This is a genomic window from Myxococcus llanfairpwllgwyngyllgogerychwyrndrobwllllantysiliogogogochensis (assembly GCF_006636215.1).
In the GTDB taxonomy this organism is placed as follows: Bacteria; Myxococcota; Myxococcia; order Myxococcales; family Myxococcaceae; genus Myxococcus; species Myxococcus llanfairpwllgwyngyllgogerychwyrndrobwllllantysiliogogogochensis.
This window is the reverse complement of sequence record NZ_VIFM01000012.1, coordinates 1-57504: the sequence shown is the minus strand read 5'-3', so window position 1 is coordinate 57504 and position 57504 is coordinate 1. Positions and strand designations below refer to the sequence as shown.

The 57504-nt window shown below is 67.3% G+C and carries 44 protein-coding genes and 2 pseudogenes (1 of these 46 only partly in view); 23 read left to right on the top strand and 23 right to left on the bottom strand.

Annotation, left to right across the window (positions count from 1 at the left end; all coding sequences use genetic code 11):
* Positions 1-1779 carry the beginning of an amidohydrolase family protein gene (locus FJV41_RS04875; protein ID WP_246136994.1) on the bottom strand. It extends 2616 nt beyond the left edge of the window, so 1779 of the gene's 4395 nt are visible here — the first part of the coding sequence; it begins with the start codon at positions 1777-1779; the stop codon falls past the left edge of the window.
* Between the two features lie 556 nt (positions 1780-2335).
* Here FJV41_RS04875 and FJV41_RS04870 point away from each other — a divergent pair.
* Both FJV41_RS04870 and FJV41_RS04865 read left to right on the top strand, forming a co-directional pair.
* On the top strand, positions 2336-3643 hold the full coding sequence (locus FJV41_RS04870) for a glycerophosphodiester phosphodiesterase family protein (RefSeq protein WP_141641218.1): 1308 nt from the start codon (positions 2336-2338) through the stop codon (positions 3641-3643).
* Between the two features lie 32 nt (positions 3644-3675).
* Positions 3676-4848 (top strand): alkaline phosphatase PhoX, encoded by a 1173-nt coding sequence (locus tag FJV41_RS04865; RefSeq protein ID WP_141641217.1) that lies wholly within the window; start codon positions 3676-3678, stop codon positions 4846-4848.
* Positions 4849-4890: 42 nt separating this feature from the next.
* Here FJV41_RS04865 and FJV41_RS04860 read toward each other — a convergent pair whose 3' ends face one another.
* Positions 4891-6564 (bottom strand): hypothetical protein, encoded by a 1674-nt coding sequence (locus tag FJV41_RS04860; RefSeq protein WP_141641216.1) that lies wholly within the window; start codon positions 6562-6564, stop codon positions 4891-4893.
* 483 nt (positions 6565-7047) lie between these two features.
* Here FJV41_RS04860 and FJV41_RS04850 point away from each other — a divergent pair, with 483 nt between their 5' ends.
* The 4 genes from FJV41_RS04850 to FJV41_RS04835 all read left to right on the top strand — a co-directional run bounded on the left by FJV41_RS04850 (position 7048) and on the right by FJV41_RS04835 (position 12422).
* Positions 7048-8205: a hypothetical protein gene (locus FJV41_RS04850; protein WP_246136993.1), complete on the top strand. Its 1158-nt coding sequence runs from the start codon at positions 7048-7050 to the stop codon at positions 8203-8205.
* Between the two features lie 185 nt (positions 8206-8390).
* Positions 8391-9023 carry a hypothetical protein gene (locus tag FJV41_RS04845; RefSeq protein ID WP_246136992.1) on the top strand — a complete coding sequence of 211 codons (633 nt, stop codon included), beginning with the start codon at positions 8391-8393 and terminating at the stop codon, positions 9021-9023.
* Between the two features lie 65 nt (positions 9024-9088).
* Positions 9089-11224, top strand: a complete 2136-nt coding sequence (locus tag FJV41_RS04840) for a carboxypeptidase-like regulatory domain-containing protein (RefSeq protein ID WP_141641214.1) — start codon at positions 9089-9091, stop codon at positions 11222-11224.
* 124 nt (positions 11225-11348) lie between these two features.
* Entirely contained in the window at positions 11349-12422 is a 1074-nt protein-coding gene (locus tag FJV41_RS04835; protein ID WP_246136991.1) for an outer membrane protein assembly factor BamB family protein, read from the top strand.
* A 63-nt stretch (positions 12423-12485) separates the two neighbouring features.
* Here the strand turns inward: FJV41_RS04835 and FJV41_RS04830 are convergent, their stop codons facing one another.
* Positions 12486-13190 carry a TetR/AcrR family transcriptional regulator gene (locus tag FJV41_RS04830; protein WP_141641239.1) on the bottom strand — a complete coding sequence of 235 codons (705 nt, stop codon included), beginning with the start codon at positions 13188-13190 and terminating at the stop codon, positions 12486-12488.
* 91 nt (positions 13191-13281) lie between these two features.
* On the opposite strand from FJV41_RS04830, the gene FJV41_RS04825 reads away from it, so the two are divergent.
* Positions 13282-13947 (top strand): O-methyltransferase, encoded by a 666-nt coding sequence (locus FJV41_RS04825; protein WP_141641213.1) that lies wholly within the window; start codon positions 13282-13284, stop codon positions 13945-13947.
* A gap of 222 nt (positions 13948-14169) precedes the next feature.
* On the opposite strand, the gene FJV41_RS04820 is transcribed toward FJV41_RS04825, so the two are convergent.
* Complete coding sequence (locus FJV41_RS04820) at positions 14170-14481, bottom strand: hypothetical protein (RefSeq protein WP_141641212.1); 312 nt, start codon at positions 14479-14481, stop codon at positions 14170-14172.
* A gap of 290 nt (positions 14482-14771) precedes the next feature.
* Between FJV41_RS04820 and FJV41_RS04815 the strand changes: the two genes are divergently transcribed.
* Both FJV41_RS04815 and FJV41_RS04810 read left to right on the top strand, forming a co-directional pair.
* Positions 14772-15062 carry a hypothetical protein gene (locus FJV41_RS04815; RefSeq protein ID WP_141641211.1) on the top strand — a complete coding sequence of 97 codons (291 nt, stop codon included), beginning with the start codon at positions 14772-14774 and terminating at the stop codon, positions 15060-15062.
* 100 nt (positions 15063-15162) lie between these two features.
* Positions 15163-15765, top strand: coding sequence for a hypothetical protein (locus FJV41_RS04810; RefSeq protein WP_141641210.1), 603 nt, complete (start codon positions 15163-15165; stop codon positions 15763-15765).
* A 145-nt stretch (positions 15766-15910) separates the two neighbouring features.
* On the opposite strand, the gene FJV41_RS04800 is transcribed toward FJV41_RS04810, so the two are convergent.
* Positions 15911-16471: a hypothetical protein gene (locus FJV41_RS04800; protein WP_141641209.1), complete on the bottom strand. Its 561-nt coding sequence runs from the start codon at positions 16469-16471 to the stop codon at positions 15911-15913.
* Positions 16472-16800: 329 nt separating this feature from the next.
* Here FJV41_RS04800 and tnpA (FJV41_RS56885) point away from each other — a divergent pair, with 329 nt between their 5' ends.
* The 3 genes and pseudogenes from tnpA (FJV41_RS56885) to tnpA (FJV41_RS56975) form a co-directional block, all read left to right on the top strand.
* Complete coding sequence (tnpA, locus tag FJV41_RS56885) at positions 16801-17205, top strand: IS66 family insertion sequence element accessory protein TnpA (protein WP_438616731.1); 405 nt, start codon at positions 16801-16803, stop codon at positions 17203-17205.
* A gap of 138 nt (positions 17206-17343) precedes the next feature.
* Positions 17344-18225 (top strand): protein kinase family protein, encoded by an 882-nt coding sequence (locus tag FJV41_RS04795; RefSeq protein ID WP_217442863.1) that lies wholly within the window; start codon positions 17344-17346, stop codon positions 18223-18225.
* Positions 18226-18644: 419 nt separating this feature from the next.
* A pseudogene (tnpA, locus tag FJV41_RS56975) lies at positions 18645-18839 on the top strand (IS66 family insertion sequence element accessory protein TnpA); the annotation flags it as partial.
* On the opposite strand, the gene FJV41_RS56970 reads toward tnpA (FJV41_RS56975), so the two are convergent.
* The 3 genes from FJV41_RS56970 to FJV41_RS52060 form a co-directional block, all read right to left on the bottom strand.
* Complete coding sequence (locus FJV41_RS56970) at positions 18762-19022, bottom strand: IS66 family transposase (RefSeq protein ID WP_181790394.1); 261 nt, start codon at positions 19020-19022, stop codon at positions 18762-18764. The pseudogene tnpA (FJV41_RS56975) and the gene FJV41_RS56970 overlap by 78 nt on opposite strands.
* 276 nt (positions 19023-19298) lie before the next feature.
* On the bottom strand, positions 19299-21770 hold the full coding sequence (locus tag FJV41_RS04785) for a carboxylesterase family protein (RefSeq protein ID WP_141641207.1): 2472 nt from the start codon (positions 21768-21770) through the stop codon (positions 19299-19301).
* 153 nt (positions 21771-21923) lie between these two features.
* On the bottom strand, positions 21924-22097 hold the full coding sequence (locus FJV41_RS52060) for a hypothetical protein (RefSeq protein WP_174486033.1): 174 nt from the start codon (positions 22095-22097) through the stop codon (positions 21924-21926).
* A gap of 550 nt (positions 22098-22647) precedes the next feature.
* Here FJV41_RS52060 and FJV41_RS04780 point away from each other — a divergent pair.
* Positions 22648-24714, top strand: coding sequence for a hypothetical protein (locus tag FJV41_RS04780; protein WP_181790392.1), 2067 nt, complete (start codon positions 22648-22650; stop codon positions 24712-24714).
* Between the two features lie 158 nt (positions 24715-24872).
* Here FJV41_RS04780 and FJV41_RS04775 read toward each other — a convergent pair whose 3' ends face one another.
* Positions 24873-26162: a serpin family protein gene (locus tag FJV41_RS04775; protein WP_141641205.1), complete on the bottom strand. Its 1290-nt coding sequence runs from the start codon at positions 26160-26162 to the stop codon at positions 24873-24875.
* A 190-nt stretch (positions 26163-26352) separates the two neighbouring features.
* Here FJV41_RS04775 and FJV41_RS04770 point away from each other — a divergent pair, with 190 nt between their 5' ends.
* Positions 26353-26550, top strand: a complete 198-nt coding sequence (locus FJV41_RS04770) for a transposase (protein WP_141641204.1) — start codon at positions 26353-26355, stop codon at positions 26548-26550.
* A gap of 49 nt (positions 26551-26599) precedes the next feature.
* Here the strand turns inward: FJV41_RS04770 and FJV41_RS04765 are convergent, their stop codons facing one another.
* Positions 26600-27691, bottom strand: coding sequence for a hypothetical protein (locus FJV41_RS04765; RefSeq protein WP_246136989.1), 1092 nt, complete (start codon positions 27689-27691; stop codon positions 26600-26602).
* 160 nt (positions 27692-27851) lie between these two features.
* Here FJV41_RS04765 and FJV41_RS53465 point away from each other — a divergent pair.
* Positions 27852-28004, top strand: a pseudogene (locus tag FJV41_RS53465) (acetyl-CoA C-acyltransferase); the annotation flags it as partial.
* Between the two features lie 506 nt (positions 28005-28510).
* On the top strand, positions 28511-29044 hold the full coding sequence (locus FJV41_RS04755; protein WP_141641203.1) for an autotransporter outer membrane beta-barrel domain-containing protein: 534 nt from the start codon (positions 28511-28513) through the stop codon (positions 29042-29044).
* 180 nt (positions 29045-29224) lie between these two features.
* Here the strand turns inward: FJV41_RS04755 and FJV41_RS04750 are convergent, their stop codons facing one another.
* The 3 genes from FJV41_RS04750 to FJV41_RS04735 form a co-directional block, all read right to left on the bottom strand.
* Positions 29225-31936, bottom strand: a complete 2712-nt coding sequence (locus tag FJV41_RS04750; RefSeq protein ID WP_141641202.1) for an apiosidase-like domain-containing protein — start codon at positions 31934-31936, stop codon at positions 29225-29227.
* Positions 31937-32423: 487 nt separating this feature from the next.
* The gene (locus tag FJV41_RS04740; protein WP_141641201.1) at positions 32424-33866 is read right to left on the bottom strand and encodes a DUF7481 family protein; all 1443 of its coding nucleotides are present in this window, start codon (positions 33864-33866) and stop codon (positions 32424-32426) included.
* Between the two features lie 197 nt (positions 33867-34063).
* A complete protein-coding gene (locus FJV41_RS04735; protein WP_141641200.1) occupies positions 34064-35524 on the bottom strand; it encodes a DUF7481 family protein in 1461 nt (486 codons plus the stop codon).
* A 221-nt stretch (positions 35525-35745) separates the two neighbouring features.
* Here FJV41_RS04735 and FJV41_RS52055 point away from each other — a divergent pair, with 221 nt between their 5' ends.
* Positions 35746-36009: a hypothetical protein gene (locus FJV41_RS52055; RefSeq protein WP_181790390.1), complete on the top strand. Its 264-nt coding sequence runs from the start codon at positions 35746-35748 to the stop codon at positions 36007-36009.
* On the opposite strand, the gene FJV41_RS04725 is transcribed toward FJV41_RS52055, so the two are convergent.
* Complete coding sequence (locus tag FJV41_RS04725) at positions 35993-36643, bottom strand: twin-arginine translocation signal domain-containing protein (protein WP_281291377.1); 651 nt, start codon at positions 36641-36643, stop codon at positions 35993-35995. The genes FJV41_RS52055 and FJV41_RS04725 overlap by 17 nt on opposite strands.
* A 299-nt stretch (positions 36644-36942) precedes the next feature.
* Entirely contained in the window at positions 36943-37338 is a 396-nt protein-coding gene (locus FJV41_RS04720; RefSeq protein WP_141641198.1) for a hypothetical protein, read from the bottom strand.
* A gap of 755 nt (positions 37339-38093) precedes the next feature.
* Between FJV41_RS04720 and FJV41_RS04715 the strand changes: the two genes are divergently transcribed.
* Positions 38094-39272, top strand: a complete 1179-nt coding sequence (locus FJV41_RS04715) for a hypothetical protein (RefSeq protein ID WP_281291375.1) — start codon at positions 38094-38096, stop codon at positions 39270-39272.
* A complete protein-coding gene (locus FJV41_RS04710) occupies positions 39272-39625 on the top strand; it encodes a DUF2019 domain-containing protein (RefSeq protein ID WP_141641236.1) in 354 nt (117 codons plus the stop codon). Before FJV41_RS04715 ends, FJV41_RS04710 begins: the two co-directional genes overlap by 1 nt.
* Positions 39626-39944: 319 nt before the next feature.
* Here FJV41_RS04710 and FJV41_RS04705 read toward each other — a convergent pair whose 3' ends face one another.
* The 6 genes from FJV41_RS04705 to FJV41_RS04680 form a co-directional block, all read right to left on the bottom strand.
* Entirely contained in the window at positions 39945-40310 is a 366-nt protein-coding gene (locus tag FJV41_RS04705) for an OmpA family protein (RefSeq protein ID WP_141641197.1), read from the bottom strand.
* An 11-nt stretch (positions 40311-40321) separates the two neighbouring features.
* Positions 40322-41683, bottom strand: coding sequence for a sigma-54-dependent transcriptional regulator (locus FJV41_RS04700; RefSeq protein WP_141641196.1), 1362 nt, complete (start codon positions 41681-41683; stop codon positions 40322-40324).
* On the bottom strand, positions 41673-43787 hold the full coding sequence (locus tag FJV41_RS04695; RefSeq protein ID WP_141641195.1) for a two-component system sensor histidine kinase NtrB: 2115 nt from the start codon (positions 43785-43787) through the stop codon (positions 41673-41675). The genes FJV41_RS04700 and FJV41_RS04695 overlap by 11 nt, the downstream gene beginning before the upstream one ends.
* A 113-nt stretch (positions 43788-43900) precedes the next feature.
* On the bottom strand, positions 43901-44701 hold the full coding sequence (locus FJV41_RS04690; protein ID WP_141641194.1) for a DUF3014 domain-containing protein: 801 nt from the start codon (positions 44699-44701) through the stop codon (positions 43901-43903).
* Between the two features lie 187 nt (positions 44702-44888).
* Positions 44889-45509: a DUF2378 family protein gene (locus FJV41_RS04685; RefSeq protein WP_141641193.1), complete on the bottom strand. Its 621-nt coding sequence runs from the start codon at positions 45507-45509 to the stop codon at positions 44889-44891.
* Positions 45510-45634: 125 nt separating this feature from the next.
* Positions 45635-46648, bottom strand: coding sequence for a LysR family transcriptional regulator (locus FJV41_RS04680; protein WP_141641192.1), 1014 nt, complete (start codon positions 46646-46648; stop codon positions 45635-45637).
* Positions 46649-46728: 80 nt separating this feature from the next.
* Between FJV41_RS04680 and FJV41_RS04675 the strand changes: the two genes are divergently transcribed.
* The 3 genes from FJV41_RS04675 (at position 46729) to FJV41_RS04665 (ending at position 51321) form a co-directional block, all read left to right on the top strand.
* Positions 46729-47628, top strand: a complete 900-nt coding sequence (locus FJV41_RS04675; protein WP_141641191.1) for an NmrA family NAD(P)-binding protein — start codon at positions 46729-46731, stop codon at positions 47626-47628.
* Between the two features lie 141 nt (positions 47629-47769).
* Positions 47770-48492, top strand: coding sequence for a siderophore-interacting protein (locus FJV41_RS04670; protein WP_141641190.1), 723 nt, complete (start codon positions 47770-47772; stop codon positions 48490-48492).
* Between the two features lie 90 nt (positions 48493-48582).
* The gene (locus FJV41_RS04665) at positions 48583-51321 is read left to right on the top strand and encodes a bifunctional acetate--CoA ligase family protein/GNAT family N-acetyltransferase (RefSeq protein WP_141641189.1); all 2739 of its coding nucleotides are present in this window, start codon (positions 48583-48585) and stop codon (positions 51319-51321) included.
* Positions 51322-51345: 24 nt separating this feature from the next.
* On the opposite strand, the gene FJV41_RS04660 is transcribed toward FJV41_RS04665, so the two are convergent.
* The gene (locus tag FJV41_RS04660; RefSeq protein ID WP_246136988.1) at positions 51346-53973 is read right to left on the bottom strand and encodes a galactose oxidase-like domain-containing protein; all 2628 of its coding nucleotides are present in this window, start codon (positions 53971-53973) and stop codon (positions 51346-51348) included.
* Between the two features lie 276 nt (positions 53974-54249).
* Between FJV41_RS04660 and FJV41_RS04655 the strand changes: the two genes are divergently transcribed.
* Positions 54250-56796, top strand: coding sequence for a DEAD/DEAH box helicase (locus FJV41_RS04655; protein WP_141641234.1), 2547 nt, complete (start codon positions 54250-54252; stop codon positions 56794-56796).
* A gap of 3 nt (positions 56797-56799) precedes the next feature.
* On the opposite strand, the gene FJV41_RS04650 is transcribed toward FJV41_RS04655, so the two are convergent.
* Entirely contained in the window at positions 56800-57294 is a 495-nt protein-coding gene (locus FJV41_RS04650) for a hypothetical protein (RefSeq protein WP_141641188.1), read from the bottom strand.
* Between the last annotated feature and the right edge of the window lie 210 nt (positions 57295-57504).

Sequence of the window (57504 nt, the reverse complement as noted above, 5' to 3'; positions counted from 1 at the left end):
GCACGGGTCGCACGCGTCGCCCAGTCCGTCGCTGTCCGAGTCGAGCTGCTTGCCGTTGTCCATCGGGCGAATCGGATTGAAGACGTCGGAGCAGTTGTCCGCCGCGCCGCGCATGCCGTCGCCGTCCGGGTCGTCCGCTTCGCTCTGGCCGGAGTAGACGGTGGAGCTGTTCACGGACGCCAGCCAGGCGGAGTTGTTCGAGCTGCGTCGGGGCGTGCACGCGGGCTCCGCCTCGGGGACACCGCAGGAGAACAGCGGGTAGGCAGAGGCGTTGGCCGCTTGCAGCGCCGCCAGGTTCTTGCCCACCTCGGACTGGACACAGGCCGACTTGGCCGCGCCACACACGTCCACCGCGTCACACGTCTCCGAGGCGCCCTTCAGTGCCGTCACCAGCGTCTGGTCGCCGTAGAGCGCTTTGCCCCCGCGCATCGTCAACACCACGTCCGCCGGCTCGGCGGCGATGACCGCGCGGTGCGGCGAGGCTTTGAATTCCGTCAGCTGGAAGATGGACAGGTCGCCCATCTTTCCCGGCGCGATGCGGCCCACCTTCTCGTAGACGTCCACTGCCTCCGCGGCGTTGGTCGTCACCATGCGCCACAGCTGCTCGTCGCTGAACGTGCGCGCGAACTGGCGGGTATTGAGCGAGTCCGCGCACTTCAGCTCGCGCAGGATGTTCATGGAGCCGGACTGCAGCCAGTCGGTGCCCAGTGAGATGCTCACGCCCAGGCGTTTGTGCGTCGTCACCATGGCGGTGTCGCCGTACAGCGCGATGTTGGAGCGCGGGGACCAGATGAGTCCCGTGCCGCGGGCGGCCATCATCTCGATTTCCCGCGCCGTCAAGCCGATGCCGTGGATGACCGCCGTGCGCCCCAGCAGCACGTCATTGGCGCCCGTGGACAGACAGGTGAACTCGTTGTGGGCTCCCGCGCTGATGCCCTCCGCGATGTGCGGCAGGTAGGCGGCCAGCTTCGACAGGCCCGCGACGGTGGGCCGCGTCGCGTAGTCCTCGCAGCCCGAGGTCACGATGCGGCCGTTGGAGTCGCCCAGCGGGAAGGTGTCCGAGTCCGCGATGCCCTCCTCCAGGCCCTCCTGGCGAGCCACCGGGCTCTGGTCCAGGTTGCGCAGGAATCCCGCGGCACCTCCGGCGCCGGCGATGGACGTCGTGCCCGCCATCACATGACGCAGCTCCGCGTAGCCCGCCACGTCCGCGCTGCTCTTCGAGCCGCCGTTGCGAATCGTCGTGTGCTGGTTGGCGCCCGTGCGCCACTCATTTCGGTGCTCGTAGCGCTCGTCGGTGCCCACGTACGGCTTGTCCGGATAGGTGAGGTGCTCGTGCGGGTTGATGAGGCCCGGGGAGATGACACCCGTGGGGCACGAAATCTGGGTGGCGTCCTCGGCGCCCTCGGCGGCGGAGCAGTCACACTGGGCGCAGGAGATGATGCCCCGCGCGTCCACCAGCACCTGGCCACCCACCAGCGTCTCGCCGTCCTTGAGCACCACGCCCGTGAACAGGCGCGCGCCGTTGCCGGCCTTCGTCACCGCGCACGTCGCCCCGTCCGCCAGCGGGGGCGCATCGGCCGCCGCGCAGCGAGTCTGCGTCAGCGCGCAGTCCGCCTGACAGCCGTCACCAGAGGTCGTGTTGCCGTCATCACAAACCTCGGAGTCCTCCAGCTTGCCGTTGCCACAGGTGGCCTTCTTCGGCGTCAGGGAGCAGTCGGCCTCGCAGCCGTCACCGGAGGTCGTGTTGCCGTCGTCGCACGCCTCCTGCGGCTCCTTCACTCCATCTCCACAGGACGACGCGAAGCACTTCGCACTCTCGCATCGGGGCTCGTCATCGCCCGAGCACCCAACGTGGGACAGCATCACCGCGGCAAGCGCGGCCAATATGAGGCGTGGGGACTTTCGCATCTGGTGGGTCTCCCGAATGATTCCGGCCCGTGTGGAATACAGACGTCCTTGACACGGCCCCAAGGCACTCGATGAAACGTTTCAGACACAGCCGAACCGCCAGGTCTCACATGAGAGGGAAAGCCGGCCGCTTCGAGTGCGTCTCACCCCACGCCGGGTGCGGCAACACCGGGTGACACCTCTTTGTGACAAGTTTTTGTGACGCCCCCGAAACTCAAAGGAAGACATGCGCCCGGCGTCGACGCGCTCCCCGTCGACCTGGTCGCCCGGTTTTCACCGGCCGAAGTACCGCGCGCCGCCGCTCTGCTCGCGTCGTGGCATGTTCTTGAGAGAATCGTCGCTCAACCTTGACGTTTCCGTCGGGGAAGGAGGGTGCATCTTGCGCGGGCCTGCATATCCAGCAACCCATGAAGGAGCCGGAAAGCTCATGTATCCCCGAAGATTGGTGACGCTCCTCGTGGCGACGCTCGCCGCGTGCATCACGATTCCCGGTGCGGCCCCCGCCGGAGACGACTCGCTCGCGGCGCGCGCGGCGGAGGAGTCCCGGTCGGAGCACACGCCGCCGCGCCGACTCAACGTCCAGGTGGGCGCTCGTCCCTATTATCTGGTCGAGGACATGGATGAGAGCCCTCTGAAGCGCAAGCTCCAGCAATGCTCGGAGGGGCCGTTCTCCCGGACGGAGTTCTCCATCGGCCATCGCGGCGCGCCGCTCCAGTTCCCGGAGCACACGAAGGAGTCCTACGAGGCCGCCGCGCGCATGGGCGCGGGCATCCTCGAGTGCGACGTCACCTTCACGAAGGACCGGCAGTTGGTGTGTCGGCATTCGCAGTGCGACCTGCACACCACGACGAACATCCTCGCCATTCCCGCGCTGGCGGCGAAGTGCACACAGCCCTTCCAGCCGGCGGACCCCACCACCGGCAAGCCCGCCTCCGCGCTCTGCTGCGCCAGCGACATCACGCTCGACGAGTTCAAGCAGCTGTGCGGGAAGATGGACGCCGCCAACCCCTCGGCGGCCACGGTGGCGCAGTACCTGGGTGGAACGGCTCCCTGGCGCACGGACCTCTATTCCGCGTGTGGCACGGTCCTGTCCCACAAGGAGAGCATCGAGCTCTTCAAGCGCCTGGGCACCAGGTTCACTCCGGAGCTGAAGGCCCCGAGTGTCCCCATGCCGTACCAGGGCACCTATACGCAGGCCGCCTACGCCCAGCAGATGCTGGATGAGTACAAGCAGGCCCGCGTCCACCCGAGCCAGGTGTGGCCGCAGTCCTTCAACCTCGACGACGTGAAGTACTGGATTCAGCGCGAGCCGCAGTTCGGCAGGCAGGCCGTCTACCTGGACGGGCGCTATGAGATTCCGGGCACCCGGTTTGATCCGAACGACCCGAGCACCTGGGTGCCGGGCATGGACGAGCTGGCCGCGTCGGGCGTGGAGGTCATCGCGCCGCCCATCTACGTGCTGCTCACGCTGGATGCGCAGGGGAGAATCATCCCGTCCGCGTACGCCAGGGCGGCGAGGGCCGCGGGTCTGGACATCATCGCCTGGTCCCTGGAGCGTGACGGCCCGCTGGCGAAAGGCGGCGGCTTCTATTTCCAGTCCGTCAAGCAGGCCATCAACAACGACGGCGACATGCTCGTCGCGGTGGACGTGCTCGCCCGGCACGTGGGTGTCATCGGCATCTTCAGCGACTGGCCGGGCACGGTGACGTACTACGCCAACTGCATGGGTTTGTAGACCGGGTTCAGGACGTTCAAGGAGGATTCTGTATGCGATTGGACCGTCGTGACTTCCTTCGTCTCTCCGCGCTGGGTGGCGGGGCGCTGGGCATGGGACCTGGATTCTGGAAGGGGGCGTATGCCGCGCCCGCGCAGCCGGGGCCGAGCCCGTATGGGGCCATGTCCGGCTCGCCAGATGCCAACGGGGTGAGACTGCCGGCGGGGTTCTCGTCGCGCATCCTCGCGCGCTCGGGGCGGGCCGTGGCGAGCACGGGCTACACGTGGCATTCCGCGCCGGACGGGGGCGCCTGCTTCGCGCTCTCTGATGGCGGTTGGGTCTACACGTCCAACAGCGAGCTGTCCTCGGGGGGCGGCGCGAGCGCGCTGCGCTTCGACGGAGCGGGCGCCATTGCTGGCGCGTACCGCATCCTGTCCAGCACGCGCAGCAACTGCGCGGGAGGCCCCACGCCGTGGGGCACGTGGCTGTCGTGCGAGGAGTACGGCAGCGGCCGGGTGTGGGAGTGCGACCCGACGCGGTCGTCCCAGGGCTTGGTGCGTGGAGCGTTGGGCACCTTCGCGCACGAGGCGGTGGCGGTGGACCCGGACGGCCGCCGGCTGTACCTCACGGAGGACAGCACCAGCGGGCGGTTCTATCGCTTCACGCCGTCCGCGTGGCCCTCGCTCACGGCCGGAACGCTGGAGGCCGCGAAGGTGACGGGAGACCCCTTGGCTGGCACGGCCACGCTGACGTGGGTGGTGTGCGCCGCGTCCAGTCCGGCGTCGAGCCAGTCCTCCGTGGCGTCCAGGACGACGGCCTTCAACGGCGGAGAGGGCTGCTGGTTCGACAGCGGCGTCGTCTACTTCACCACCAAGGGCGACAACCGTGTGTGGGCCCACACGCCCGCCAGCGGACGACTGGAGGTCATCTATGACGACAACCTCTCCTCGGGCTCGCCGCTGACCGGCGTGGACAACGTCACCGTGTCCCGCTCGGGAGACCTCTTCGTCGCCGAGGACGGCGGGAATCTGGAGGTCTGCATCATCACCCCGGGCCCCAGCCGCGTGGTGGCGCCGTTCATCCGGCTGGAGGGACACTCCAGCTCGGAAATCACGGGCCCGGCATTCAGTCCGGACGGGCGGCGGCTGTACTTCAGCTCGCAGCGCGGCACCACGGGGCAGAGCAGCGGAGGCATCACCTTCGAGGTGAGCGGCCCTTTCCGGTGACCGACTCGGAAGGGACCGCCGATTCGAGGGGCTTCGCCGAGGTTACGGTGCGAGCACGCCGTTCTCGAAGACGGGCGTCGTGATCACGCTCGCGCACGACGGGACAAGGCTGGCGCCGAGTCCGACCTCGCTCAGGAAGAAGGCGCGCACGCTGTACCCAAGCGAGAACCCCCCTCTCAGCCGCTGCGCGTCGGCGGCCGTGTCGTTCACCCCGAGCTTGAGGTACGGGGTGCTGAGGCCGCTTCCGCCGGGCCCGGTGCCTCCGCCAGGGATGGTGATCGAACAACCGGGCTCGTAGTTGTACGTGGTGGTCTTGAGGGTGCTCGTGTTTCGCGCCAACAACCGGCCGACGGGCCGCGTGTTCCAGACCAGGTTGCCCGTGCGCGCCACCGTGAGCGGGAAGGGCCAGGTGGGAACGCCGACTCGCGGGACGCCGTTGGGCCCGGAAGACAGCGTGGTCGTGGGCGTGACATTCGCGACGGTGTCGTTCATCCCCAGTCCGCTGGCGAGGAAGAGCACCGCATCCCCGGCGGGGAACTGCGTCGCGGTGCGGGTCATGTCGAACGCGTCGTAAGGGGTGCGGACTCCGATAGACGGTGCCGGCACCTTGAGGTTCACCAACAACTGTCCGTTCTGCACGGTCGAACCATCGAGGAAGAAGTTGACCGTCGACGACGTGGGGAGCGAATCGGTGACGGCCTTCTCGACCGAGTCGGCGACGCTCTTGCCGTTATCGGCTTCCACGACGTCGTAGACGATGGCGGGAATGATGCCGAGGATCGGAATGACCTGAACGATCTCGCACAAGAACGGCCAATCGAGACTGCCGGACGCCGGCGTCTCCCAGTGGACGGAGATACCCTGGTTGTCGGCGTTCAGCGTGAACTTGCCCTGCGCATGCACGGTCGGGTCGCACCAGCCGTTGACCTCTGCCTTGAAATCAAACCCAAACGTGACGCCGGAGGACGTCACCGCCACTTGCAGCTTGGAAGGGTCGTAACCGTAGATGCGGCGACTGTTCGGATCGTCCGGGTTTTCGCGGGTGGAGTTCGTGGCACCGTTGAACTTCTCGTAGAGCGCCTTCCCAAACATGTTGAACAGCTCGGCCCGAGTAAAGTTGATCGGGGCAGTCGCGCCGACAGGGTTGACCGAGTCCACACGGACCAAGGGGAAGCTGTACGTCTCGGTCAGCCGACCCATGTCTCGGCCGACGGTGATCGTGACCATGTCAGTCGAGCCGTCACCCTGGTACGGAAAGAAGACCCAGAGGTTGTATCCGTACCGGGTGGGATCCTTCGGCTGCGACGTGGACGCTTGCGCTGAATACCAGAACCCGTTGGTATAGCTGGTCGTCAGGACGGTCGAGCCAACCTTCACCTCCTTGATGTACGTGCACTTGTCGGTGACCAACTCCATGCGGACGCCGTTGCCGGAGACGTACTGGATTCCGCCGCGGCTGAAGCGGCCATTCGCGGGATTGAAGCCGGAGGGGGCACTGCCGCCCGGTAGAAGTGCGTTGGGGCTTGCGAAGGTATTGCTGAAGATCTGCGGCTTCGTCGCCTCGTTTCCACACGTGTTGAGGCGGGTGGGGAACGAGACCGGGCTTTGCTGCTCGCCGAGCGCGGGTGAATCGGTGAACTCTTCTGTCTCAGCACTGCCGCACGCAGCGAGCGTCAGTGTCAGCGCGAGAAAAGCGGATTGCAGTCGAAGCGTCATGGGGCCCCCCTCAATGAACGGCGTTGTCAGTCACTCGCAGTCAGTGAAAGTGATTCCGGCCGCGAGCGGAGCCTGTATTTCCTGATACACACTTGCGGTCAAGTCAGGACAGGCAGGCCGGGCCACGCTGGCGCATATGTGCAATGACTTGGCGCGGCCAGTGAACTGGCGGATTGAAATGTGTCGTTGCGCGGGGGCAGGGTGAGGGGGTCGGCGCCAGTTTGTCATCGTCCCCATGGACGCGTGCGACGGCGGGCGCGGAGGCGCTGCTGCTGGCCACGGCGCGGAAGCGGAGGGTGAACGTGGAGCTGGCGCGGCAGGAGGAGTGGTTGGCGTGGCAGGCCCGGATCTGCGTCCCGGCGCGCGTTTCTGTTCAGCAACCGACCTCAACTCATCGAAGCCTTCACTCCTCCTGTCGCTTCGACCCGCGCGCCTGTCGTCCCAGCGACCGCTTCTGGAAAAGGCCTTGATTCACCCGCGCGCGTGCGCTCCAAGCTTCACCACTTCACGAGCACACGCCGCGTGGGCGTGTCGTTGCGCAAGGTGGCGGGCTTCATGGTCTCGATTCGTTCCAGCGTTCTCTCCTGCATCGTCGTGCTCGGCGTCATCGTTGCTTGCGGGAAGGACTCCACTCCGCCTCCCGTCGATCCACCCGACGCGTCCGTGCCGGAGCAGTGCGACGGCGGCGGAATCGTGCTGTGTGGCGGCTCCTGTGTGAACACCGGGGCCGACCCGGCGCACTGCGGTGGCTGCGGCAATGCCTGCGCGGCTGGCCAGGGCTGTGAGGAGGGCGTCTGCGTCCTGCGCTGTCAGATTGACGGCCAGCAGGTTGCGTCAGGGACGGTGAACGCGGCGAACCCGTGCGAACAGTGCGTACCTGAGACCTCCGCGACCGCGTGGACGCCACGGGCGGACGGGACGCAGTGCGGCGCGGGACAGGTCTGCTCGGCGGGCGCGTGCGGCCCGAAGTGCTTCATTGACGGCAGCCTCTACGACGAAGGCACACCGAACCCGGCGAACGCTTGCGAGGCGTGTCTGCCCACGACGTCGACGACGCAGTGGTCGGCGCGGGGGAGCATTCCCCTGCTGGTCGGCGGTGAAGACATCACGGCGCAAGGTTGGAGGGCGATCACCCAGGCGCCGAACACGCTCACGTACGGCGAGGACTACGTTCGCCTGGAGACGTCGACGAACAGCGGAGCGCGGACGAGCGGGCAGTTGCTCCTCACGCGGGCGAACGTGGTTGACGCAACGAAACCCTTCAAGCTCGTGGTGACGGCGCAAGTCGAGTCGGCGAGCCGCCACAACCAGCTCGACAGCGGCGCCGCCATCCTGGGGAGCTTCACGTCGCCGTTCGGCAACTCCGTGGACCGTTCGCAGATGATCTACCTCGACAGTGCGGCGATTGGCTGGGCGGATGACACTCAGTCCGCGGCGTTCCCGGTGATCAGCGGCGGGTATCATGTCTACGAACTGGCGGTGGATGCGGCGAAGGTGGCCACGGTGAGCATCGACGGCGTCGCGAAGCTCACGCGGAACAACTTCATGGCGGACGGGAACATCGCCATCGGCGACCAGACCAACGACCCGAACGTCGATGGCGTGATGCGCATCAAGTCCGTCGAACTGCTCTGCCCCTGAGGCTGGTGGGGGCCGCGACGCATGCGAGGGGTGGGGCCCGCTCGGTCCTGCCCGCGGAGCCTTCCATCCCAGCTGGAAGGCACGGGGTCGTCCTTGCCAGAGAGGTGCATCCCCGCGGCGTCCCGTCCGGGGGCCCGCGCGCGGAGGGGTTGGCAGATACGGGCCGAACGGGGATGCTTACGGGAATGACCTGGACACAAATTGGCATCTTCGCCAGCGTCTTCGGAGTCGGCCTCGGGGTAGCGAGTGTCATTGGCTACGTCCGTTGGCGGCACTGGACGCAGCAACTCCAGACCTGGCAGGACTTCGCCAACACTCGCGGCTGGTCCTTCACTGCGACGTCCGGGTTTATGTACTCCGCGGGGACGCTGGAGATGAAGGGCCGCCACGCCGGGCGGGCGATCACCGTGGAGACCGAGCACCGGGGCTTTGGCAGGAGTTTCCACATCGTCACCATCATCCGGCACGGGCTGGGTGACGGCTTTCCGCGCGAGGTGACCATCCGGCCCGAGACGCTGGGCGACACGTTCCTCAGACTGTTCGGCGTGAAAGACGAGGATGTTGGAGATGCCAGCCTCGATAACGCGTTGGACCTGAGGAACGTCACTCCCAAGGCCCGCGCCTTCCTCCTCAACGCGGAAATGCGGCGGCCCTTGCTGAACCTGGCCCACGTCTTCGAGACCTTCTCCATCGAGAGCGGCGTCCTGACGGTGGAGGTGATCGCCGTCCCGCGCACCACCATCGAGCTGTATGGATTGCTGACGCCCGTGCGTGAACTGGCCGACGCTGTCCGGGGCGAGCGCGGCCCTACCGACTGATGGCCCCGACGAACCGCGCGAGCACCTCAATGGGCAGGCGAGGGTAGAGTGGCCACGGAGGTGGCATGCGCCTTCGTATCTTCCATCACGCGTTGTGGGTCCTGTCGGTCCTGCTCTTGACGTCCGCGGTGGCCGAGGAGCCCTCGGCCAGGGGCCCCCATTTCATCGAGGGGCTCGTCGTCTCCTCCTCGGGACCGGTGCCCGACGTGGAGGTGCGAGCCACCTTCCGTGAGCACGTCCTGAGCACCCGCACCGACGCGCGAGGCCACTTCGTGTTCCGAGGCGTGGCCGGCGCGCCATGGGTCCTGACAGCGACGCGTGGCTCCGAACTGGGGACCCAGACAGTGACGATGGTGATGGGCAACGAGCGCTTCGTGGGAATCGAGCTGGCACCGCCCCGGGTCGTGAAGGGCCGTGTGCGCGGGGCGGCCGGCACTCCCCTGAAGGGCGTTCGGGTCCGAGCAGGAATCCAGCAGCGGCTCGGGCTGCTGAAGTACCAGGAGGTGCTCACCGGCGAGGACGGCGGGTTCGAGGTGCCTGTGCCCGGGTTCTCGCCCATCGCGGTCCTGGTGAATGCTCCCGAGCACGTGTCGCGGTACATCGCCCCCGCCTCGGTGGTGGCCCCGCTGGACGTGGTCCTCGAGCGCTCGGAGCCGCTGCGGGGCGAGGTCGTCGACAGCGATGGGAAGCCCGTGGTCGGCGCCTGGATTCACCTCAAGCACTACGGCCGAGTGGGCTTCCCCTCGACGTGTTTCTGGCCGCCGCCGCTCTCGGCCCAGACGCGGGCCGACGGCTCCTTCGAGCTGCCGGAGCTGGCGCGGGGCCGCTATTCCTTCCTGGTCGAGCCCAAGGACCGGCTCTCCGCGCTGGGCGAGGTGGTGATTCGCTCACAGAAGGTGCGCTGGGTGGTGCCCGCGGGTGGGCGATTGACTGTCGCCGTCGTGCTCCCCAAGGGATTGATTCACCCAATATGGGTGCACGTGGACGGGCCGCTCGGGCACCGCGATGTCCGAACCTCCTCCAGGGCTCGGCGTCCGGATGAAGCCGGGAGCGCGAGCTTCGATGGGATGGTTCCCGGCAGGTACCTCGTGTCCTTGAGCTTCGACGTGCTGGAGGAGTATCGGAGGGTCTCCCGTGAGTTTCGCTTCGAGGGCGAAGCGCGGACGCTCACGTTGGACCTCCAAGGCGCTCGCCGCTTTCGTGGCCGGCTCGTCGACGAGCGCGGCGTGGCCATCCAGGGCGGGCACGCGGAACTCAACCTGGAGCTGACAGGAGGGACGAAGCTGCTGATTCGCCGGGCGACGGCGCGCAACGGGGGCTTCGCGTTCGAGCACGTTCCGCCGGGCGAGGCGAGTGTGTTCGCGGACGCGCAGGGCCATGACGAATCGCAGCGGGTGAAGGTCCTGGATGAGCAGCCCGAGCCGGTCCGGCTCGTATCGAAGCGCGAGGCGAGCGTCCGCGACGCGGTCCGGGTGAGTGGCCGGGTGGTGGATGCTCGGGGCCGCCCCATCCCGTCCTTCCAGGTGGCGCACCAGTCATTCGAGAACGCGCGGGGGCGCTTCTCCTTGTCCTTCCCTGTCGAAGGGAACAAGCCCCTGTACGTGAGCATCTCCGCGGAGGGGTTCGCTCCCGAGCTCCGGAAGCTCGCGCCTCGCGCCGGGGCGACAGTCCGTCTCGGGGACATCAAGCTGGGGATGGGGCGGCTGCTCACGGGGCGCGTGGAGGCACCGAACGGGCAGGGGCTCTGGGAGGCCACGGTGCGGTGCAGATGGCCCGAGCTGCCCGGACGTGACGGGCCGGATGTGTGCTACGGAGCCACCTATCCGGATGGAAGTCTCTATCTCTCAGGCGTTCCCGACGAGCCCTTCCTGCTGGAGATCCAACATCACGAGTGGCCGAGGACGCGGCGGCTCATCCCCGCGGGTGTCGACACCGCGCACCTGCGTCTGTCGCCCGGGCTCACGCTGGAAGGCGTGGTGAGGGATGCCCGGGGCCTGCCCCTGGAGTCGGGCGGTGTGCTCGCGCGAATCGATGGAGAGGACCACTTCGGGACGCTCTCGACGGACGGGACCTATGTCCTGCGGGTCCCGCCCGGGGCCGGCGCCATCGAGGTGCTCAATCGACCCAGTGAGCCGGTGCCCTTCGAGGGCGCTGAAGGCCAGACGGTGCGCGCGAACCTGGTGGTGTTGACGGGAAATTGATGTAAGGCCGACAGGGGCCGGGTGAGAGCTACTTGGGGGCGCGGGCCGGCGTCTCAAGCTCCCGCCGGGCCCTGGACTTGGTGACGCCGCGGCCCCGCTGCCCACCCAAGCCGGAGAACCTCCCATGTCAGACTCATCTCGCTCCCTCTTCTTTGGCGCCAATGCCGCGCGGACCGGCCACTTCGAGGGAGCGGGACCTCTCGTGGTCAAGAGGGCCCGCTGGAAGTTCGCGCCGAGTTCGCCCGTGACCACTCGCAACACGCCTGCAATCCATGATGGCGTGCTGTTCGCGAACTTCGATAACGACAAGCTCTACGCGCTCGACCTCTCGAAGGGAAAGGAGCTGTGGAACGTGCGGGTCGGAGGGGGCGTTCCCGAGAGCATCTCGAATCCGATGGTTGCGCATGGATTGCTCTTCGTCGTCGGTGGCGGGCAGTGCCACGCCGTTGACCTGGGCACGCACGCCATCCGCTGGAGCGTCTCGTGCGACGCCGAGGCGACCTCCTCTCCCATCGTTGTCGACGATGACGTCTACGTGGGAACGCGGCTCGGTGGGGTGGTCGCCATCGACGCGCGCACGGGAGCCGAGCGATGGCGCGTACTGCTGCGCCGTGGTGAGAGCGTGCAGTCCGCGGTCAGCGTGACGCGCGAGTACGTCGTCGTCGGGACCAGCCAGGGCTTCGCCGAGGGCCACGTCGTCGCGCTCGACCGCGCCACGGGAGTGGAGCGATGGTCGGCGAAGGCCGGTGCGATGGGTCATGGCGGAGCGCCCGCCATCAACGGCAGCACGGTCTATGCCCTGTCCGGTCTGGGGAAGCGCCTTCGCGCGCTCGACCTCGCCAGCGGCAAGGAGCGTTGGTCCTACGAGACTCGCGGCGCGCTGTGGGGGACGCCCGCCGTCGCGGATGGCGTCGTGTGCTTCACCGGCGATCACGCGATTCTCCACGCACTGAACGAAAAGACCGGGAAGGAGCTTTGGTCAGTCACGCTCGACAAGCCGCCTGCCGCCACGGTCTCGCCGGCAATCGCAGGGGACGTCGTCTACATGGGGGCTGGCAACGCCATCCACGCCTGGACGCTTCGGGAGGGAACAGAGCGCTGGCGGTGGAAGGCGCCCTACCGCGTGACGACGGCGCCGCTCGTCGCCGACGGGACGGTCTACGTGGGCTGTGAACGCGCGGTCATCGCGCTGGCGTAGCGTCCGGGTCCGGACCCGCCCCTGAATCGTGTGCGGTGGGTTCGGAGAGGCAGCCGAAAGGCCTCACGGCCGCCTTGCCGAGGGGCGTCGTGAAGGAGGGGGCTGTGCCGCGTCGACTGCGGTCGAGGGAGCGACGTCCTTCCCCGAGAGTGTCTCCAGGTACGCACAGAGCATGTCAGCCAACGCATCGGAGTAGCTGGCAATCTCCGAGGGTGTTCGAGGCCTCTCCGAGAAGGATTTTCCCACTGCGCTGAGCGTCGTCATGACGAGGTCTCCCGCGAGCATGCGCGCGGGTCTGGGCGTTGTGGGCAGGACCTCGCGCATGAAGCCCTCGAACGTGGCCTTGCTCGAGGCGCGCACCTCGCGGGCTTCGGGCGCATCCCGATAGAGAGGCGCGGCGTCACTCAGCGCGACGCGGACCGCGGCCTCGTCGCACTCGGATTGGATGAAGGTGTGAACGAGAGCGCGGAGCCGTGCAAGCGGCGGACGCGTTGTGTCCTCGAGCAGCTTCTGAGTGAGCGCTGTTGTCTGTCGCCACTCGTCTGCCTGGAGTCGGAAGAGGACCGCCGCTTTGTTCGGGAAGTACTGGTACAGCGACCCGACGCTGACGCCGGCCTTCTCGGCCACGCGTGCCATCGTGAAGCGCGGGGCTCCCTCCTTCGCCAGAACCTGAATAGCCGCGCGGAGGACCGCGTCGACGAGCTCGTTCGAGCGCGCCTGTTGGGGCTCTTTTCTCGTGGAGATTCGAGGACTTCGTCGCGGGCTCATGCGCACTCCCGTCAATGCGAATTGTGAACCTGAATGATTCGTCGCATTTTGTCCAGCGTCACACTTGATGCCGCACGGAACGGAGAAACCGATGACCACGCTGACCGAAAGCCCTCTTGCCCCCCTGCTCAACCGCTTGTTCGAGGAGGCCGAGGCGATGTCGCCTCTCGCCATCCCGGAGATAGCGGCGCTCTCGCGCGAGGAGCGGGAGCGCATGATGCGAAGCAAGACGGACTACCTGGAGTTCTACGGACGGCTCAAGAACGCCGCGCTGGCCGTGTCGCGCGAGACGGGCCTCCTGCTCTACATGCTGGCGCGCGGTTCGGGCGCGCGGACCATCGTCGAGTTCGGGACGTCGTTCGGAATCTCCACGCTGCATCTGGCCGCCGCACTCCGAGACAATGGTGGGGGCCGCGTCATCACGAGTGAATTCGAGCCGTCGAAGGTCGCTCGTGCACGAAGCAACCTCGAAGCGGGCGGCCTCGCGGACCTGGTGGAGATTCGCGAAGGAGATGCACTGAAGACTCTCGCGCTCGACATCCCCCCGCGGGTCGACCTGCTCCTGCTCGACGGGGCGAAGGCGCTCTACCCGGACATCCTGCGAATGCTCGAGGGCCAGCTCCGTCCGGGGGCGCTCATCGTCGCCGATAACGCTGACGACAGCCCCGACTACCTCGCGCGGGTTCGAGACCCGAGGAGTGGCTATCTCTCGACGCCATTCGCGGAGGACGTCGAGCTGTCCATGCGGCTCGGCTGAAGTGTGAGGACAGACGCGACATGAATCGCGAGTCCCCGGGTTGCCCACCGACAGCCCCGCTTCGACTTCATGGAGCTGTGGTGGGCAGGCCTGAAGCGGCCCACGCAGGGCACGAGGGTGAAACGGAAGGCCCGCGCTACTCGCCGACGATGTCCGAGCCCAGGTTCACGCCGACACTGTACGCGCGGCCTGGAAGGGATTGTCGGGGCCGGTCATTCGGACTCAGCCCGGAGTGCCGGAGGGCGCCGACGACTGTTCGAGCGTCAGTGATTCGATGCATACCTGTGCCGTGCTTGCTTCGGACGTCGCTTGCTCCGCCGCGCTCGCGTCCTCGGTCAATGAGGCCGATCCACCCAGCCCTTCTCCACATTCGCAGGGGCCAAAACGGCTGTTGACGCAGTAGCGCACGCTCATCGAGCCGTCGGGACAGAGGCACGTCTGGGTGTCTCCGTCCTGACAGAAGGCCAGTGCACTTCCAGTGGGGAACGCCAGTGCAGCCACCAACAGCAGTCCCTGCATGAGTTTCGAAGTCATACGCGCACTCCTGGGGGTTGGACCCGGATATCCGGATTCATTCGCATCATGAACCCACTGTCTGCGCATGGCCATGCGGGAAATCCCTATCTTCTCGTGAGGTCGTCAGGCGCCGTGGCGACCCGCGGGGAAGCAAGGGCCGCACCGGTCGGCGACAGAGAAGGTTGTCTCCTGGAGGGTATCCGTGGCCCATGCTTCTCGCGGAGGAAGGAGAGGCCCCGGGTTTGTTCGACGAGTGATACTCTTGTAATGGAGTGAACATCGGGAACTCAATTCCAGGAGAAAAATCCATGTGGGGAGCGACGGTCATCCGGGGCGTGTTGCTGGCGACGGGGCTGCTGGTGATGGGATGTGGTGGGGCGGGCGTTCCCTCCGAAGTGGAGGAGGACGTCGCGTCTCGTGAGGAGGGCCTGCACCCGATCTGCCACTCGCTGTACCGCGTGAAGTTCTACACCAACAGCGCCTACACGACCCTGAGCGGGGAAGGGGCGTGTCTCACCTGTGAGCAGGCGATGACCCTCTACTACGGCCTGCCCACCAGCTACGCGGTCTACGAAGACGTGCGCGACATCTGCTTCTAGCGGATGAAGTTGTTGGGCATGCCGAGCACCTCGTTCGGGAGGCGCTGGGGAAGCTGTCTGACGAAGACGAGCTCGAGCCAGCGCTGTAGACTCATCCCTCATGTCTCCAAAGGCCCAGCCCTACACGACGCTCACCGGTGCGCGGTTCGAACCCCTGGCAACGGAGGTGGGCCTCGAGCGCTATTCCCTGATCGAGGTCAGCGATGATTCGGTCAACTACGAGGACCTCTTCGGCGGACGTGACGTCACCTTCGTGGTGCACGAGGGCACGCTCTCGTTGAGTGGTCCGACGTACGTGGGCAATGAGGATCCGATGGTGTGCGTCGTCGAAGGGGACGTCATCGTCGACGGCCCGCTGGTGATTCGCGACGTGGGCGTCTACGTGCCGCTGTGGATCAAGGGCTCGCTGATTGCGAGCGACCTCGTGTTGGTACACGAGGCGCAGGTGTTCATCGAGGGGGACCTCAAGCTGACCGGCAACCTCGTCACAAATGGGACGGATGCGACGCATCTGGTCGTCCACGGTGAGGCCCAGGTCGGCGCGTGGCTGCGGCCCAGTCAGCGTGGAGCCATCTATTTGCCGGCGTCGATTCCGGACCCCATCGAGGGTGATGCCCTCGCGGCTCGGCTTGCGCCCACGCTCAGCTCGTCACAGTCGTGGGTCGAGCACGTGCTCGCGGGGCAGCGGCTGCTGCGCGACTGAGGAAGAGGGACGGTCAATGCATGGGAGGGATGGGAGCCCCCTGCACGTACGGCAAGACCCGCCGCCTGCCTCCACACCTCACGCAGGCGAACACGTTGAAGTCGAACGTCCTCCTCGAATGGCCTTTCGGGAGGACGACGGGGACTCAGTCCAGTCGGCCCCGAAGTGACGGCTCGAGCTGTTGCAGCAGCTCTCGGGCCTGCTCTTCCTCCGTGAGGTGCCGCTCGTAGCGCAGCCGGCCCGCCGTGAGCTCCCAGCAGTCGAGAATATCCTCGCACTGCGTGAGGATGGCGTACCAGCGCGCATCCTCGAGCAGCGGCGCGGCACTCTCAAGGATGCGCTGCGCCAGCGCGTACTGCGCGTACACCATGTCAGCGCCGGCCGGCATGAACTCGAGGTAGCGCGACGCGGGCGGCAGCGGGGTGCTGTCACTCAGGTTGAAGCGCGGCCCACGACGGCCGGACCCTGGCTCGAACAACCCGATTGCGTTGCGCGGCGGCCCCCCTCCCATGTCCGGGTTTCGCGCCAGCGCCTCGGCCACCAGGCGCCGCGCCTCCTCCTCGCTTCCAGCCCGGACGGGGAGCATGGCGGTCCATCGGGTGTGGAGCGGAGCGACCTGCCAGACTCGGACGGTATGCATCAGCGAGGACCCGAGCCCCTCCAGGTGCGCCGAGGGCGCCTTGCTGCCGGGGGGATCTCGCTTCATCGACTGCCCAACATAGAGCAGCCGAACAGGTGCGTCGACCTGCCCGAACTCGGCCATGCGAACAGGCGCAGGCGACTGTCGGCGGCGGACTGGAGGGCCTGTTCGACGACGGCGCGCACGCCGCCGTGAAGTTGGCGCGCCTGCGCCGCTCCGCTGCCGAGGTGCTACGCGCCCTGCCCCCGAGCGCCGTGTTCGTCGCGGACGAGCAGGGCGTGAAGCGGGGCTGGGAGGGCTCGAGGGGATGGGACCCGCCTCCGCGAGCGTGGAGGTCCGTAAGCGACCGACGTCCGACGTCCTGAACTGGGGTGGACCCGCCGGTTCACTCCGGCATGCGACGACCCAATCCGGATGAGTGGAAGCAGTTGGTAGAAGAGTTCGAGGCGAGCGGGCTGACGCAGAAGCAGTTCGCGACCAGGCATGAGGTCTCGCTCAGCGCCTTCCAGTACAAGCTGTACAAGAAGCCGAGGTCCGCACTGGGGCGGAGGCCCGAATCGACAAAGAGGCCACGAAGGCACGACCCACGGCCTGAGGCCAAGCAGCCCCCTCACGTCGCTGCCGTGTCGCCCGTGCTGCCACTCTCCGTGGCAAGGGTGGCGCGCGCGACTGGCAAAGCGATCAGCAGGGTGCGGAAGGGCCGGGACGAAGCTCACGGCGGCGCCCGGCCCGAGGGAGTCGTCGAGGTTTGGCGCATCGCCGGCAAGCGGCCGTGGATCGATCGCCGGCGACTGGCATGATGGGGTGCGATGCACTCCCTTCGACGCCTCCGCCACGACCGCATCTCTGCGTGGCTCACCGCCCGCGGTGACGACGAGCTGGCGGCGGCCCTCCGAGTCGCGCCCACCCACGCCGTGGGGGTGGGCGGTGGCACCTCGGTGCTCGACGTGGACGGCGTGCCGGTATTCGCCAAGCGCATCCCGATGACCGACCGGGAGCTGGCCCATCCACACAGCACCGCGAACCTGTTCGACCTGCCGACCTCCTGCCAGTACGGCATGTACCGCCTCGCAGGTCCGGGTTTCGGCGCCTGGCGCGAGCTGGCTGCGAACCTCCTCGTCACCGAGGGGGTCCTCGCCGGTGAGGCGGAGTCCTTCCCCCTGCTGCACCACTGGCGGGTGCTTCCCGGCCGTGCACCTGTCGCCTCGGAACAGCTGGACATCGACGCCGTGGTCGCCCAGTTCGGCGGCGACCCGGCCGTGCGCATCCGCTTCGAAGAACTGGCCGCCGCGACCTCCAGCCTCGTGCTCTTTCTCGAGTACGTCCCTTCTTCGCTGCACGAGAGGCTCACCGACCCGGTCGGCCAGGCCGGGACCCTCGAGCGGCAGTTGTTCGAGATGGTGGCGTTCCTGCGTGGCCGCGAGCTGCTCCACATGGACGGACACTTCGGCAACATCCGGGCCGACGATGAGCGCATCTACCTCGTCGATTTCGGGCTGGCCACCTCGCCTCGGTTCGACCTGTCGAACGCCGAGCGCGACTTCGTCGCGCGGCACGTCGGCCACGATGCCGAGTACGCGGCGATGCGGCTGGTGAACTGGCTCGTCACCACGGTGTGCGGGCTACCGGTGCCGGCGGGCGGTGGCCCCGTTGAGCGCAACGGGTACGTGCGCCGATGCGCGAGCGGCGACATTCCGCAGGACGTGCCGGCCGCCGTGGCGGACATCCTCTCTCGGCACGCCCCTGCTGCGGCGCGGATGAACGACTTCTGCTGGCGGCTGCGCGACGGCGACATCCACGCGGAGTATCCCGGCGCGTAGGCCCGCCTCGCCGCGGGCATGCTCCCGTTGCCGACGCCAGCGCCGCTACCCACTCCACCGTCGGCCCCTCGACCCGCAGGCCACCGGGGCCGTGCACCTTGAGGGCCCCGGGCGACTACAGCCCTCCGGCCTCGCACGCCACGAGCACCGGCTGAAACGCGGCGACAGTCACTCCTGCGCGCGCTGACCGCTGCTTGCAGCGGCTGAGAGTCCAGGGACTCAGCCCCGTTCCTCGGCCACGCCCTCTTGGCTTGCGCCCTGAGCCTTGCGCGCCTCCAGCACCGCGAGTGCCTCCTGCCGCAGCGCGTCCGTGAAGCGCCCGCGCGTACCAGCCCCCCGCTCGCTTGGCCGTATCCGTCCGACGGACGACGTGCTGCGGGGTGTTGCCGGGATGAGTGTGGCAGGTCATCCCTCGACGGATGCTGAAGAGAGCTGAGAAGCCGGAGTGGGTGCGCGTCGCGGAGGAGGTCGAAGCGAGCGGGCTGACGCAGCGGGAGTTCGCCGGGCGCCGGGGGTTGCGGCTGAGCACGGTGCAGTCATGGGTCTACCGCCGTCGGCGCCAGGTGAGCACCAAGGCCGAGCCAGCCGTGCGCATGCTCCCAGTGCAGGTGAGCAGTAGCCGACCGACGGGTGACGTTCGCGCGCTTCAACCGCCGCTCCTTCAGCGTCGCTTCACGAGGCCTGGGCGCGTTGCCCGAGGCCTTGCGCAGTTCGTCTTCGACGCGGGGGAGCTTCTCGCTCTTCTTTCCGAAGACAGTCCGCTGGAGGAGCGCGAGCTGGGATTCGATGCTGCCCACGCGCTCTTTGAGGGTGAGGTTTTCCTGCTCGAATCCGGACTGGGTCGTCGCATGCCGGAGTGAACCGGCAGGTCCACCCCAGTTCAGGACGTCGGCCGTCGGTCGCTTACGGAGGTCCAGGACGACCGGTTCCTGTTTTCGCGCACGCTCGACCTCGGGGAGGGAGACCAGTCCGATGGGTGGACCGGCCACCTCGAATCAACTCACGACGGCGTCACCTTCCCTCGGACCCGAGGCCCCCACTCCGCGCGAGCAGTGGGGGCCTCCCGTCATCGCCTACGGGCGCTGCTGAGCGAGCAACCACTCGTAGAGGTTCGGGGAGTGATACGTGTGGTCCGTGTAGTAGGCCCGGGTGTAGGCCGCATGTCCCACGTTCTCGTAGCGAGTCACCACCGTCGGTGACGGAGGCGAGCAGGCGTTCAGTCGCGCGACGAAGTCCGTGGCCGTCCGACCCCAACTGCTGTCGTTCGCCCCGTAGAACTGCCAGACCTTCACGTCCGCCTGCGCGAGATGGCACGCGTCGGTCGTCACGTTGTCCAGGTCCGGCGTCCAGATGATGCCGCCGTAGTGGGCACCATCCGTGGGGGCAATGGCCGCGATGCGCTGGGAGTTCGCGAGCGAGAACTCCACGAAGGCGGTGGTACCGAAGCCTCCCAGCGACAGGCCCGTCAGGTACACGCGCTTGGGATTGATGCGCAAGCCGGCCTGCGCGACGTCGAGCAGGCGCTCGATTTGATAGGGATGCCAGCTCGAGCCGCTCTCGCTCAACTGCGGGACGAGCACCACGAAGGACTCCGTCACCCCGTTGACGGTGAACTCCAGCGGGTGCCCCGCGTTGATCTGCGCGGGCACGCCATTGGCCAGCGTCCTGGACAGCTCCGTCGTGCCATTGCCACGCTCCCCGATGCCGTGGAGGAAGATGAGCAGCGGCCACCGACGGAGCGGGTCGGCGTCATACCCACGCGGCAACGACTCGTAGTACCCCATCTGCCCGTTCCAGAGCTTGGGCACCGTGGTCACCCTCGGCGTGAGGGTGCGCTGGGTGACGGGCGGGGGCGGCGTGCTGGCACGCCGGTGGGAGAGCATCCAGTGGTAGATGTTGCTGGCCACCGGCTGCGTGGGGGACGCGCCCGAGCCGATGATCCAATGGTCCCCTGTCGCGGGGCGCGTGTAGCGCGGTGCCGGGTCCGGCGCGGGGGAGCAGGCGTTGAGGCCGTTCACCGCGGCGTCCGTCGAGCTCACGTGCACCGTGCCGTCATCCGCCGCGTGGAAGGCCCACACGGGCACGTCCTCGGTGGCCAGCCGGCAGACCTGCGACACGCCGTTCACGCTGTAGACGCGCCCGCCCGAGAAGGGAACGATGGCGGCAATCTGGCGGGCGTGCGCGTCCGAGCGCTGCGGGAAGCTCCAGGTGTGGAACGCGCCCAGCGAGAAGCCCATCAGGTACACGCGGTCCGCGTCGGCGCGGAGATTCGCCTTGGCCGAGTCGATCATCGCCTGGGTGAAGAAGTCCTGCCAGTCGCCGTAGTTTCCGTGGAGCTGCGGAATCATGACGATGAACGACTCGTTCACTCCGTTGATGGCGAACTCCAACGGCAGGTTGTCCCGGACGAGCGTCATGTTGCCAAGCACGCTCGGCAGCGACTCCGGGGTGCTGCCCTTCTCGCCGACGCCGTGGTGGAAGACGATGACCGGCCACTTGCGGTTCGGGTCCGTGTTGTATCCGCGAGGCAGCGACTCGTAGTAGTGGATGAGCTTGCCGCCCGCCGTGACGGACTTCTCGGTGAGCGTGCGCAGGAAGGGCGTACCGCTTCCCGTACTCGGCACCACGGACACGCTCACGTCATCGGACGCGCTCGCGCCCTGGGCATCCGTCACCGTGAGGCGGAAGACGTAGGTCCCCTGCGTCAGGTTGCTCGCGACGAGCGGGGTCCAGGGGTTCTGGTAGAGCCGCGCCGTGGTGGGACCCGAGACCTGGGACCACACGAAGGTCATGCTCTGTCCCTCCGGGTCGGAGAAGGACTGCTGGAGCGCCACCGTGTTGGTGGGCAGCGGCACGGTGCGGTCGGCCCCGGCGTTCACCACGGGGGGCTGATTCACCACCACGCCGCCGTCCTGCTCGATGACCTCGAGCACGCCCAGGTAGCCGAAGATGGCGCCGGGCTTCATCGTCACGGTGATGTCCAAAGCCCCGTTGGAGGGCACCAGGTTCGTCAACTGCACCACGCCGTCGATGTTGTTGGTCGCCTGCAGATCCACCGCCTGCGTGCCCACCGTGTAGCGCGTCGTCCTGTCCGCCGTGTCACCCGCCATCCGCGACGCATAGAAGCGCAGCGAGTAGGTGCCATTGATGGCCAGCCCGGAGAGGCGGACCTGCGCCTGCGAGTCCGTCGTCCCCTCGTTGGTGCCAATGAAGAACGTGTCCCGCGTGGCCGACGCGGGATAGACGGTGCTCGCGGTGGTGCCCCCGCCGTTGTAGGCGCCCGTCCAGCCCTGCCAGAACCCGTCCGTTATCTGGAGCGACAACCCCGAGCTCACGCCCGTGGCGTCCACCAGGTTGCTCAGCGATGAGCCCGTGGAGCCGAAGTGGAGATTGTTCCACCCCGGCGTGGCGGTGGGCCCGTCACCGAAGTCGACGAGGAAGCGCCGCTCGGCGGCGACGGCCTCGGAGGCGCCCCAGACCTGGAGGAGCAGTGAGACCACCGCGAACATGGGAAGTCCGGGCAGTGCCCGGCGGAAGATACGCATGATGGAGAACCCTCCTTGGTTCGCCTTCATGGTATCCAGGCCTAGCAATATTTACATGAATTTCGTGTTCCTTTGGCTGTCGTAGTACCACTGTATCTGTATCCAGGCTGCCGGAAAGGTGGCCCCCCGCGGACCTCGAGACGCCGTCCGGGCTCAGCGGAGGAAGTGCCACGCGGCCTCTTCGCCCAGGTCGCCGTAGAGCGGCCGGTCCAGGGCCACGACCTCGCTGTTGAGCAGTCCCAGCAGGTGATACATCGACCGCAACCGGCCAATCTGGGTCTCGACGGCGGGGCTGTAGGCGGGGCCATTGAGGTCCTTGTTCTTCACCAGTCGGCTCGAGCCGACGCCCCCGAGGGTCGTCCGAGTCCGGCCCAGGCTGCTTCAGCTTCATTCCCCGGCTCCGCGCGTGTGACCTCATGCCTGGAGAACACTCGGCAGGCAGTGCGTGAATCTCCTCCATTCCGTCCGTCGTCTGGCACGTTGGTGCTGCCGCGCGTCTTTGCGCCAGGTCCCGAATCGTGTGTCGGTGGTCCGGAGAGGGCAGGGAGGAAGGCTCCTCGGAGGCATCATTCAGTGGTGTCTTGGATTGAAGTCAGCAAGGCCCTGTCGAGAGCGCGACGGTCATTTCAGACGCCAGTGACTTCAATGGCAACGGCGATGATAAGGTGCAGGGGGCTGGCTCGTTCCGGGTCGACTCGCCGGACAGAAGTGCGACTGTGTTTGTCGCCTGGAAGATTCCTCTGGAGTGGTAGTTGATTGGGGCTGGAACCTTCGCGTGGCCTTGATGGCAGGATTTGCGCCCGGAATGTGACGCTAATCACTCCCTTGGTGATGTATAGTCCGTGGCGGGGCCGGAAATTCTTCGCGGAGTTCCATCATGCCGCTACAATCGCGACGCCTCTTCTCGTGTCTTTGCATCTTGCTGCTGGCTGCATGTGGAGGTGAGTCCTCCGACCTGTCCTCCCATTCCACCTCGCGCGGGTCGCTGGTCCAGGATGACTACGGAGACGTGCCGTGGGAGGCCACCCCTGTCGATCCCCATGCCGGCCCCATCGTGGGCGCCCTGGACTTCGACGGGGACCACGACGTCTTCTCCTTCACCGCCCAGGCTGGGCGCTACTACCGTTTCCAGTGCCTCTTCTCCGGCCCGCTCTCGGAGTGGACCCTTCGCCGCTTTGACGCCCAGATGCAGGGGGCGGAGACCGAGGGGGTCTGGGCGCCGCCTGGAATGGGCATCCACTTCAAGGTGGCGGTCACGGAGCCCACGTACCTGAGCATCTCCTCCCGGCCCGCGGTGACGGTGAGTCCCTACTCCTGTGAAATCGTCGAGCTGGGTTTGGACGACCATGGGGACCTGGCCGCCACCGCGACGCCCTGGAACCCAGCGACCGCTGCTACGGGCGTCCTTGAGTATGTCTTCGACCGGGATGTGTTCTCGCTGTCCCTTCCACGGGGAGCCGTCTATCGCGTGCGTTGCGAGTCGACGACGCTGAACCCCTGCAAGGTGAATGTCACCTCGCCGGTGGGGACTGCCACGGGAGCGACGGTCCAGGCAGCCGTCTTCAATGCCACGCACCCGGGGACCTACAGCGTAGAGGTCACCCCGGACTGGTACGCGCCCTTGCTCCTCAATGGTACCTACGCCCTCCAGCTCGACTTCCTCGAGGCCGACGACCATGGGGACGTGCTGGAGTTCGCCACGCCGCTAAGTCCTTCGCCCACGCCCTTCACCGGCAGGGTGTCGAATGCCAAGGACCGGGATGTCTTCACCTTCTCGGCGGTACAGGACCATCTCTATCGCTTCACCTGTAGTGCGCCACCGAGCCCTGGCCTCCTGCTCCGTGACGGCGCTGGGGTGGCGGTGGAGGGCTCGGTCCATGTGTCGGGTTGGAGCACGAGTGTCTCCGTGGAGGCGCCCGCTGCTGGTGGCTATTCCGTCGAACTCTTTCACGACAACTTCGTCGGCCCCTACACCTGCGCCCTTGAGGACCTGGGGCTGGATGACCATGGGGACTCGGCTGGCGTGGCGACGGCCATCGCGTTCCCCACGACGCTCGACGGCCACCTGGAGACGCGCGGGGACGTGGATGTGTTCACGTTCCCTGTCCAGGCGGGGCGCATCTATCGTTTCCTTCGCACGAGTGGCACGGGGAGTTCCCAGTCCCTCCAACTCAGGAATGCCCAGGGGCAGTCGCTCCAGACCTCGAACTCCGGGCATCTGATTCATGAGGCCACGGAGGACGCGCAGTACACCCTGGAGGTGAAGCTTGATCCCGGTGGCATCCGCTACCCAGGAACGTACGTCATCGAGGCCACCGACATGGGGCCTGACGACCACGCGAACACGCAAGTGGGCGCGACCGTACTGGTGCCGGGGCAGACCGCGACGGGCTGGCGGCATCGCGAGCAGGACCGGGATGTCTTCGTCTTCCACGCGCAGGACCAGACCCTCTACAACTTGTACTGCACGGTGTGCGATCTCACCTTCGAGACGCCCAACGGGCCGGCGCGTCGGATTCACCATGGAGGTCCTACCCGGTTCTTTTTCGATCCGGTCGAGGCGGGGCCCATCTATGTCACCGTCAACCAGGCGTTCGTCGGGGCCTTCTATGACCTTCGGTTGGAGGTGGCCGCAGTGGATGACCATGGGGACGACGTGGCCCATGCCACGGTCATCACCTTCCCATCGTCGTTCATGGCCGGGTTGGATTCCTTCTACGACGTGGATGTCTTCGCGGCCGACCTGGTGGCAGGTCAGCCGCGCCGGGTCCACGTCCTGGGCGCCTACTCGATGTTCCAGGTGTTGGACCCGATGGGCCAGCCGGTGGCCGTGAACTCCGTGGGCGAGTTCACGCCGCAGCTCTCGGGGAGCCACCATGTCGTGGTCAAGGTCGACCCCTGGTATGCCTACCAATCCGGGGCATTCCGGCTGACGCTGGACTGAGGTTGCCGGGGTTCCGCGAGGGCACGGAGGGTTCCTCCTCCGTGTCCTTGTTGTCTGGGGGCACACCTCCCGTGCGTGGCATCGAGTTGGAGAAGAGGCTCGCCACTCCGGAGGGCGCGACGAGCTGGACTCCGCCAGGGCGGGTCGTCCGGCGTCCCTCAGGGACTGACGATTCGCCCCAGGAAGAGCACGCTCTTCGTCTCCACCTCTTCAATGAAGAAGAAGAACGGGCGGTCCACCCGGAACTCCGGCGGGAGGGACACGGGGACGCCCTCGATGGCGGTGGCGGCGGCGGCCTCGGTGCCGCGCTCGTCCACGGCCACGAAGGTCTGGTGTTGCGCGCCGCTGAGCATCAACCGCTCCTGCCGGGTGATGCCAGACAGGTCCGCCTGGGTGCTGAAGGCATCCACCATGCCCAGCGCCTTCAGTGCGTCGACGACGGAGAGCGACTGGCTCACTTCGAAGCGAGGCATGCTCAGCATCACGTGCTGGTTCCTCAATTGCGCGCGCACGGTATCCAGGAAGGCGGCGGACAGGCGCTGCGCCACGTCTTGGAAGCGATTCGCATCGGGAATGACCAGGAGCATGCGGAAGGCGCGGCCCGTGTACGGAAGCGCGATGGCTTCATAGCCATCACCTGACGCGACGGGGAAGAGCCAGGAGGTGCTCATCGTGGGGACAGGGGTCGTGGCTCCGTCCAGCCCGTGGAAGGGCTCCGAGCGGGTCCCCTGGGGCATGAACGGCGCACGCCAGCTCCCCTTGAAGTACAGGGCATTGGCCAGGACCAGGCGCGTGTCCGGACGCACCTCGCCCTCGGGAATCAGGTCCTGGATGCGCCCGTTCGTCTTGCCGGAGACCCAGTCGTTGATGGAGCGACGCACGCCGTCCGCGTCCGCGGCGAAGTCCACCGCGCGCAGACCCGCGCCATGGTGCTCGGCGAGCACATCCAGGTAGGACGCCTCCAGGGGATAGCCCTGCTGGCTCCACAGGGCATTCACCGTGCGGAAGGTCGGCGCATCACCGGTGTCGCCATGAGACTGGCCCGCCTGGGCCTGGAGTGCCAGGTCCAATCGGTTGAGCGCGGGATGCAGCCGCTCCTGAGGCAACGTGAAGCCGAGTGCCCGCGCCATCTGCGCCGAGGTGTCACCGCGCGCTCCGGCGTACACCATACTGAAGGCCCGGGTGAGGCTGAGCGGAGACAGGACGACATTCTCTCCGGGCTTGTCCACCTGCCGGTACATGGCCACGCCGAAGTCGGTGTTGCTCGCGACGAGCGAGGCGAAGTCGGCGTCGGAGACGACAGGCGCCGCCACCCGTTCCTTGTTGGAGGCCACCAGCTCCCCGGGAGCCGGAGTCTCGTCCTCCATGGGCGTCTGGACGTCGGAGTGGCAGGCAGCCAATCCCAACAGCGCGGTGAATACACAAGCCTTCAGCGGGGTCGACGACATCGGGGTCCAGTCCTTTCGGAGTGCGGCGGAATGCCCTGAGAAGCAAGCGCCATGCGCATCCTTCCGGCCTGGGATTTCAATGGGTTGCACCCAGCGCGGGACGGCGCTCCTCGGATTTTCGAGGACAGGTCCCCGCCTCTTGATGGAAATCCCGTGGCTGCTGTTTCACCGAAGTTGAGGGTGATGGCTGATGCGGGGAGCCGAACGATTCATCCGCACCCTCAAGGAGGAGTTGCTCTGGATTCGGACCTTCTCCACCGTGGAGGAACTCCGGCGGGCCCTGTTGGAGTGGGCCCGCCGGTCCACCGAGCACTGGCTCCTGAATCACTACGGCTTCCTCTCGCCGGGTCAGGCCCGGCGGGGGCTGATGCTGAAGCAAGCTGCCTGATTACGACCAGCCTGGTGTCTCAACAATCCAGTGCGGTACAAAAGGCCACTTAGTTGGGGCAGCCGTTTGGCCCGTAGCAATGGAAGCAGGCGTTGTTGCAGTTTGTTCCATTGCAGAGCGCGACATCGGCATTGCCGTGGCAGGCGGGAATGGTGAGGTCCTCCATGCTGTACTTGGTGATGATGTCCCCACACGCGGTAATGGCATCCGTCGCGCCCGAATTGGCATCCACCGACATGGCGTTGAAGTCATAGGTGGAGCCGCTTTCGGGCCGGCCCACGGTCCACTGGCCCATGGTCACCTTCTTCGCTGCGTTGGCGGCAGAGAAATCCCCTGCCCTGATGTTCCACATCTCCAGGGGGTCGAGCTGGACGCTGCCGCTGCCCGACCAGCCAGTGCGGCTGAAGTTGAAAGTCACAGGCCCGTTTCCACTGCAGTTATGCACCGCGAAGTGCATTGAGTGCCCCGAATGCTGGAACGTCACCGGGCCATTCCAACTGGTGGTGCGCAGACGAACGCTTGTCGAATTGCGGCGGACCCTGTCGCAAGGGAGAAGGTCCGGCGTGCATGCGTTGGGCTCGTCGCTGCCGAGCGGGTTCTCGCAGCCCTCGCAGTAGTAGTCGCTCACGGTGGCGGTGAAGACGGGATTGCCTGCCGGAGGCTGCCCGCACGTGGGGTCACCATAGATGGATGCGGCCCAGGTTTTTTGCTGCGCCGTGCAGCTTCCCGCCAGGGAGGAGGACTGCTCGGCGAAGGATTCGGGCAGCGTGGCGAGCTCGGCCGCGTTGTCCCTCCGGAGCTGCTCTCTCTGCGAGGAGGTGCGCGTGAGGCTCTCGCGGCTCCGCAGGGCCGCCGGCAGGGGCTGGGCGTCGGGCGCCACGGCCAGGAACACCTCCTCCGCCGAGTGCTTCAGGAAGAAGCGGGGCGCCACGAGCGGGCGATGCGGGAACTTCGCGACGACGGCCATGCCGACGTCACCGTTCTGGCCCGCCAGCCAGATGACAGCGCTGTCCGCGTCTCCGACGCGGGCCAGCTCACCAGGGAGGGGCGTCCGGGGCAGCTCGGCGTGCGCGGGAGTCACGCACACGAGGCAGACGGCGCTGGCGAGCGCCAGCGCGAGACAGGACACGGATGATTTCAAGGTGGAGGCTCCAGTAGGCGACGGCGTCCATTCGCCGTCACTCCCTGGAACGGCAAATCCCCCGGATTCTCCTCACCCAATCTCAGGCGCGAGAGGCACGCGCCGCGTCCTGGCTCTCAGCGGGGCGCGGCCGTGGGCTGTCTGATATGTCAACGGCGGTGCGCTCGCGGTTGGTTATCCGCCGGGCGCCGCGAGGGCTCATCTCTCCCTGACGCTGGTCTACGAGCTCGCGTGGCGCGGTGGCCGGTACGGCATCGCGGCGGCCCTCATCGGAGGAGGGCAGGGCAACTCAGTGTTCGTCGGGGCGCTCTGAGTCAGGCGGAGCGACGCTCCTTCGGCCACATCGAGGTGCGTTCGCAGCCAGCCCACCCCTGCCTCCACCTGGTCCTGGCGGACGAAGCCGGCGATGGACTCCGGGCGCGTCTGTCCGTCGCGATGGTGAGCGCGAGCGTGGGGCCGGTATCGCCGTCACCTGCTGCCCGCGCTGGGTGCGCACCTCCGGCCCGATGCCCAGTGCCTGCATCGCCGCCGCATGGCTGTTCACGCGGGGGCTCAGGCGCCCCTCAGAAATTCGTGAGCCTGTATTGGCTTGCATTGATGCACGCGTTCGCGTGAGATGCCGGCGGCCCGGCCGGGGTGCCTGTTTGGAGTTGCCTCCGCTTGCCCATGCCCGACCTTTCCCTGTCACTTCGCTCTTGTCGCCCGTTCCTCGGGCTCGCCTTGTGCTGTCTCGCGCTCGTGGGCCCGCGTGCCGCCGCGCAGGACGCCTCCGCTCCGTCACAGCTGTCCGATGGTTCTCACCTGGGGCTGGGCGTTCGGATGGCCTATGGCATCCCGAAGAAGAAGGTCTCCGAGGCCTCGGGGCTGGCCATGGGCCTCGAGGGTCTCATCGCGCCCCAGGTGGATGTCTCGTGGTTCTTCTCGTCCCACCTCTCCCTCGGCCTGTATGGCCAGTACGGGGTGGGGCGGTACTCGCGCTTCTGCTCGGAGGAGTCGTGTCGCGGCGGCGTGCTGCGCCTGGGCGTGGGCCTGCAGTACCAGTTCGCGCCGGAGAGTCCCTGGAGCCCCTGGCTGGGGGCGGGCGTGGGCTATCAGCGTCACATGCAGAATGAGCACCTCGCGTATGGGGACACTTCAACCGTCGAGTCGGGATTCGAGCTCATGCGGCTCGAGGCCGGCCTCGACTTCTCGTTCGCCGGCCGCTTCCTCGTGGGCCCCTACGTCACGGGCAGCATGTCCTCATACTTCTGGCGCTCCATGAAAACGGACGGCTACCCATCGTCATCGATGCCCGCCAACTCCGACCTGGAGTTCTGGGTGATGCCCGGCGTGCGGCTCCAGGCGCGACTGTAGCGCTCGGGCGGCGGCTTCAGGCCCGAAGGGCTCGGGGTGGGACGCGGGCGCCTTCGATGACGACCTTGAGGCCGCGAGGCTCGTTGCGACGCTTCGTAGTCGATTCCGACGTCGAGGAGCCTCGCCGGGCGCTCCTCGACGGATGTACCGCTACGCCCCCTCGTCCAGAACGCGGCGGCGCTACGGTGTGAGCGTCGCGTTGAACGAGTAGTGGCCTGCGCCCTGCGTCACGCCGGTGGTGGGGAAGGTGACAGGCATCGCGCCGTACGTCCTGCTGACCCAACGCTCGGTCCCCGACCCGTTGATATAGGCAAGGACGGTGCTGCCGCTGTTCAACCCCACCACGAGCCAATAGGTACCCGCCGGGAGGGAGACCGGCGTGACGACGTTGACGGTATTCCACCCGACCACGGGGACGAACGACGTTGTCGTCGCCTTGAGGCTGCCGGGCGCGCCACCAGCGAGGCTGTCATAGACGGCCAGGGTCAGGTTGCCAGCCGAGGTCCCCAGGGCCTTGACGTTGATTCTCAAGGTCTGGAGCGTGGCCGTTTGTGTCAGCGCAACCTGATTGCCGACCAGCAGATCCGCGAGGCCCGAGTCCGTGCCCGACAGGATGTTCGTCTCACCGATGATGATTGACGAACTCGAGCTGGTCACGAACGAGTTCACCTGACCCACGCCGGTGCCGTCGGTGCTGCTGGCGAGCGCGCAGAAGTAGTACGTGGTGCCAGCCGTCAGGCCGGTGAGGGGCTGATTGAAGCTGACCGGGGTGCTTCCGCCGCCAAGGCTGACGCCGCCGCTGGTCGGGGCGCGGCTCCCGAAGGTGTCGTTGCAGCTTCCGGGATGGGTCGCGCTGTAGCGGAACCAGCCGGTGGTCGTGGCACCATTGGGGGTGCCCGCCCCGTTCAACGTGGTGCTGCTCGAAGTGACGCTGGTCGCATCCGAGGTGACGACGGTTGGCGCGGCTCCCGCGGCTGAAGTGGTGAACGACAGCACCGCGCTCGCGGGCGTCACTCCCACCGGATTGCTGGCGATGGCACAGAAGTAGTACGTGGTGCTCGCCGCGAGCCCCGTCACCGGCTGGGTGTACGTGAGCGTCGAGCCGCCGCTGCCCAGGCTCACGCCACCGGTGGCGGGAGCGCGAGTTCCAAAGGTGTCGTCGCAGCTGCTGGGGTGGGTGGAGCTGTACCGGAACCAGCCCGTGCTCTGCGCTCCATGGGGGTTGGCCGAGCCGTTGAGCGAGGCGCCTGATGCGCCGACATTGCTGGCCGCCGAGGTGGTCGTGGTCGGCGCCACGGCGCCGCTGCATGGGGCATTGGTGTTGAGCGTGAGCACCCAGTCGTTGCAGGTGGTGGACTGCGGAGCCGCGTCGTCGCAGTTCGACTGGTGGCTCGTGGTCCACGGAGGCGTGGTGAAGTCCTGGGTCCCGGTGTTGGCGAAACTGGTGCCGACGGTCGTGTACGCACCGTTGGTGGGGTTGAACCATTTGACCGTGGAGGTGCCGCACAGCTTCGTCATGTCCACGCGGACGGTGCGGGACGACGGGATGTAGATGACCACCGCCGACCCGTTGGAGGTCCGCGCGGTCGTCGCGTAATAGTTGGTCCGGACGGCGTTGTTGCCATAGCAGCTGGTGCTGTTGCTCCCGCTGGTGCACATGCCCTGGGTCACGATGGTGCTCCCGTTGACCGGGTCACCAGGCCCTCGGTCGGGGACCAGGTCCCACCAGTTGAACCCACCGGGACCATCGAAGAAGGTCCGCAAGTGCTGCATGAAGATTGCGCCTGGGTGCGTCGGGTTGTTGAGCAGGGACTTGTTGGGGAACGGCGCCCCCAGTTGCCACTCATGAGACGCCCCGTAGAGAGTGCCGACGGAGCCGGAGGTGATGGACCACCAGGCGACCTTCCGGGTGTCTCGCCCAGTCACTCCTTCGTCTTCATACTTGGGCTCCATCAGGAAGCTGGGCATGATCGCCGGCAGGGTTCGCCCATAGTCAACGTGCTGTTTGTAGTAGGCCGCGTTGTAGTTGTAGACGCCGCTGAGGGTGACAAGGCCTCCCCACACCGACCAGTCGCCATCCAGGGAGCTGGTCCCGGTGGTGGGGGCGAGCTGGAGCACGAAGAGCTTCGGCTTGACGGTGTCCGTGCTCTTGATGCCGCTCGCCACCGCGGCCATGCGCGCCTTGTCATTGACGTCGACATCGAAGTAGTCGCCGCCCATCCACCAGACGATGTTGTGGTGGTTCTTGTAGCGGTTGCCGAGATACTGGCCGTACTGGTTCGCCCGTGTCGTTCCATTCGCGACGAGGGTCTCGTGGAAGCCGACGGGACCGTCGATGGGCGTCGTGAAGAGCACGATGTTGTTCTGGTTGGCGGCCGCCACCAGGGCATCGACCCGGGCGAAGTAGGCCTCGTTCGGCGTGCTCAAGTCCCAGCAAGGGCCATAGTCGCAAGTCTGGGCGAGCGTCCCGGTGAAGGGCTTGATGCCGTCCCAGGTGGAGGAGTCCGGTTTGGAGTAGTCCTGAATCAACCAGACATCCGCGGCGTTGACGCCCTGGCTGGCCTTGGTGGCGAAGATGGTATTGAAGTCTGCGGGGTCGACTCCGGTGACGATGGATTGGGGATTGAATCCGTTCACGAGGAACGGGACGTTGTTCTGGTCGACCAGGTAGCGCTGGTTGGCGCTGACCTTCAGCGGGAAGGTGAAGGTAGGTCCGATGCTCTTCTGGCTCGTGGTGTCGAGAGCAACGGCGTCGCCTGAAGTTTCGACCTGCGCCGAACAGGCTGTCATCACCGAGCAGATGGCGCCGAGCAGGGCCATCCGTAGAAGGCGGGCAGGGCGGCCCGATTCAGAAACGCCAACGTCATTGGGACTGCATGTCCATGAGCTCATGAAACAACTCCGAGTAACCCAGCCAGCGAACCGGCTTCGCGGCTGGAATGAGGCACCCTGTCGTGCGCGAACCGGGAAGGAACCCCCGCGAAATCGCGGAGGGGCATCACGTCTGGACGAGGGGTCGTCCAGTCCGTGGTGCTCATCGTGCGGTGAGTGCGGCCCACGCTCCTCTGGAGGTCGGCACGGAGGGAATCACCTGGCAGGCGTCGATGACCTTCCTGTCGAACCGCATTCGCGCAACACCTTCGTCGAGAGTGTGGGGGCTCTACGCATGAGGCCCGCCAGACTTTCCTGGAACTTTACGGGGTGTTTTTCAGCAGCGGGGCCCCCCGGACAAGTCCTGCGCGGTGACGCCCGACCGAGGGCAGCCCCATGCGTGGTGCCGTCCGGCAGTGGGTGCTTCATCCGATAGGCGATGCGGCCGTCCTCCGCTCGTGACAGCCGCTCCGGCGCACCGGGGGCCCGCGCTTCCCACAGGTGCCTGTTACTCCATCGAATCAGTGCCCTGGACCAGTGACGTCACATCGAGCTCCGCCCCAACCACATACAAGGGCTCCGACGGAGTGAAACGCCACGTCAAGCACTGGCCGGCCAGATTTCTGCCGTAGACGGGGCCTTCGTGCTTGGGGCCTAGATGGAAGGCACGATTCTTTCCAGGAAAGCCCTGCGATTCGTCAATGTAGACGGCGTAAGCGCCGACGGTGCAGGACTCAGGGTAGACATGGGACACCGGTGTCGTGCATGCGGCATCCGCGAAATATCCGGGCTCGAGGTTGATCAAGTGTTGGCTTGGATAGCAGCGAAGCGTGCCCGCGGGGTCCGACCTGAACGTACACCGCGTCTCCAATTGCGTATCGACAATCTGGGTGGGCACCTTCACGGCCCCTCCCAGCTCCACGCCGCGCACGGTGAGTCGGCCATGGGTCTTGAGGTCGACCTCCTTCGCCTCGACCCAATTCCTGGCGGGAAGCTCCGCGCCAGCCCGGTAGTAGCGGACGTACCGTGGCTGAGGCGGCCGAGGCTGGCACCCGGGGTTGTTTTCACCGAGGGAACCATAGACCTGGCTGACTTCCTCGCCGACAGCCACGACATGCAGACCCGAAGGGCACGTCTCTTCCGGATTGGCATACACCGCGAAGCGCGGCGCGGTGCAGAAGAGGTAGGAGGTCGTCGCGAATGCAGGTTCGGTGCACGCCGGGTCTACCGAGGCGGAGGCGCTCGCGCCTGTCGACTCACCCGACGGCAAGCAGCGAAGTGTCCCGTCACGCGCCAACCGAACGGTGCATTCCGTATCGCGGGTGGTGTCTTGGAGCGACTGGAAGCTCTCCGAGCCATCCTCGCCCTTGATGGTGTAGGCCTTGATGCCCCTGCCGCTCTGCTTCTCCTGAAGGACGCCACGAACGAGGTAGTCGCTGGCGGCCACCTCGGGTCCCACCCGGTAGAGTTCGGAGGCGAACATCACTTCCCGAATGCAATCTCCGTTGTAGTCCCGCTGGAAGTAGCTCTCTCCCCAGACTTCCCCCACGGAGTGGAAGCGTTGAAGCCCACCACACGTGCCATCCGTCTTCGAGATGAGGGTGTTCGGGCCCGGTGGGCTGGAGAAGTGGGCGAGGGGGATGGAGCAGTTGGCGTCGGTGTAGCCCTGGAGGCGGCTGTCCTCGGCGTCCGTGATGTTGCCCGTGTCGGAGGCTACGCAGTAGTAGGCCCCATCGGGCGCCGCTTTCTGCCAGGTACAGGGCGTCTGGAACTGGCTGTCATAGAGCTGCTTGAACCAGCGCAAGCCATCGCTCGTGGAGAGGACCCTGGCCTTGAGCCGTGAGCCGTCCACGTGGCGCTCGATGGGCTCCGTCGCCACGGGCTCCGTCGTATCACCGCAGCCCGCTCCCCAGAGTGCGGCCAGGACCAGCCCGGTATAGATGCGCCCCATGATGTTCTCCTCGAATGAGTCGATACAGGGCGTGGCATGACGGCCGCGCCCAGCCAGCGCTCGAGCCGGCATCCGTCCTTTATCGTGCCGAGGAGAGGTGATGGCAACCCGCCGGGCGTAATGGCCAACCAACAGGGGCCTCTTCTTGACTTCCGTGCGGAAGGCAACGGCCTCCCCGAGCCTGAAGTCGGCATCCCTCAATTCATCGATTCAGTCCCCTCGACGAGCGAGGTCGCCTCGATTTCCGCCCCAACCTCATACACGGACGCGGGCGTCGGCCCCTCCAGCTCCGCGCACCTTCCCGCTTGGGCACCGTCCGCCTGGACGACATAGACGGGGCCTTCGTGCTGGGGGCCCAGATGGAAGGCGCGGTACCGCAGCCAAGGGCCCTGGGCGAAGTCCACGAAGACGGCGTACCCGCCGACAGTGCAGGGCGCGGGGAAGACAGGGGACACCCGCGTCGTGCATGCGGCATCCGCGAAGTATCCGAGCTTGAGGTCGATGCCGTGGCCCGCGGGGAAGCAGCGTTCCGTGCCCGAGGGGTCCGGATTGAAGAAGCACTCCGTCCCCAACTGTGTGTCGAAGAGCCTGGCGGGAACCTTCACCGCCCCTGCCACCTCCGCGCCGCGCACGATGAGTCGGCCATGCGCCTTGAGGTCGATCTCCTTCGCCTCGGGCCAGTTCGTGGCGGGAAGTTCCGCGCCCGCCCGGTAGTAGCGGCCCTCCCGTGGCCCAGGTGTGAGCGGCCGGCACGTGGGGTCGACTGCACTGGCGGGCGCGTAGACCTGGGTGACTTCCTCTCCAACCGCGATGACCTTCAAGTTCGGAGAGCACGCATCGTCCCCGTCGCTCATCAGCGAGAATCGAGGCCGGGTGCAGGGGCGGGGGGTGAACGTCGTGAGCGCGGGCTCGGTGCATGTCGGGTCCACCGAGACGGAGGCGAGCCAGCCCCTGGGTTCGCTGCTCGGAAGGCATCGAAGCCTCCCGTCACGCGCCCGGTTGACGACGCAGTTTGTGTCGTGGGTGGTGTCCTGGAGCGACTCGAAGGTCTCCGACCCATCCTCGCCCGCGATGACGTAGGCCTTGATGCCCCCGCCACTCTGTTTCTCCCGCAGGGTCCCTCGAACGAAGTGGTCGCCGGTCACCAGCTCGGGGCCTATCCGGTAGTGGGTGGAGTGGCCCAGCGGTTCCCGGACGCAGTCCCCGTCCTGGTTCCGGCGGTAGAAGGCCCCCGTCCAGGGCTCCCCCACGGAGTGGAAGCGTTGCAGCCCTTCGCAGGGGTCATCTGACCTCCTGATGAAGGTGTTCGGCCCCGGCGGCTGGAAGAGGTCGGCGAGCGGGTCGGTGCACTCGGCGTCGGTGTATTCATCGTCGTGGCTGAAATGCGAGCCACCCCGGGACACCAGGCCCACGCCGTCGTCCACACAGTAGTAGGCACCATCGGGCGCGGCCTTCTGCCAGAAACACGTTGCCTGTCGCTGGCTGTCGTAGACCCGTTGGAACCAGCGCAGGCCATCGCTCGTGGAGATGACCTGGGCCTTGAGCCGTGAGCCGTCCACGTGGCGCTCGATGGGCTCCGTCGCCACGGGCTCCGTCGTATCGCCGCAGCCCGCTCCCCAGAGTGCGGACAGGACCAGCCCGGTATAGATGCGCCCCATGATGTTCCCCTCGTATGAGTCGATACGGGGCGCGGTATGCCGGCAGCGCCCGGCCAGCGATCGGGCTGGCCTCGTCTCCCTATCGTGATTCGAAGAGGTTGATGTCACTGGGATGTAACCGCGCCACCGTCGCCCGCATGTCCCTGCTCGATTCACGAGCGCATCCATGCGCTCTGCGCGGAGGGAGACGCACTCGCGGAGGAGGGGGACCCGGGGCGGCGTTGCGGTCCTTCAAGACCGCGTTCCAGCGGATCCCCGAGCCGTGGCTGGACCAAGAGGCCACCACGTGGGTCCGCACGGCCATCGGTGACATGTACTTCCAGCTGGGCGATTTCGCGCGGGCACGGACCGCGCTCCTGGATGCGGTCCGGGCGCCCGAGGGTCTGCTTCCTCAAGGTGCTGCTGCGTCCACCCCAGGGCGCCTGACGCCCAAGGGTGGACTGTCGCGGGATGCCCGGTGGTGCGCCATCACCGGCCCAGGGTGATGACAACGTCGGCCGAGAAGGTCCTCGCCCTCATCCCGACCCTTCGGTCGCCAAACAGGCAGATTTCCTTGCAGTGGTCGAAAGCCCTCCCGTCCCCAGGGATACACGCGGTGAGCGCGTCCCCGCCCCAGCCTGCTCCGTCATCGGCCTCGGCCATGAAGTAGACCCACGATTCCTGCGTCGTGAGGACATGGACCTCCTGATTCAGGCCGATTCCCCACCACCCGCGTGTCAGGTGCCCCCCCAGCGAGCCCCCACAGCTGGCGGTCGCGGGGAACGCGATGCAAATCCAGATGAATGAACCGTAGGTGTTGCGAAAACGCACCTGCCGGTTGCTTGCCTTGGTTTCGCCATCCAACGAGACAACCCGCGGCTGGGTCATCAAGTCTGGGCTCGCCGGAGGAACGCCCTGGATGATGCCTGGAGGTTCGTACACGGTGTTGAACGGATTGAGATCAATCCGTGGGCGCGTCTGATAGCCGCGCCCGGGCGAAGGGGGGACGCCGTAGGGACCGGTTTGGGCCGGGAGGTCACTCCCCTCGGCGGCCCATGCATTGGACGGCCGCACGGGGAGAATCCCGCCGGCGCCCATGCCCAACACCGCGCCCGCGCGAAGAAAGCTCCGCCTGTTCATCGAAGGCCTGTTTGATTGATGCATACGAGTCCTCTCGGGCTCGAAGAGGCCTTGTCGGAAACGGGGGCCGCCTCGAGCCTGAATCGACTTCATGCAAAGCAGCCTGCCCTTGCATGCCGTTCCGACCGCCGTCATGCAATCGGTTTGCATCTTAATGAGTGGCACGTCCGGGCCCTGGGCATTCCCATGGCGTCTGTCTGGAACCCGACAGCCGTGCCCCTCCGAGGCAGTGATTGTGCCAACAGGGGGGCTGGTCTTGATTCAAGAGCGTACGGAGTCGCCCTTGGCGGCTCCGTGCCTCAAGCGGCGGCGCGGAGCTGCTCCACGTAGGCCTGGGCGGCGGAGGCCTCCACGCCATGCAGTCGGGCCATGTCGCGCGCGATGGCGGAGGGGTCATCTCCCATGCGCAGCTGCATGCGGATGTTGTGCTCGAAGGGTTGGAGGATTCGCAGCGCGTCCGCGCCACGGGCTTCCTTGACGACGGGCGCCGCGCGCCGGCGCGAGCGTCCCATCTCCGCGCGGGCCTGCACGTAGGTGACGATGTTGGACAGCAGGTAGTACCAGGTCACGAAGAAGGAAATCGTGCCCCACCAGCCCAGGGTGACGTTGCGCAGCGTGTGGTGCCAGAACGCCTTGCCCAGACACGCCCGGCACAGGTCGGCGGCCGTCGTATGGGAGCGACGCGCGAACAACATGCCTACGTTGTGGTGCAGCTCAACAAAGACCGTCGTCTCGGACCGGGAGCAGTGGTCGCATCGCATGGCGGCGCACCCTAACGGGTTCCTCGCCCGCGTTCGAGCACTCGGATTCAAGCCCGAAAAGCCGGGCGATCCGCGCAACTCCAATGGACATGGGAGAACACCGGGAACATGGGGCCGCGGATGCCCTGGCGGCCCCGGGTCCTCCTCGAGTCCCGCGCGTCACCCCGAACCACGGTGGCGTGTGAGCGTCACCCGCGTCGGTGGACCCCCCGAGCGCTTTCCACGCGGCCCTCCCAAACCTCAGGCGCTGCCGAACACTGTCTGTATAAACGACCCCGCGCGGCTCTCCACCTCACAGCAGGCCGCGCAGTCATCTCACGAATGCTCTGTCTCATTCGCGTGGACAGGTTCCGCTTCGAGGCATGTCTGGGTGACGTTGTAACATTCCGCCGCGCTGTCGGTTACCTGCCATCTTGTCAGACAGGAATGCCAGCATTGAGCCCACGTGCCTTCCTTGAAGAGAGGCATGGGGGTGCGGAATGCGTGCTGTCCGCTGGATACTGTGCGCCGTTCTCTTCGTCACGGGATGCGCTGGCGTTGAACCCTCGACGCGCAGGCGCACTTTCCAGCAGCGTTCCGCACGACTCGGGGAAGGGGAAACGGAGGCTCGGCATTCCCGAGGACAGAGGAGCGATGCGTTCGATGCGTTGCTTCGCGACGCGGGGCTGGAGGACCGAGACGAGCGTCCCGTGGCAGGCAGTTCGCTCACGCCGACACATGCAGCGCGGCTGCTGGAGGCGCTGACGGGCAAGGACGTGACGCTGGGGCAGTTTCCGGCCCGAGTCGCGGTGGGCTTCATGCTGCGTGAGGTGCTGGACGCGGGCGAGGTGTCGCGCGCCGAGTTGGTGCGGCGAGCCGAGCGCTTCAATCATCTGGCAGTGCTCCGGCCTGACGGGTGCCTGGCCTGGGTGCGCAGTGGCCTGACGCAGCAGCGAGTGGCTCCAGTGGAGTGGAAAGATGGAACCTTCCGCGCGCACGGCTTCGAGCTGGGTCGCTTCTACAATGGGCGCACGGGCGTCTTCCGTTTGCTGGACGACGAGCTGAGGGAGGTCAACGGCTTCGCAATCGCGGATGTCCACGACGATGCCGACGTCATCAGCCGCACGCTGGATGGGGCCGAAGAGGCATTCGTCGGGCTGGCTCTGGCGGTGGGGCAGTTCTTCTCGACGTCGCCCGCTGACAACCTCGCGGCGCTCCGACAGATGCCTGTTGCCGTGGCTGCGCTGCTGGCTTCGTCGCCTGAGTACCTGGAACGCTTCCAGTACATGACGCGCGGCGAGCAGATTCAGGCCGTCTCCAAGCTGGTGACGAACATCATCGCCACGTGGGGCACGGTGTCTGCCACAACGCGCGCGCTTCAAGGTGCGGCGCTCGCTATGGCGGAAGTGCCGGTTCTGTCGCTCTCGGCCCAGGGCGCGCTCGCGATGGAACGTGTTGCGGTGCCGGTGGGACACGCGGCGGCGGTGCTGAGTGGCGGGCCGGGAGCGGCTATCATCCTCCAGCGAGCGGGCGAAGGGGGCAGTTCAGGTTCGACATCGCCCACTGGCGGGAAAGCTTACTCGTCGTTCAAGTCCTTCAAGCGGGCGATGGGACCAGCGGGACCAGGGAAGGAGTGGCATCACATCGTCGAGCAGACGGATGGCAACGTGGCGCGGTTCGGCCCGAAGTCGATCCACAACACGGAGAACATCGTCGCGCTTGACAAGGATCTTCACACCAAGGTCAGCGCGTTCTATTCGTCGATTCGGTATCGAGTGACTGGGTCTAGGACGATGACTGTACGAGACTGGTTGCGTAGTCAGTCGCTCGAGGCTCAAAGGGATTTCGGGTTGCGGGCTCTCGACAACGTCCGGAAAGGCGCTTGGTGATGGACGAGCTTGGAAAACTGGTTGGGGAGTTTGCGCACCACACTGTCGCGCAGACCGAGGCGGTCATGCGTGGAGACGCCAGAACCGGGAACAAGCATGCGGACAAATCTCTCGCGGCGTTTGATCGTCTCAGGGCACACGGCGACGCGGGCCGCGATGCACTGGCAACGCTCTTCGCTGATCCACGGATGGACGTGAGAACCGCTGCTGCTGCTCTCCTGCTCCGCCACAAGACGGCGGAAGCCAAGGCCGTTCTCGAAGAGGCTGCAAAGGGCGAGGGGCTCATTCCATTTGAGGCACAGGAAGCCCTCAAGCGGTGGGAGGAAGGAACCTGGGCACTGGACCCAGAATAGCATCAGCAGCGTGGCACCCGGCGCATGTGGTGCTCGCTGAGCGGTACGAGAGCTTGCTGGACCGAGCTGGACAATTGAAGCCGTTTCAGCCCCGACCGTAGAAGAGTGGGGGACCCGAGTCGCCCTCCCTCCGGCTCCACAGCGCGGGCGGGTTCGAGCGCTAGAAGGGGACATGCCCATTGCCCCCATAGAGCCCCTTCCTGGGGGAATCTGGCGGGACGGGACGGGGCGGGATGGCGGAGGTCCAAAGTCCCAGGAAAATCGCGAGGCAAGGCGACCCTGCCTGGATATGGGCGACCAGCCCGCCCAAGCCCCCAGCTCAGTTCATCCACTCCGTCGAAACCATCAGCTCCGCGCGCCGGTTCTTCTCCAGCTCCGTCGTCGACAGCGGCCGTTCCTCTCCAAACGACAGCGTCGACAACCGCGCAGGCTCCACACCCAGTCGCCGCAGGTAATCCCTCACCACGGAAGCACGGCGCTGGCCGAGGGCCAGGTTGTACTCCGTCGTCCCCAGATCACAGGTGTGCCCGGTGATGTTCACCCGTGCCTGGGGCCTCTTGCGCAGCGCGTCCGCGAGCTGCGTCAACGTGTCACGGAACTCGGGACGCAGCGTCGTCGAGTCGAGCTCGAAATAGACAGGCTCCAGGGCCAGGGGGAGCAGGTCCGTGTCTGAGGGCTCGGTCATGGTACCTCTGGCTATTTGCCTTCCGACCGCTCCCGACGGTGGATGGTGGAGACATCAATCCCGAGCAGCTCCGCCGCTCGCGTCTTGTTCCCGCCGCACCGCGCGACGGCCCAGGCGATGTACTCGCTTTCCAGCCGGCGCAGGGGAATGACTTCCCGTTGCGCCTCCAACAACGGGTGTTCCTCCGCGCCGCCCTCGCTGACGTGTGGGCGAAGCTGTTCCAGGTCCACCGTGTCCCGGGTCCCCAGCACCACCAGCCGCTCCACCAGATTCTCAAGCTCTCGCACATTCCCGGGCCAGCGCTGCGCACACAGAGCCGACACCGCCTCCTGCGCGAAGCGCTGTACCGGAGACCTTGGATTCCGCGCCCGAGCCTGCTCGAGGAAGTGCTCGGCCAGCGCCGGAATGTCCTCGGGTCGCTCCCGCAGCGGCGGCGCCTGCAACGTCACGACATTCAGCCGATAGAACAGGTCTGCCCGGAATCGGCCCTCCTTCACCCGGGCCTCCAGGTCCTGGTGCGTCGCGGCCACCACCCGCACATCCACCATCCGCGAACCGTCCGCCCCCACCGCCCGCACCTCGCCCTCCGCCAGCACTCGCAACAGCCGCGCTTGCAGCTCCGGCGCCATGTCCCCGATTTCATCCAGGAACAGCGTGCCCCCATCCGCCTCCACGAAGAGACCGCGCCTCGCGCTCGTTGCTCCGGAGAACGCCCCCTTCACATGGCCGAACAGCTCGCTCTCCAGCAGCGAGTGAGGCAGGGCGGTGCAGTTGACCGCGACGAAGGGACCCGCGCGACGCGTGCCCTCGAAGTGCAGGGCCCGGGCAATCAACTCCTTGCCACTGCCGCTCTCACCCCGCACGAGCACCGGCGCGCTGGACCAGGCCACGCGCTCCACCAGCGCATACAGCGCCCGCATCGCCGCGCTGCGACCCACCATCGCCCCCAGCCGGCCCCGGTCCTCCGCCTGCTGCTTCAGTGTGCGGTGCTCGGAGCGCACCCGCCGTTCCTCCAGCGCGCGGCCCACGTACAGCCGCACCTCATCCAGCCGGAAGGGCTTGGCGAAGTAGTGCCACGCCCCTCGCTTCATCGCCTCCACGGCGTTCTCCACGCCGCCGAAGGCCGTCATCATCAGCACCGGCAGGTCCGGGTCCAGCTTGCGCGCCGTCTCCAGCACGTCGAAGCCATCCACGTCCTGCATGCGCAAATCACAGATGACGGCGTCGTACACTCCGGCGCGAAGCTGCGCGATGGCATCCGCGCCTCCCGAGGCCACATCCACCGCGTAACCCGCATCGGACAAGGGCTCGCGCAGCATCTGTCCCATCTCGACGTGGTCATCGACGACGAGAACCCGGGCTCTAACCGACATGTTGCTCCTCTCGCGCGGGGGCCGCGGCGGGCCATTGCAGCATCACACGCGTCCCCTGACCGGGTGCACTGTCCAGCTCGATGCGCCCGCCATGGTTCCGGACAATGTGCGCCACCATGGTCAGCCCCAGGCCCGTGCCCAGTCCGCGCTTCTTGGTGGTGAAGAATGGATCAAACACTTGATGCAGATGCCTCGCGGCGATGCCGCACCCGTCGTCCTCCACGGTGATGCGCACCCGACCCCAGGCCCCCGACGCATCCGCCTCGCCCGGCGTCGCCGTCAGTCGCACCCGTCCCCCCGGCTCACACGCATCACACGCGTTGAGCAGCAGGTTGACGAGCACCTGCTGGAGCTGGTCCGAGTCCGCCGCCAACGCGGGCAACGGCTGCGACACGTCCATGCTCAGCACCACGCGCCGCCGCTCCGTCTCGACGCGCAGCAGCTCCTGCACGCTCTTCACCACGGACGGCAGCGTCACCGCCCGCGACTCGGCGGGCTGCAGCCGCGAGAAGTCCAGCAACTGCCGGATGGTGCGGCTCACCCTGTCTATCTGCTCGACGATGGTCCCCAGCCCCGCGGACTGCGGGTGCTCGGGGCCCAGCTTGTCCTGCACGTATTCGGCGCGGCCCCGGATGACACCCAGCGGGGTGCCAATCTCATGCGCGATTCCCGCCGCCAGCACGCCCACCGTCGCCAGCTTCTCCGCGCGCAGCAACTGCCCCTCCAGCGCGCGCAGGTTGCTCAGGTCCTCCAGCACCAACAGCGTGCGGACGTCGGGCTGGTGCGGCTCCAGGGGCACCGCGTGGACGTTGTACTGTCCTTCCTCCGCGAACAGCCGCAGCGGCTCGCCGTGCAGACTGCGCACGCGGTTGTCGCCGCCCGCAGCGTTCACCAGCTCCTCCAGCCGCTGGATGACGGGCGCGTGGGCCTGCGGAAACGCCGCCGCCAGCGTCGAGCCCACCACATCCGGCGGCATCTTCGTGCTCAGCGCGCGATTCGCGGAGGTGATGCGTCCCGTCGTCGACAGGGCCAGCACGCCCGTGGGGATGTGGTCGAGAATCTTCTGTGTCTTGTCGTGCAGGTGGGCCAGTCGACTCGCGTGGCGCAGGCTCTCCTGGAGGGCCACGGCGCGGCTGCGCGCCAGCACCACATACACACCGAACGCGATGAGGAAGGACGAGAACAGGAACGCCGCGAAGGACAACCGCAGCACCAGGCTTCGCTCATGGGAGCGCAGCCCTCGCGTGGAGGACAGTGTCGCCAGCGGCCACAGCGCGCCGTTCTTGATGCGCACCGGCACGAAGCTCGCCACCACCTCCGCGTCTCCCAATCCCAACCCCACCGCCTCCGTCCGCTCAATCACCAGCGAACCCGCTTCACCCGCGAGCATGCGCCGTGACAGCGCCGCGAGCCCCGGAGTGCCACGGACATCCGTGGCGAGCCCCTGATAGCGAGCCGCCAGCGTCGGCGCGCTCAGCGCGGTGGGCGCTCCATGCGCGCCGAGCAACAAGAGATGCGTGTCGCTCTCCGCGGTGAGCAGCTTCAGCGGCGCGAACAGCGGCTCGGCGTCCACCAGCACCACCACCGCGCCGCCACCCCCAGGAGCATCCTCGGGCAGCGAGGTGGCGAAGGCCCGCAGCCACCCCGTCGAATCCCCGGACAGCGGAGGCGAGGACGCGATGTGACCCGAAGCTCCCTCCAGCACGCTCCTCGCGGTGCGGGCCAGCTCCTCCGCCGGGTATTGCTTCGCGAGCGACGCGCCCGTGCGCTTGTCCAAAAGCCGCAGCCGCTCCTTTCCATCCGGCCCGAAGACGACGATGGCCTTGTATTGCCCCACGGCCTCCAACAGCGCGCGCAGCTCGCGACGGTGTTCCTCGGCCGTGCCCGGTTGGGACAGCAACTCACCCGTGAAGCGCAGGTCCTCGCCCACGTCCTCCAGCGCCTCGGACACCCCTCGCGCGGCCTCCTGGAGCTGGGCCTGTCGCTCGCGGGCGAACTGGTCCACCAGCGCCTGCCTGTCCCGCTGGATGAAATACACGGCGCCGCCGATGACGCCGGTGAGCGCCGTGCACAGCAGCAAGACTGGCAGGAGGGAGGAGCGCATGAGGGCAGATACCAACATCCCGGCGCGAGGGGGTGGGGGAAGCCCGTCAGGTGGCTCCCTCCCCAGGAACCGGCTCGTCGCGTCGGAGGCCCACTCGGGGGGCTGGCGGAGCCTCAGGGCCTCGAGGCCTGCTGGTTGAGCTTCTGCGACACCTCGCGGACCTTGCCCTGGATGTGGCGCAGGTTCGTCGGACCCATCCGCAACAGGTGCTTCTGCGCGGGCGTGAGCGCCTCCAGCGCGGGGTCCGCGTAGACGTACAGCGCGCCCTTCGCCACCACCTCCACGTCCCCGTCGAGCACCGGCACCGCAAGCACCTGCTCAAAGGCCCGTCGGAGCGTCGCCTCGAGGGAGCTGCCCGGCGGCGCGCTCTCCTGGTGGAGCCGCTCGGCCAGCCGGTGCACCTCGCGCCAGGTGTCCACGAGCACCGTGGAGTCGAGGCTGCCCACCACCCGGCCCAGCGTGTCGTACCGGGTGTACCCCTTCTTCCCGACGAGCGTGCGGCCGTCGCGGGTGCTGCTCACCTGGAAGTCCCCGGACGGCGCCAGGAAGGCGACCACGGCCCGAGGGCTCTCTCCGCTGGCCATGTTGGACACCACGGCGACGAAGCGGCGCAGGAGGTCCGCCTCCCGCAGCCAGGCGCCGAACTGCGACATCGACGAGGCCCCCGAGAGCCGCGAGCGCAGGAGCGCGTCGACCTCCGCCGTGGGCGGCAGGGGCGCATCCGGAGCCCGGTCCACCACCGAGGGCACCACGGGCGCCTGGGCGACGACGACGGTCGGCGTGTCGGGCGCTCCATGGAGCAGGCCGTGCCAGACCCCGGCTCCCGCGAGCACCGCCGCGACCAGAATCACCAGCCCCCAACCCCAGAGCGCGCCCCGTTCGAGCTTCACCATCGCACCGCCGTCGTTGTCCATGTGTCCTCCGCGACCGGACCCAGGGATTGCAGCGGTGATGCCAGCGGGAAGGGGACAGGGTGGGCGGCGAGGCTTCACTCGGGAGCGTGTGCTCCCGGAGCCGTCAGCGCGCCCGCTCGCAAGCCACGCGAGCATGGCGTTCCGCGCGCCACCCTGGCGGATTGCACCGGGGGCGCGCGGGACTCACTCAGGCTCGGGGCCGAGGCGCGCCCGCGGAACCGGCCGCCGGGGGCGGCATGGCCGACTCGGCCGTGACTTCCGCCCAACGGATGTGGAACGTCGCCGACGTCCCGTCGAACTCCTCGGGTAGCACCACCACCCGGAAGCCCCCACACAGCTCCACCGCCCGAGCCAGCAGCCCCGCGGAGAACGTGGGGACGTCCGCCAGCACATCGTTCATCCGCAGCTCCACGAAGGTGGGGCTGCGCTCAACGATTTCGACCACACTGAAGTTATTGCCGGCGCGAAAGCCCATCCCTGCGCGCAGCAGCATCCGCCGGGGGCCTGCCAGCCGGACGACGCCCAGGAGCGCGCGGCCAAAGAAGGTCCCGAAGTAGGCGTCCATGAACCGCTCGCCCAGCGAGTAGTACGCGGCTTCAGCGGGAACTCCGCCGTAGACGTGCCCAGCGGCGATGCGGAGGAACTCCTTCCACTGCTCCAGCGAATACGTCCGCCCAAGCTTCTGGTCGAGGTCCAGGCCCGCACGGCGCAGGTGCTCCCGACACGCTGGCGTGAGGCGGTTCTCGAGGGCGCGCACGAAGAGCGCTTCCACGGTTTGCGTGAAAATCAGCTTCTCGGAAGAAGTCATAGGGTCGCACCCTACACCGGTCGGCCCGTCGGATGCTCGCCCACAGGTGAATTGACGTTCAGTGTCCCTGTCGGCGAGCGACAGCAGGCCTGCTCCGTCATGAAAAGCGCTGGATTCCCATGGGGTTAGCGCTCATCACGCGGTGCGGCGGCGGCGCGGGAGACCATGCCGCGCAGCCACCGGTGGGCGGGTTCGTCGTCGAAACGCTCGTGCCAGACCTGGAGGACGTCGAACGGTCTCAGGGAGACGGGCGGAGGAAGGATGCGCAGGGGGCAGAGGTCGAGGAAGAGCTCGGCCAGTCGGCGGGGGGCGGTGAGGACGTGGTTGGAGCGGACCATGGAGATGGCGGCGGTGAGGAAGTAGGGAATCCGCAGGCCGATGCGTCGACTGCGGCCCAGGCGCTCCAGCGCGACGTCCACGGCGCCCGCCCCCTCGCCCCGGGGGCTGACGAGGACATGGGGCAGGCGCAGGTACGTCTCCAGGTCCAGCTCCTCCTTCACCAGGGAGTTGTCGCGACGGACGACGCACACGAAGTCCTCGGTAAAGAGCTTCTGCTGGCGCAGCGCGGGGGCGGGGTCCGGGTAGGCGCCGATGACCAGGTCCACCTCGCCGCTCTCCAACTGGGCCTCCACCTGGGAGACGACGAGGGGGCGGATGGTGAGGTCCACGCGGGGGGCCTCGTCGTCGAACATCTCCAGCAGCGGGGGCAGCAGGGCGGCGGCGAAGTAGTCACCCGAGGCGATGGTGAAGCGCCGCGCAGACGTGCGGGCCTCGAAGACGGACTCGTTGCGCAGCGCTCGTTGGACCTCCAGCAGTCCCCGGTGGAGTGGGGCGGCGAGCTGTTCGGCGCGCGGGGTCCGAATCATCCCTCCCCGGCCCCGGATGAGGAGGGCGTCTCCGAACTGCTCCCGGAGCTGCCGCAGGGCGTGGCTCATGGCGGACTGGGTGATGCCCACGCGCGTGGCTGCCCGGGTGACGTTGCCTTCCGTGAGCAGCGCATCGAGGGCCACGACGAGGTTGAGGTTGACGCCGGACAGGTCCAGTCCCGTGTTCGACGGCTGGCTCGGCGCGGGGGCGACGCGAGGTTTGCGTCGGGTGGGGACGCGGCTCTTTCCCCGGGCAACATGCGACTTGCTCATGTGCCAATGAATAACATGCGATGGCCTCATGATGGGGGGAGGAACACTCTGGAGCCATCTCGAAGTCACCGGAGGCGTCCATGAGCATCGTCATCAACACCCCGAATGGAAACATTGGCCGGAACCTCGCCCTGCGGCTGCTGGAGGCGGGGCAGTCCCTCACCCTCATCAGCCGGAGCGCGGAGAAGGTGGCGGACCTGGTGAAGCGTGGCGCGAAGGTGGTGGAGGGGTCCTCGGACGACGCGGCCGTGTTGGACAAGGCCTTCGCCGGAGCCTCGGCGGTCTTCTGGCTGACGCCGCCCGCCATGCGCCCGGACTTCGTCGAATGGACCCAGGCCATGGGGCGACTGGCGGCGCAGAAGGCGAAGCAGCATGGCGTGAAGCGCGTGGTGGTGCTGTCCAGCGTCGGCGCGCAGTCGGGTCCAGGGACGGGGCCGGTGGGCGTGCTTCGCGAGGTGGAGGAGGCCTTCAAGGCCGCCGTCGCCGACGTCACCATCCTCCGCCCGGGCTACTTCATGGAGAACCTGCTGCGCGACCTGCCGTCGCTCGTGAACGCGAGCACCCTCTTCCTGACCATCCCTCCCGAGCGCCGCGCCCCCTTCGTCGCGACGGTGGACATCGCGCACAAGGCGGCGGACGTGCTGCTCGACGCGGGCTGGAAGGGGCACCGGTACATCGGCGTTCACGGGCCCCAGGACCTCACGTACACGGAGGTGGTGGGCATCCTCTCGCGAGAGCTCGGCCAGCCCGTGCGCTACGTGCAGGTCTCCTTCGACGACGCGCGCAAGGCGATGCTGGGCATGGGCCTGCCCGGGTTCATGGTCGACCTCTTCGTGCAGATGTACGAGGCCATCCCCGAGGGACGGATGGACGCGGCCGAGCCCCGGTCGGCGGAGACCACCACGTCCACGACGCTGGCGCAGTGGGCGCGAGAGGTCCTCAAGCCCGCGGTGGCGCAGGCTCGCGCTTCCGCGGCGTAGCGCGCGGTGGGCCTGTCCCTGTGTGGCTTCACACTTCTTCATGAGCGCGTCATCTCTGTTCATCCCGGTGGGCTGGGCTGGCGCGAGAATGGCGCCCGTCAATCAAGCGTGACGGGTGTCACCGAACGTGGAGCGAGAAGCATGGCGTCGGGGCAGGCAATCATCGGCGGGCTGCTGGGGCGGTTCCTGTTCAAGGAAGCGCGAGTGGGACAGGTGCGGGACGTTTCGCCGCACTTCCGCTGGATGGAGTGGGTGGGCGAGGGGCTGCGTGACGTCGAGTGGAGCCCGGGGGACAAGGTGCAGGTCTTCCTTCCCGACGTGGGCATGCGGACGTACACGCCGCTGGGCTGGGACTCGACGCTGGGGTCCACGCGCTTCCTCGTCTACATGCACGGCGACAGCCCCGGCGCGCGATGGGGCCGCGACCTCAAGGTGGGAGACCGCTGCCAGTTCTTCGGGCCGAGAGGCTCCCTCGCGCTCCAGTCGCTCCCCGGGCCCGTGGTCCTCTTCGGGGACGAGACGTCGTTCGCCGTCGCGCACACGCTGAAGAACCTGAAGGCGGGCTCGGCGGACGTCGAGCACGTGTTCGAGGTCTCCTCGCGAGGAGAGTCGGAGGGGGTGCTGGGGGAGCTGGGCCTCGCGGGCGCCTCGGTGGTGGAGAAGCGGTCGGACGAAGCGCATCTCGCGGACGTGGAAGCCCGGCTGCGGGCGGCGCTGGAGCGACGGCGTGGCGCGCACCTGGTCCTGACGGGGCGGGCGCACGCCATCCAGGCCGTGAGGGCCCGGCTCCGTTCGAGCGGAATCGCGCACGCGGGGCAGAAGGTGAAGGCGTACTGGGCCGAGGGGAAGAGCGGTCTCGACTGAGCGATAGAGCCGGGCGGATGACGCCTGCCGCACGGTTGACGAGTGAAGCGCTTGCGTGCGCGCCCGCACCGCTTCAAACACGATGCCCTCATGGACGAGCGCGCGACTGGCCCCCGGAAGTCGGACCCTTCCTACAACGTGCTGCACCAGCAGGGCACGCGGCAGCCGTTGGATGTCATCTTCAAGCCGCGCAGCGTGGCGGTGGTGGGTGCCAGTGAGCGTCCGGGCAGCGTGGGGCGCACCGTCCTCTGGAATCTCATCAGCAATCCCTTCGGCGGCACCGTCTATCCCATCAATCCGAAGCGCCCCAACGTGCTGGGCATTCGCGCGTGGCCGTCGCTGCGCGCGTTGCCGGAGCCGGTGGACCTGGCCGTCGTCGTCACGCCCGCGCCCGCCGTGCCCGATGTCATCCGCGAGTGCGCGGAGCTGGGCGTCCAGGGCGCCATCATCATCTCCGCCGGCTTCAAGGAGACGGGCGAGGCGGGCGCGCGGCTGGAGCGGGAAATCCTCCAGATTGCCCAGGCGGCGCGGATGCGCATCATCGGCCCCAACTGTCTGGGAGTGATGCGTCCGCCCACGGGCTTCAACGCGACATTCGCCGGGTCGATGGCGCGCCCGGGCAACGTGGCCTTCATCAGCCAGAGTGGCGCGCTTCTCACCGCCATCCTCGACTGGAGCCTGCGCGAGTCGGTGGGCTTCAGCGCCTTCGTCTCCGTGGGCTCCATGCTGGATGTGGGCTGGGGCGACCTCATCGACTACCTGGCCGATGACCCGATGACGCGCTCCATCCTCATCTACATGGAGTCCATCGGGGATGCGCGAGCCTTCCTCTCCGCCGCGCGCGAGGTGGCGCTCACCAAGCCCATCATCGTCATCAAGGCGGGGCGCACGGCGCAGGCCGCACAGGCCGCCGCGTCCCACACGGGCACGTTGACGGGCAGCGACGAGGTGCTCACCGCCGCGTTCCGTCGCACAGGTGTGCTGCGCGTGGAGTCCATCTCCGACCTCTTCTACATGGCGGAGACGCTGGCGAAGCAGCCGCGCCCGGCGGGTCGTCGCCTCACCGTCCTCACCAACGCGGGCGGGCCTGGCGTGCTCGCCACGGACGCGCTGGTGTCGGGGGGCGGCGAGCTGGCGGTGCTCGGCGACGAGACGCGGAAGGCGCTGGACGGCTTTCTGCCGCCCCAGTGGAGCCATGGCAATCCGGTGGACGTGCTCGGCGACGCGGACCCGGAGCGTTACGCGAAGGCCCTGGAGGTCGCGGGGAAGGACCCGAACAGTGACGGGCTGTTGGTCATCCTCACGCCGCAGGACATGACGGAGCCCACGCAGACGGCGGACCGGCTCAAGCCCTACGCGAAGCTCTCCGGCAAGCCGGTGCTGGCGAGCTGGATGGGCGGCTCGGAGGTCGTCGCGGGCGAACGCATCCTCAACGACGCGGCCATTCCGACCTTCGGCTATCCCGACACGGCCGCGCGCATCTTCAATTACATGTGGCGCTACTCGTACAACCTCGCGGGCCTGTACGAGACGCCGACGCTGGCCGAGGAGCCCACGGGCGGGAGGGACGCGGCGCGACGACTGGTGGACGCCGCGCGCGCGCAAGGACGCACGCTCCTGACGGAGCACGAGTCGAAGCAGTTGTTGGCCGCCTATGGCATCCCCACCGTGGAGACGCGGCTCGCCACCACGGAGGAGGACGCGGTGGCCCAGGCGCAGGCGCTCGGATATCCCGTAGTCCTCAAGCTCCACTCCTTCACGGTGACGCACAAGACGGACGTGGGCGGCGTGCGGCTCGACCTTCCGGACGCGGAGGCGGTGCGCGCCGCGTTCCGAGGCATCCGCGAGCGACTGGTGGAACTGGGGCAGGGGGAGGCCTTCGACGGCGTCACCGTCCAGCCCATGGTGAAGCTGGGTGGCTACGAGCTCATCGTGGGCAGCAGCCTGGACCCGCAGTTCGGTCCGGTGCTGCTCTTCGGCGCGGGCGGGACGCTGGTGGAGGTGTTCAAGGACCGGGCGCTGGGGCTGCCTCCGCTGAACACGACGCTGGCGCGGCGGATGATGGAGCAGACGCGCATCCTCCAGGCGCTGCGCGGGGTGCGCGGGGCGAAGCCGGTGGATCTGCCGGCGCTGGAGCGGCTGCTCGTGCGCTTCGGTCAGCTCGTCGTCGAGCAGCGCCTGGTGAAGGAGGTGGACATCAACCCCTTGCTGGCCTCACCGGAGCGACTGCTCGCGCTGGACGCGCGCGTGGTGCTGCACCCGCCCGACGTGACGGAAGCGGAGCTGCCCAGGCTCGCCATCGAGCCCTATCCGCAGCAGTACGTGTCTCCGTTCAAGATGAAGAGCGGAGAGGAGCTGCTGCTGCGGCCCATCCGTCCGGAGGACGAGCCGAAGATGGAGCGCTTCCACCGGACGCTCTCCGAGCAGACGGTGTTCCTGCGCTACGCGGGGCTGATGCAGTTGAGCACGCGCGTGGCGCACGAGCGGCTGGCGCGCATCTGCTTCAACGACTACGCGCGGGAGATGGCGCTGGTGGCCGAGCGGCGCGGCGGAGAGATTCTGGGGGTGGGGCGGCTGACGCGGCTGAGGGGGACTCGGGACGCGGAGTTCGCCATCCTCATCAGCGACGAGGTGCAGCACCAGGGCCTGGGCTCGGAGATGCTGCGGCGACTGGTGGAGGTGGGCCGCGCGTGGGGCATGCAGCGCATCGTCGCGGACATCCTCGCGGGCAACCGCGCCATGCAGAACGTCAGCAAGCGGCTGGGGTTCTCCATCCTCCCCCACGAGGAGCTGGCCCCGGACATGGTCAAAGCGGTGAAGGTGCTCTGAGTCACATCCGGGGCCGCCAGGTGGCTACTTCGCTTCGAGGTTCAGCTCGAGGTCGAACGCCACGTCGCTCGACTCCGCGTTGGCCTGCTTCACCATCACCGCGATGATGTTCTCCCCCACGACGAAGGCGGAGCCATCGAAGCTGGCCGTGCTGATGACGGCGTCCTTCAACACGCCGCTGGCGAAGGTGCCATGGCCGAGGCCGTTGTCGGCGTACCGCGAGTAGACGAGCTTCCCGTTCACCCAGATGGCCACGCCGTCGTCATGCAGGACGCGGAGGTTGGCGGTGCGGATGGCCTCGCCGAGCGTGAGCTTCTTGCGGAAGTAGACGCTCGGTTGGAGGGGCGTCGTCTTGGTGATCACGGTGTGCTCGTCCCCGTCGCCGTAGCCGAGCTTCGCGGGGCCCGAGCGCCACGCGCCGTCGTCGAAGTTGAGCGACGTCCACTGCGTGCCCGGGTTCACGTTGCGGTCATCGAAATTCCAGTACTCGCCGAAGGCGATGGCCTGGAACTGGGGCGTCCGGGAGATGGTGAAGGGCAGGTCCGTGCGGTCGTCGATGTCCGGCCGCGAGGCGTCCGAGATTCGCAGCATGCCCTTGGCCGTCTCGGTGCCCGGCACCGACCACTCATAGAAGCCGATGTTCGGGATACCCTGGTCGACCGTGGTCCAGTGGGCCCCGTCGTCGGGCGAGAACTGCACGCGCACCTTGTCGACACCCGCGCCGTGGGTCATCCACTGGAGCATCTGGACGTTGCCCGGGCGCAGCGTCTCGCCGCCGTTGGGGCTCTCCATGATGAGGGCATCGTGCTGCATGCCGTCGGTGGCCACCTTCAGCTCCAGGTCGAAGGACAAATCACTGGAGGTGGCGTTCGCCTGCTTCACCATGACGGCCAGCGTGTTCTCTCCCATCAAGAAGCGAGAGCCGGGGATGGTTGTCTCGCTCAGGCTGTTGTCGGAGGCGGTGCCGGAGGCATAGGCCGAGTGCGCGGTGGAGCCGACGTACTTGGAGAACACCTGGGCGCCATTGAGGAACACCGCCACGCCGTCGTCGTGAATCACCTGGAGCGTGGCCTGCTCCACCATGCCGTGGACGGTGAACTTGCGGCGGAAGTAGACGGTGGGCTGCGCCGGCGTCGTCTTCGTCAGCGCCGTCTCCTCGTCCGTCTCGCCATAGCCGAGCTGGGCCGGTCCCTTCTTCCAGGACGCGTCGCTGAAGCCAGAAGACGTCCACGCGGAGCCCGGGTCGACGTTGCGGTCGTCGTACTTCCACTCGGAGCCGAAGGCCACCGCGGTGTAGCCGGTGTTGGGAGGAGGGTCGGTCGGGGGCGGCGTCGTGCCTCCTCCGCCGATGCGGATGATCTTCGCGACCGACGGCACCTTCTTCGAGTTGAGCAGGAACAGCATGTAGTGCCCGGGCGGCGCCACGTTCGGATTGGGCGGCGCGACGACGTTGAGCCCCCCTCCGCTGGCGGTGAAGCGCAGCTTCATGAAGCGCTGGTTTTCGTCGAAGGCGTGGGTGACGGAGCCCAGGCGAACCCACGACGCCATGGTGATGCTGGCCGCCTCGGGGGTGTTGACGCGGAAGGTCTCTCCGTAGGCGATGGACGCGGGCGCGGAGGCGATGGTGGGGCGCGGGCCATTGAAGAGGTATGGCGGGGAGAAGACCTGCATCGTCTTGACGTTGCGGCTGCCCGCGGACAGCACGCGCCCGTCCGGCAACAGCAGGGTGGTGGAGTGGTAGCCGCGATAGGCCGACGCGGGCGCGAGCACCGACCACTGCTCGGTGACGGGGTTCCACAGCTCCGTCTCCAGGCGGGGGTACTTGGGGTTGTCGGTGCCGGGGCCACTGTGGCCGCCGGTGATGAGCACCGTGCCGTCCGGGAGCATGGTGCTGTTGTGCTGGCGGCGCACGTAGCGCATGGGCGGCACCGTGCGCCAGGCGGGCTTCGTGGCGTTGAGGTCCAGAATCTCCACGTTGTTGGTGGGGGGATTGTCGCCACCGGTGACCAGCACCTTGCCGTCGTCATACATCACCGCGCTGCCCGCGTTGCGGCTGTGGGCGTAGCTGGTGCGAGGCCCGGAGGTCCAGGAGCCGGTGCCATCCGTGTCGAGGTACCGCGCGGGCTTCCAGTACCCCGCCATGAGCGTCTTTCCCGTGTTCGTCACGAACATCCACGGGTAGTACATGAGGTCCAGGCTCGCGCCCGTCAGGTTGCGCCAGGAGTTCTTCGACGTCTGCCAGACTTGAGGAATCAGGTTCTTGGTCCTGTCCTCCTTCGCGCCGCCAATCACCAGCATGTCCCCGTTGGCGAGCGTGGTGACGGTGGGGTACCAGCGGCCGGCGTTCATGTTCGGCAGCCGCGTCCAGGTGAGCTTGAAGGGGTCGAAGGTGGCGGCGTAGGGCAGGCCGGAGTCATTGTCGATGTGGCCACCCGCCACGAACAGCCGACCGTCCGGCATGAAGGCGTGGCCCGCGCAGAAGATGTTGAAGCCCGCCTTGGGCAGCGTGGTGAGGACGTTGGTCTGCGGGTCCCAGAGCGTGGGGGTGTCGCCGTCTCCGAATTCGGAGAAGAACATCACCTTGCCCGTGGGCAGCAGGTGGGTGTGGACCGCCGAGTACGGCCATTTCTGGACGGCGGTCCATTGTCCCACGGAGGCGGGTTGTGCCTGGGCGACCGATAACGAGGCCCAGGCAGCGAGAAAGGCAAGACGCCACGGATGGAACATCAGGCTGCCCCTTTGTTGGTCGAAAGGTCGCGCAACGGTAGGCATGGGCCCTGCGAGCCACATCGTTCCGGCGTGCGTGGACAATGACGCGGGGTGGACCGAATCCCGGCGCCCGCGTCCGGGTCAGGACCGTTCGTGGGACACGGGTGTCTGATTTCCCAGCGGACTCGAAACGGTGGCTGCTCTAGAGTCCGCCGGGTGATGGACACCCCTGAGTCCCAAGCGCCGCTCGCTGCCCTGCTTCCCAAGAAGGGCGAGCCCCCGCTCGACGCTGACAGCATCCTGGACCGCTTCGTCGGCTACGTCTCCACGAACGGCCTCAGCCTCTACCCGGCCCAGGAGGAAGCCATCCTGGAGCTGCTGGCGGGCAAGCACCTGTTCCTCAAGACACCCACCGGCTCCGGCAAGTCCCTGGTGGCCACCGCCCTGCACTTCAAGGCCATGGCCGAGGGCAAGGTCTCCTTCTACACCTGCCCCATCAAGGCGCTGGTGAACGAGAAGTTCTTCGCGCTCTGTGATGCCTTCGGCGCGGAGAACGTGGGCATGCTCACCGGCGACGCGAGCATCAACCGCGACGCGCCCATCATCTGCTGCACCGCCGAAATCCTCTCCAACCTGGCGCTGCGCGACGCGGGCGCCCGGGTGGACTACGTGGTGATGGACGAGTTCCACTACTACTCGGACAGAGACCGTGGCGTGGCGTGGCAGATTCCGCTCATCGCGCTGCCCCAGGCGACGTTCCTCCTGATGTCGGCCACGCTGGGGCCCACTCACATCATCGAAGAGAGCCTCCAGAAGCTCACCGGCCGGGAGGTCGCCACCGTGCGCAGCACCCAGCGCCCGGTGCCGCTGGACTTCGACTACCGCGAGTCCGCGCTGCACGAGACGATTGAGGACCTCATCGCTCGCAAGAAGTACCCCATCTACCTGGTGAACTTCACGCAGCGCGCCGCCGCCGAGCAGGCGCAGAACCTCATGAGCGTGGACTTCTCCACCAAGGAGGAGAAGGAGGCCATCCGCCTCGCGCTGATGGACGCGCCCTTCGACACGCCGTACGGCAAGGACTTCCAGCGCTATCTGCGCCACGGCATCGGCATGCACCACGCGGGCCTGTTGCCCAAGTACCGCCTGCTGGTGGAGAAGCTGGCCCAGGGCGGCCACCTCAAGGTCATCAGCGGCACGGACACCCTGGGCGTGGGCGTGAACATCCCCATCCGCACGGTGCTCTTCACGCAGCTCTTCAAGTTCAACGGCGAGAAGCTCACCACGCTGAGCGTGCGCGACTTCCTGCAGATTTCAGGTCGCGCGGGTCGCAAGGGGTTCGACAACGAGGGCAGCGTCGTCGCCCAGGCGCCCGAGTATGTCGTCGAGAACGTCAAGCAGGCCGCCAAGGAAGCCGCGGGCAAGAAGAAGACGCCCAAGGCGAAGCCGCCGCAGAAGAACTTCGTCCAGTACGACAAGAGCACCTTCGAGCGGCTCCAGACGGGCATGCCCGAGCCGCTGGAGTCCCGCTTCGCCGTGTCCCACGGCATGATTCTCAACCTGCTCCAGAGCGACCACATCCGGGGCACCGGGGGCTACCACCGGTTGGTGCAGCTCATCCAGCGCTGCCATGACTCGGACTTCCTGAAGCGGCGGCACTTGAGGGAGGCGGCGCGGGACTTCCGCACGCTGCGCGGCGCGGGAATCGTGGAGGTGATGCGTGGCGAGGGCGGCTCGGGGGCCACGGTGAAGGTGGCGCAGGAGCTCCAGTACGACTTCAGCCTCAACCACACGCTGTCGTTGTACCTGCTGGAGACGCTGGAGCTGTTGGACCCCACCACGGAGACGTACGCGCTGGACGTGGTGACGCTGGTGGAGTCCATCCTGGAGAACCCGGAGGTGGTGCTCTACGCGCAGCTGCACCAGCTCAAGGGCGAGAAGATTCAAGAGATGAAGGCGCGCGGCGTCGAATACGACGACCGCATGGAGGAGCTGGAGAAGCTGGAGTGGCCGAAGCCGAACCGCGAGTTCATCTACGGCACCTTCAACGCCTTCGCGCGCAAGCATCCGTGGGTGGGCGAGGAGAACATCCGGCCCAAGGCCGTGGTGCGCGACATGTTCGAGCGCTTCATGTCCTTCCACGACTACGTGCGCGAGTACGGGCTGCAGCGCAGCGAAGGCGTGCTGCTGCGCTACGTCAGCGACGTGTACAAGACGCTGTCGCAGACGGTGCCGGAGCGCTTCCGCACGGAGGAGGTGGAGGACATCATCGACCACCTGCGGGCCACCATTCGTCAGGTGGACTCCAGCCTCGTGGACGAGTGGGAGCGGATGAAGAACCCGGGCGCCGTCGTCGAGGCGAAGCCGGCCGTGGAGCTCAAGCCGAAGGAACTCACCGAGGACCCTCGCGCCTTCGCGGCCCGCGTGCGCGAGGAGCTGCACCGGCTGCTGCGCGCGCTGGGGCAGAAGCGCTACTCGGATGCGCTGTCGCTCCTGGACAATGCCCTGGGCGAGTGGACCGCGCCGAAGCTGGAGCAGGCCATGGTGCCGTACCACGAGGAGCACAAAATCGTGGTGCTCACGCCTCAGGCTCGCAAGCCGGCCAACACGTTCCTCAAGGAGTCGGGACAGCGGCTCTGGGAGGTCCAGCAGCGCATCATGGACCCCGAGGGCCATGGCGACTGGATGATCGACTGCGAGATTGACCTGCGGGACAGGCGGCTGGACGAAGGCCCCATCCTCATCCTGCGCCGCATCGGTCCGTGAGGTTCAGCTCTCGGAGGCGGGCGTCGTCAGCTCGCCTCCGGCCAGCGGGGCTTCTTCTTCGCCCAGGGTGGACTCCTTGACGTCGAAGTCGCCCTTGCCGTCGGAGATGAGGACCATCCGCCAGTCGTGGGTGGAGAGGATGACGTGCTCGGCGTCGCACTGGACGTCGACCGCCACGTCCTCGACGGTCCACGAGCCGACCCACACCGTCATCTTGTCGATGCACTCGGTGTCGCCGCACTCCTCGGTGGAGGCGACCCACAGGCGGCCCTCTGGCGCGGCGATGCAGGACACGGGCTCCGCGTGGCGCAGGCGGGGAGGGGCCATCTCGTCGGGTGCGCCCTCGAAGAGGTCCTCGCGCTCCGGCATCCCCGCGTCGAAGAGGAGGGGAGTCGTGGCTGTCTGCTCGGGGGGCTGAGCGAGCGTCGTCGGCTTCGCCAGGGCCCCGGGCGCGGCCAGAAAGCCGCACATCGCCGCCACCTTCCAACACCGTGTCATCCACATGACCTTGTGCTCCTGCGCGGCGCTGTTGGCCGCGTCTCGTGCACAGGGGTTCTGCAAGGCGCGGACCGGGCTTGAGTGCGGGCGCGGAGACACAGCGGTGAGCCTGTGTCTGGGGGGCGTTCAGTCCGCTCCCGTGGTTCCGCGCGCGGTGACCTGCGGGCGCTTCGCTCCGATTCAAGGGGTCGTCGTGGAGCGGAGCTGCGG

Excerpts from the sequence above, each read along its gene's own strand:
- FJV41_RS04870 (WP_141641218.1), top strand. The coding sequence starts at position 2,336 with ATGTATCCCCGAAGATTGGTGACGCTCCTCGTGGCGACGCTCGCCGCG.
- FJV41_RS04865 (WP_141641217.1), top strand. The coding sequence starts at position 3,676 with ATGCGATTGGACCGTCGTGACTTCCTTCGTCTCTCCGCGCTGGGTGGC.
- FJV41_RS04860 (WP_141641216.1), bottom strand. The coding sequence starts at position 6,564 with ATGACGCTTCGACTGCAATCCGCTTTTCTCGCGCTGACACTGACGCTC.
- FJV41_RS04845 (WP_246136992.1), top strand. The coding sequence starts at position 8,391 with ATGACCTGGACACAAATTGGCATCTTCGCCAGCGTCTTCGGAGTCGGC.
- FJV41_RS04840 (WP_141641214.1), top strand. The coding sequence starts at position 9,089 with ATGCGCCTTCGTATCTTCCATCACGCGTTGTGGGTCCTGTCGGTCCTG.
- FJV41_RS04835 (WP_246136991.1), top strand. The coding sequence starts at position 11,349 with ATGTCAGACTCATCTCGCTCCCTCTTCTTTGGCGCCAATGCCGCGCGG.
- FJV41_RS04830 (WP_141641239.1), bottom strand. The coding sequence starts at position 13,190 with ATGAGCCCGCGACGAAGTCCTCGAATCTCCACGAGAAAAGAGCCCCAA.
- FJV41_RS04825 (WP_141641213.1), top strand. The coding sequence starts at position 13,282 with ATGACCACGCTGACCGAAAGCCCTCTTGCCCCCCTGCTCAACCGCTTG.
- FJV41_RS04820 (WP_141641212.1), bottom strand. The coding sequence starts at position 14,481 with ATGACTTCGAAACTCATGCAGGGACTGCTGTTGGTGGCTGCACTGGCG.
- FJV41_RS04815 (WP_141641211.1), top strand. The coding sequence starts at position 14,772 with ATGTGGGGAGCGACGGTCATCCGGGGCGTGTTGCTGGCGACGGGGCTG.
- FJV41_RS04810 (WP_141641210.1), top strand. The coding sequence starts at position 15,163 with ATGTCTCCAAAGGCCCAGCCCTACACGACGCTCACCGGTGCGCGGTTC.
- FJV41_RS04800 (WP_141641209.1), bottom strand. The coding sequence starts at position 16,471 with ATGAAGCGAGATCCCCCCGGCAGCAAGGCGCCCTCGGCGCACCTGGAG.
- tnpA (WP_438616731.1), top strand. The coding sequence starts at position 16,801 with ATGCGACGACCCAATCCGGATGAGTGGAAGCAGTTGGTAGAAGAGTTC.
- FJV41_RS04785 (WP_141641207.1), bottom strand. The coding sequence starts at position 21,770 with ATGCGTATCTTCCGCCGGGCACTGCCCGGACTTCCCATGTTCGCGGTG.
- FJV41_RS04780 (WP_181790392.1), top strand. The coding sequence starts at position 22,648 with ATGCCGCTACAATCGCGACGCCTCTTCTCGTGTCTTTGCATCTTGCTG.
- FJV41_RS04775 (WP_141641205.1), bottom strand. The coding sequence starts at position 26,162 with ATGTCGTCGACCCCGCTGAAGGCTTGTGTATTCACCGCGCTGTTGGGA.
- FJV41_RS04770 (WP_141641204.1), top strand. The coding sequence starts at position 26,353 with ATGCGGGGAGCCGAACGATTCATCCGCACCCTCAAGGAGGAGTTGCTC.
- FJV41_RS04755 (WP_141641203.1), top strand. The coding sequence starts at position 28,511 with ATGGCCTATGGCATCCCGAAGAAGAAGGTCTCCGAGGCCTCGGGGCTG.
- FJV41_RS04750 (WP_141641202.1), bottom strand. The coding sequence starts at position 31,936 with ATGAGCTCATGGACATGCAGTCCCAATGACGTTGGCGTTTCTGAATCG.
- FJV41_RS04740 (WP_141641201.1), bottom strand. The coding sequence starts at position 33,866 with ATGGGGCGCATCTATACCGGGCTGGTCCTGGCCGCACTCTGGGGAGCG.
- FJV41_RS04735 (WP_141641200.1), bottom strand. The coding sequence starts at position 35,524 with ATGGGGCGCATCTATACCGGGCTGGTCCTGTCCGCACTCTGGGGAGCG.
- FJV41_RS04725 (WP_281291377.1), bottom strand. The coding sequence starts at position 36,643 with ATGAACAGGCGGAGCTTTCTTCGCGCGGGCGCGGTGTTGGGCATGGGC.
- FJV41_RS04720 (WP_141641198.1), bottom strand. The coding sequence starts at position 37,338 with ATGTTGTTCGCGCGTCGCTCCCATACGACGGCCGCCGACCTGTGCCGG.
- FJV41_RS04710 (WP_141641236.1), top strand. The coding sequence starts at position 39,272 with ATGGACGAGCTTGGAAAACTGGTTGGGGAGTTTGCGCACCACACTGTC.
- FJV41_RS04705 (WP_141641197.1), bottom strand. The coding sequence starts at position 40,310 with ATGACCGAGCCCTCAGACACGGACCTGCTCCCCCTGGCCCTGGAGCCT.
- FJV41_RS04700 (WP_141641196.1), bottom strand. The coding sequence starts at position 41,683 with ATGTCGGTTAGAGCCCGGGTTCTCGTCGTCGATGACCACGTCGAGATG.
- FJV41_RS04695 (WP_141641195.1), bottom strand. The coding sequence starts at position 43,787 with ATGCGCTCCTCCCTCCTGCCAGTCTTGCTGCTGTGCACGGCGCTCACC.
- FJV41_RS04690 (WP_141641194.1), bottom strand. The coding sequence starts at position 44,701 with ATGGACAACGACGGCGGTGCGATGGTGAAGCTCGAACGGGGCGCGCTC.
- FJV41_RS04685 (WP_141641193.1), bottom strand. The coding sequence starts at position 45,509 with ATGACTTCTTCCGAGAAGCTGATTTTCACGCAAACCGTGGAAGCGCTC.
- FJV41_RS04680 (WP_141641192.1), bottom strand. The coding sequence starts at position 46,648 with ATGAGCAAGTCGCATGTTGCCCGGGGAAAGAGCCGCGTCCCCACCCGA.
- FJV41_RS04675 (WP_141641191.1), top strand. The coding sequence starts at position 46,729 with ATGAGCATCGTCATCAACACCCCGAATGGAAACATTGGCCGGAACCTC.
- FJV41_RS04670 (WP_141641190.1), top strand. The coding sequence starts at position 47,770 with ATGGCGTCGGGGCAGGCAATCATCGGCGGGCTGCTGGGGCGGTTCCTG.
- FJV41_RS04665 (WP_141641189.1), top strand. The coding sequence starts at position 48,583 with ATGGACGAGCGCGCGACTGGCCCCCGGAAGTCGGACCCTTCCTACAAC.
- FJV41_RS04655 (WP_141641234.1), top strand. The coding sequence starts at position 54,250 with ATGGACACCCCTGAGTCCCAAGCGCCGCTCGCTGCCCTGCTTCCCAAG.
- FJV41_RS04650 (WP_141641188.1), bottom strand. The coding sequence starts at position 57,294 with ATGACACGGTGTTGGAAGGTGGCGGCGATGTGCGGCTTTCTGGCCGCG.